57 protein-coding genes and 1 tRNA gene (2 of these 58 only partly in view) are annotated in these 54,959 nt (G+C 57.5%); 27 read left to right on the top strand and 31 right to left on the bottom strand.

Going from position 1 to position 54,959, the window contains the following annotated elements:
• From AABC73_RS16100 to AABC73_RS16090, 3 genes are all read left to right on the top strand, one after another.
• Positions 1 to 474: the 3' portion of a DMT family transporter gene (locus AABC73_RS16100; RefSeq protein WP_341520039.1), read on the top strand. Its footprint begins 411 nt before the window's first position; only the last 474 of its 885 coding nucleotides appear in the window; its start codon lies off the left edge, out of view; it ends in the stop codon at positions 472 to 474.
• 159 nt (positions 475 to 633) lie between these two features.
• A complete protein-coding gene (locus tag AABC73_RS16095; protein ID WP_331152643.1) occupies positions 634 to 867 on the top strand; it encodes a hypothetical protein in 234 nt (77 codons plus the stop codon).
• Between the two features lie 111 nt (positions 868 to 978).
• Entirely contained in the window at positions 979 to 2,409 is a 1,431-nt protein-coding gene (locus tag AABC73_RS16090) for an NAD-dependent succinate-semialdehyde dehydrogenase (protein WP_341520038.1), read from the top strand.
• Between the two features lie 69 nt (positions 2,410 to 2,478).
• Here the strand turns inward: AABC73_RS16090 and AABC73_RS16085 are convergent, their stop codons facing one another.
• Positions 2,479 to 2,937 (bottom strand): DUF2214 family protein, encoded by a 459-nt coding sequence (locus tag AABC73_RS16085; protein WP_331152645.1) that lies wholly within the window; start codon positions 2,935 to 2,937, stop codon positions 2,479 to 2,481.
• A gap of 219 nt (positions 2,938 to 3,156) precedes the next feature.
• Positions 3,157 to 4,092, bottom strand: coding sequence for a D-alanyl-D-alanine endopeptidase (gene pbpG / locus AABC73_RS16080; RefSeq protein WP_341520037.1), 936 nt, complete (start codon positions 4,090 to 4,092; stop codon positions 3,157 to 3,159).
• A 264-nt stretch (positions 4,093 to 4,356) separates the two neighbouring features.
• On the opposite strand from pbpG, the gene AABC73_RS16075 reads away from it, so the two are divergent.
• Positions 4,357 to 4,917 carry a hypothetical protein gene (locus AABC73_RS16075; protein WP_341520036.1) on the top strand — a complete coding sequence of 187 codons (561 nt, stop codon included), beginning with the start codon at positions 4,357 to 4,359 and terminating at the stop codon, positions 4,915 to 4,917.
• Positions 4,918 to 5,020: 103 nt separating this feature from the next.
• Here AABC73_RS16075 and AABC73_RS16070 read toward each other — a convergent pair whose 3' ends face one another.
• From AABC73_RS16070 to AABC73_RS16060, 3 genes are all read right to left on the bottom strand, one after another.
• Positions 5,021 to 5,203, bottom strand: a complete 183-nt coding sequence (locus AABC73_RS16070; RefSeq protein ID WP_331152648.1) for a hypothetical protein — start codon at positions 5,201 to 5,203, stop codon at positions 5,021 to 5,023.
• Positions 5,204 to 5,318: 115 nt separating this feature from the next.
• Positions 5,319 to 5,513 carry a hypothetical protein gene (locus AABC73_RS16065; RefSeq protein WP_341520035.1) on the bottom strand — a complete coding sequence of 65 codons (195 nt, stop codon included), beginning with the start codon at positions 5,511 to 5,513 and terminating at the stop codon, positions 5,319 to 5,321.
• A gap of 208 nt (positions 5,514 to 5,721) precedes the next feature.
• The gene (locus tag AABC73_RS16060; protein ID WP_341520034.1) at positions 5,722 to 6,105 is read right to left on the bottom strand and encodes a hypothetical protein; all 384 of its coding nucleotides are present in this window, start codon (positions 6,103 to 6,105) and stop codon (positions 5,722 to 5,724) included.
• Positions 6,106 to 6,328: 223 nt separating this feature from the next.
• Between AABC73_RS16060 and AABC73_RS16055 the strand changes: the two genes are divergently transcribed.
• Positions 6,329 to 7,141, top strand: coding sequence for a shikimate 5-dehydrogenase (locus tag AABC73_RS16055; protein WP_341520033.1), 813 nt, complete (start codon positions 6,329 to 6,331; stop codon positions 7,139 to 7,141).
• Positions 7,142 to 7,206: 65 nt separating this feature from the next.
• Here the strand turns inward: AABC73_RS16055 and AABC73_RS16050 are convergent, their stop codons facing one another.
• Positions 7,207 to 7,884 (bottom strand): DUF480 domain-containing protein, encoded by a 678-nt coding sequence (locus tag AABC73_RS16050; RefSeq protein ID WP_341520032.1) that lies wholly within the window; start codon positions 7,882 to 7,884, stop codon positions 7,207 to 7,209.
• A 166-nt stretch (positions 7,885 to 8,050) separates the two neighbouring features.
• Here AABC73_RS16050 and AABC73_RS16045 point away from each other — a divergent pair, with 166 nt between their 5' ends.
• Entirely contained in the window at positions 8,051 to 8,560 is a 510-nt protein-coding gene (locus AABC73_RS16045; RefSeq protein ID WP_341520031.1) for a DUF1993 domain-containing protein, read from the top strand.
• A 66-nt stretch (positions 8,561 to 8,626) separates the two neighbouring features.
• On the opposite strand, the gene nhaR is transcribed toward AABC73_RS16045, so the two are convergent.
• Entirely contained in the window at positions 8,627 to 9,529 is a 903-nt protein-coding gene (nhaR, locus tag AABC73_RS16040) for a transcriptional activator NhaR (RefSeq protein ID WP_331152654.1), read from the bottom strand.
• Positions 9,530 to 9,662: 133 nt separating this feature from the next.
• Here nhaR and AABC73_RS16035 point away from each other — a divergent pair, with 133 nt between their 5' ends.
• Both AABC73_RS16035 and AABC73_RS16030 read left to right on the top strand, forming a co-directional pair.
• On the top strand, positions 9,663 to 9,899 hold the full coding sequence (locus AABC73_RS16035; protein ID WP_341520030.1) for a hypothetical protein: 237 nt from the start codon (positions 9,663 to 9,665) through the stop codon (positions 9,897 to 9,899).
• 30 nt (positions 9,900 to 9,929) lie between these two features.
• Positions 9,930 to 10,691 (top strand): TerC family protein, encoded by a 762-nt coding sequence (locus AABC73_RS16030; RefSeq protein WP_341520029.1) that lies wholly within the window; start codon positions 9,930 to 9,932, stop codon positions 10,689 to 10,691.
• 62 nt (positions 10,692 to 10,753) lie between these two features.
• Here AABC73_RS16030 and AABC73_RS16025 read toward each other — a convergent pair whose 3' ends face one another.
• Positions 10,754 to 10,924 (bottom strand): hypothetical protein, encoded by a 171-nt coding sequence (locus AABC73_RS16025; protein ID WP_341520028.1) that lies wholly within the window; start codon positions 10,922 to 10,924, stop codon positions 10,754 to 10,756.
• Positions 10,925 to 11,169: 245 nt separating this feature from the next.
• On the opposite strand from AABC73_RS16025, the gene AABC73_RS16020 reads away from it, so the two are divergent.
• Positions 11,170 to 11,841 carry a peptidase C39 family protein gene (locus AABC73_RS16020; RefSeq protein WP_341520027.1) on the top strand — a complete coding sequence of 224 codons (672 nt, stop codon included), beginning with the start codon at positions 11,170 to 11,172 and terminating at the stop codon, positions 11,839 to 11,841.
• Positions 11,842 to 11,874: 33 nt separating this feature from the next.
• Here the strand turns inward: AABC73_RS16020 and AABC73_RS16015 are convergent, their stop codons facing one another.
• Positions 11,875 to 13,158 carry an FAD-binding oxidoreductase gene (locus tag AABC73_RS16015; RefSeq protein WP_341520026.1) on the bottom strand — a complete coding sequence of 428 codons (1,284 nt, stop codon included), beginning with the start codon at positions 13,156 to 13,158 and terminating at the stop codon, positions 11,875 to 11,877.
• A 185-nt stretch (positions 13,159 to 13,343) separates the two neighbouring features.
• Between AABC73_RS16015 and AABC73_RS16010 the strand changes: the two genes are divergently transcribed.
• Positions 13,344 to 13,420, top strand: a tRNA-Val gene (locus AABC73_RS16010).
• A gap of 119 nt (positions 13,421 to 13,539) precedes the next feature.
• Here AABC73_RS16010 and AABC73_RS16005 read toward each other — a convergent pair.
• The 3 genes from AABC73_RS16005 to AABC73_RS15995 all read right to left on the bottom strand — a co-directional run bounded on the left by AABC73_RS16005 (position 13,540) and on the right by AABC73_RS15995 (position 15,088).
• Positions 13,540 to 14,037 (bottom strand): tyrosine-type recombinase/integrase, encoded by a 498-nt coding sequence (locus AABC73_RS16005; RefSeq protein ID WP_341524254.1) that lies wholly within the window; start codon positions 14,035 to 14,037, stop codon positions 13,540 to 13,542.
• Positions 13,929 to 14,372, bottom strand: a complete 444-nt coding sequence (locus tag AABC73_RS16000; protein ID WP_341520025.1) for a phage integrase Arm DNA-binding domain-containing protein — start codon at positions 14,370 to 14,372, stop codon at positions 13,929 to 13,931. Before AABC73_RS16000 ends, AABC73_RS16005 begins: the two co-directional genes overlap by 109 nt.
• A 290-nt stretch (positions 14,373 to 14,662) precedes the next feature.
• A complete protein-coding gene (locus AABC73_RS15995; RefSeq protein ID WP_331152661.1) occupies positions 14,663 to 15,088 on the bottom strand; it encodes a helix-turn-helix domain-containing protein in 426 nt (141 codons plus the stop codon).
• Positions 15,089 to 15,157: 69 nt separating this feature from the next.
• Here AABC73_RS15995 and AABC73_RS15990 point away from each other — a divergent pair, with 69 nt between their 5' ends.
• The 3 genes from AABC73_RS15990 (at position 15,158) to AABC73_RS15980 (ending at position 18,135) form a co-directional block, all read left to right on the top strand.
• Complete coding sequence (locus AABC73_RS15990; RefSeq protein WP_341520024.1) at positions 15,158 to 16,381, top strand: MFS transporter; 1,224 nt, start codon at positions 15,158 to 15,160, stop codon at positions 16,379 to 16,381.
• A 217-nt stretch (positions 16,382 to 16,598) separates the two neighbouring features.
• Positions 16,599 to 16,883 (top strand): recombinase family protein, encoded by a 285-nt coding sequence (locus AABC73_RS15985; RefSeq protein ID WP_341520023.1) that lies wholly within the window; start codon positions 16,599 to 16,601, stop codon positions 16,881 to 16,883.
• Positions 16,884 to 17,703: 820 nt separating this feature from the next.
• Complete coding sequence (locus tag AABC73_RS15980) at positions 17,704 to 18,135, top strand: nuclear transport factor 2 family protein (RefSeq protein WP_341520022.1); 432 nt, start codon at positions 17,704 to 17,706, stop codon at positions 18,133 to 18,135.
• Positions 18,136 to 18,231: 96 nt separating this feature from the next.
• Here the strand turns inward: AABC73_RS15980 and AABC73_RS15975 are convergent, their stop codons facing one another.
• Both AABC73_RS15975 and AABC73_RS15970 read right to left on the bottom strand, forming a co-directional pair.
• The gene (locus tag AABC73_RS15975) at positions 18,232 to 18,597 is read right to left on the bottom strand and encodes an NUDIX hydrolase (RefSeq protein WP_341520021.1); all 366 of its coding nucleotides are present in this window, start codon (positions 18,595 to 18,597) and stop codon (positions 18,232 to 18,234) included.
• 249 nt (positions 18,598 to 18,846) lie between these two features.
• Positions 18,847 to 19,227, bottom strand: coding sequence for a hypothetical protein (locus AABC73_RS15970; RefSeq protein WP_341520020.1), 381 nt, complete (start codon positions 19,225 to 19,227; stop codon positions 18,847 to 18,849).
• Positions 19,228 to 19,500: 273 nt separating this feature from the next.
• On the opposite strand from AABC73_RS15970, the gene AABC73_RS15965 reads away from it, so the two are divergent.
• On the top strand, positions 19,501 to 19,707 hold the full coding sequence (locus AABC73_RS15965; RefSeq protein ID WP_065835546.1) for a hypothetical protein: 207 nt from the start codon (positions 19,501 to 19,503) through the stop codon (positions 19,705 to 19,707).
• Between the two features lie 10 nt (positions 19,708 to 19,717).
• Entirely contained in the window at positions 19,718 to 19,966 is a 249-nt protein-coding gene (locus AABC73_RS15960) for a hypothetical protein (RefSeq protein WP_341520019.1), read from the top strand.
• A gap of 5 nt (positions 19,967 to 19,971) precedes the next feature.
• Here AABC73_RS15960 and AABC73_RS15955 read toward each other — a convergent pair whose 3' ends face one another.
• Positions 19,972 to 20,577 carry a hypothetical protein gene (locus AABC73_RS15955; protein WP_139110574.1) on the bottom strand — a complete coding sequence of 202 codons (606 nt, stop codon included), beginning with the start codon at positions 20,575 to 20,577 and terminating at the stop codon, positions 19,972 to 19,974.
• A gap of 247 nt (positions 20,578 to 20,824) precedes the next feature.
• Here AABC73_RS15955 and AABC73_RS15950 point away from each other — a divergent pair, with 247 nt between their 5' ends.
• The 4 genes from AABC73_RS15950 (at position 20,825) to AABC73_RS15935 (ending at position 26,866) form a co-directional block, all read left to right on the top strand.
• Positions 20,825 to 22,162, top strand: a complete 1,338-nt coding sequence (locus AABC73_RS15950; protein ID WP_341520018.1) for an MFS transporter — start codon at positions 20,825 to 20,827, stop codon at positions 22,160 to 22,162.
• Complete coding sequence (locus AABC73_RS15945) at positions 22,143 to 23,072, top strand: 2-hydroxyacid dehydrogenase (protein WP_341520017.1); 930 nt, start codon at positions 22,143 to 22,145, stop codon at positions 23,070 to 23,072. The genes AABC73_RS15950 and AABC73_RS15945 overlap by 20 nt, the downstream gene beginning before the upstream one ends.
• A 169-nt stretch (positions 23,073 to 23,241) precedes the next feature.
• Positions 23,242 to 26,139, top strand: a complete 2,898-nt coding sequence (locus AABC73_RS15940; protein WP_341520016.1) for an EAL domain-containing protein — start codon at positions 23,242 to 23,244, stop codon at positions 26,137 to 26,139.
• Between the two features lie 169 nt (positions 26,140 to 26,308).
• Positions 26,309 to 26,866, top strand: coding sequence for a hypothetical protein (locus tag AABC73_RS15935; protein WP_341520015.1), 558 nt, complete (start codon positions 26,309 to 26,311; stop codon positions 26,864 to 26,866).
• Positions 26,867 to 26,993: 127 nt separating this feature from the next.
• On the opposite strand, the gene AABC73_RS15930 is transcribed toward AABC73_RS15935, so the two are convergent.
• The 8 genes from AABC73_RS15930 to AABC73_RS15895 all read right to left on the bottom strand — a co-directional run bounded on the left by AABC73_RS15930 (position 26,994) and on the right by AABC73_RS15895 (position 36,409).
• Positions 26,994 to 27,932 carry a carbohydrate kinase gene (locus AABC73_RS15930; protein ID WP_341520014.1) on the bottom strand — a complete coding sequence of 313 codons (939 nt, stop codon included), beginning with the start codon at positions 27,930 to 27,932 and terminating at the stop codon, positions 26,994 to 26,996.
• A 32-nt stretch (positions 27,933 to 27,964) separates the two neighbouring features.
• Positions 27,965 to 29,446 (bottom strand): xylulokinase, encoded by a 1,482-nt coding sequence (gene xylB / locus AABC73_RS15925; protein ID WP_341520013.1) that lies wholly within the window; start codon positions 29,444 to 29,446, stop codon positions 27,965 to 27,967.
• A 7-nt stretch (positions 29,447 to 29,453) separates the two neighbouring features.
• Entirely contained in the window at positions 29,454 to 30,938 is a 1,485-nt protein-coding gene (locus AABC73_RS15920; RefSeq protein WP_341520012.1) for a mannitol dehydrogenase family protein, read from the bottom strand.
• Positions 30,939 to 30,956: 18 nt separating this feature from the next.
• A complete protein-coding gene (ugpC, locus tag AABC73_RS15915; protein ID WP_341520011.1) occupies positions 30,957 to 32,060 on the bottom strand; it encodes a sn-glycerol-3-phosphate ABC transporter ATP-binding protein UgpC in 1,104 nt (367 codons plus the stop codon).
• Between the two features lie 36 nt (positions 32,061 to 32,096).
• Positions 32,097 to 32,930: a carbohydrate ABC transporter permease gene (locus tag AABC73_RS15910; RefSeq protein ID WP_020293819.1), complete on the bottom strand. Its 834-nt coding sequence runs from the start codon at positions 32,928 to 32,930 to the stop codon at positions 32,097 to 32,099.
• A 10-nt stretch (positions 32,931 to 32,940) separates the two neighbouring features.
• On the bottom strand, positions 32,941 to 33,849 hold the full coding sequence (locus tag AABC73_RS15905) for a sugar ABC transporter permease (protein WP_341524253.1): 909 nt from the start codon (positions 33,847 to 33,849) through the stop codon (positions 32,941 to 32,943).
• 103 nt (positions 33,850 to 33,952) lie between these two features.
• On the bottom strand, positions 33,953 to 35,263 hold the full coding sequence (locus tag AABC73_RS15900; RefSeq protein ID WP_341520010.1) for a sugar ABC transporter substrate-binding protein: 1,311 nt from the start codon (positions 35,261 to 35,263) through the stop codon (positions 33,953 to 33,955).
• A gap of 240 nt (positions 35,264 to 35,503) precedes the next feature.
• Positions 35,504 to 36,409, bottom strand: a complete 906-nt coding sequence (locus tag AABC73_RS15895) for an AraC family transcriptional regulator (protein ID WP_331152679.1) — start codon at positions 36,407 to 36,409, stop codon at positions 35,504 to 35,506.
• Positions 36,410 to 36,497: 88 nt separating this feature from the next.
• Here AABC73_RS15895 and cobF point away from each other — a divergent pair, with 88 nt between their 5' ends.
• The gene (gene cobF, locus AABC73_RS15890; protein ID WP_341520009.1) at positions 36,498 to 37,265 is read left to right on the top strand and encodes a precorrin-6A synthase (deacetylating); all 768 of its coding nucleotides are present in this window, start codon (positions 36,498 to 36,500) and stop codon (positions 37,263 to 37,265) included.
• Positions 37,266 to 37,654: 389 nt separating this feature from the next.
• Here the strand turns inward: cobF and AABC73_RS15885 are convergent, their stop codons facing one another.
• Together AABC73_RS15885 and AABC73_RS15880 are read right to left on the bottom strand one after the other, a co-directional pair.
• Positions 37,655 to 38,980, bottom strand: a complete 1,326-nt coding sequence (locus tag AABC73_RS15885) for a glycosyltransferase (RefSeq protein ID WP_341520008.1) — start codon at positions 38,978 to 38,980, stop codon at positions 37,655 to 37,657.
• Positions 38,967 to 39,326, bottom strand: a complete 360-nt coding sequence (locus tag AABC73_RS15880; RefSeq protein ID WP_341520007.1) for a response regulator — start codon at positions 39,324 to 39,326, stop codon at positions 38,967 to 38,969. Before AABC73_RS15880 ends, AABC73_RS15885 begins: the two co-directional genes overlap by 14 nt.
• A gap of 267 nt (positions 39,327 to 39,593) precedes the next feature.
• Between AABC73_RS15880 and AABC73_RS15875 the strand changes: the two genes are divergently transcribed.
• From AABC73_RS15875 to AABC73_RS15855, 5 genes are all read left to right on the top strand, one after another.
• Positions 39,594 to 43,121, top strand: a complete 3,528-nt coding sequence (locus tag AABC73_RS15875) for a response regulator (RefSeq protein WP_341520006.1) — start codon at positions 39,594 to 39,596, stop codon at positions 43,119 to 43,121.
• 48 nt (positions 43,122 to 43,169) lie between these two features.
• Positions 43,170 to 43,991: a protein-glutamate O-methyltransferase CheR gene (locus tag AABC73_RS15870; RefSeq protein ID WP_341520005.1), complete on the top strand. Its 822-nt coding sequence runs from the start codon at positions 43,170 to 43,172 to the stop codon at positions 43,989 to 43,991.
• On the top strand, positions 43,988 to 44,605 hold the full coding sequence (locus AABC73_RS15865) for a chemotaxis protein CheB (protein WP_341520004.1): 618 nt from the start codon (positions 43,988 to 43,990) through the stop codon (positions 44,603 to 44,605). The genes AABC73_RS15870 and AABC73_RS15865 overlap by 4 nt, the downstream gene beginning before the upstream one ends.
• Positions 44,599 to 45,780 (top strand): hybrid sensor histidine kinase/response regulator, encoded by a 1,182-nt coding sequence (locus AABC73_RS15860; RefSeq protein WP_341520003.1) that lies wholly within the window; start codon positions 44,599 to 44,601, stop codon positions 45,778 to 45,780. The genes AABC73_RS15865 and AABC73_RS15860 overlap by 7 nt, the downstream gene beginning before the upstream one ends.
• Before the next feature lie 98 nt (positions 45,781 to 45,878).
• Positions 45,879 to 46,256 (top strand): response regulator, encoded by a 378-nt coding sequence (locus AABC73_RS15855; protein ID WP_065835568.1) that lies wholly within the window; start codon positions 45,879 to 45,881, stop codon positions 46,254 to 46,256.
• Positions 46,257 to 46,323: 67 nt separating this feature from the next.
• Here AABC73_RS15855 and AABC73_RS15850 read toward each other — a convergent pair whose 3' ends face one another.
• Entirely contained in the window at positions 46,324 to 48,354 is a 2,031-nt protein-coding gene (locus AABC73_RS15850) for a response regulator (protein ID WP_341520002.1), read from the bottom strand.
• A complete protein-coding gene (locus tag AABC73_RS15845; RefSeq protein ID WP_341520001.1) occupies positions 48,351 to 49,835 on the bottom strand; it encodes an ATPase domain-containing protein in 1,485 nt (494 codons plus the stop codon). Before AABC73_RS15845 ends, AABC73_RS15850 begins: the two co-directional genes overlap by 4 nt.
• A gap of 321 nt (positions 49,836 to 50,156) precedes the next feature.
• Here AABC73_RS15845 and AABC73_RS15840 point away from each other — a divergent pair, with 321 nt between their 5' ends.
• Positions 50,157 to 50,969 carry a crotonase/enoyl-CoA hydratase family protein gene (locus AABC73_RS15840; RefSeq protein WP_341520000.1) on the top strand — a complete coding sequence of 271 codons (813 nt, stop codon included), beginning with the start codon at positions 50,157 to 50,159 and terminating at the stop codon, positions 50,967 to 50,969.
• A gap of 16 nt (positions 50,970 to 50,985) precedes the next feature.
• Positions 50,986 to 51,822: an NAD(+) diphosphatase gene (gene nudC, locus AABC73_RS15835; protein WP_341519999.1), complete on the top strand. Its 837-nt coding sequence runs from the start codon at positions 50,986 to 50,988 to the stop codon at positions 51,820 to 51,822.
• Here nudC and AABC73_RS15830 read toward each other — a convergent pair.
• The 4 genes from AABC73_RS15830 to AABC73_RS15815 form a co-directional block, all read right to left on the bottom strand.
• Positions 51,790 to 52,569 carry a TSUP family transporter gene (locus AABC73_RS15830; protein WP_341519998.1) on the bottom strand — a complete coding sequence of 260 codons (780 nt, stop codon included), beginning with the start codon at positions 52,567 to 52,569 and terminating at the stop codon, positions 51,790 to 51,792. The two genes, nudC and AABC73_RS15830, sit on opposite strands and share 33 nt — an antisense overlap.
• Positions 52,570 to 52,666: 97 nt before the next feature.
• On the bottom strand, positions 52,667 to 53,434 hold the full coding sequence (locus tag AABC73_RS15825) for an SDR family oxidoreductase (protein WP_065835574.1): 768 nt from the start codon (positions 53,432 to 53,434) through the stop codon (positions 52,667 to 52,669).
• Between the two features lie 26 nt (positions 53,435 to 53,460).
• Positions 53,461 to 54,528: a phosphotransferase family protein gene (locus tag AABC73_RS15820; protein WP_341519997.1), complete on the bottom strand. Its 1,068-nt coding sequence runs from the start codon at positions 54,526 to 54,528 to the stop codon at positions 53,461 to 53,463.
• A gap of 202 nt (positions 54,529 to 54,730) precedes the next feature.
• On the bottom strand, positions 54,731 to 54,959 hold the 3' portion of the coding sequence (locus AABC73_RS15815) for an SCP2 sterol-binding domain-containing protein (protein ID WP_331152694.1). The gene runs 86 nt beyond the window's last position; 229 of the gene's 315 nt are visible here — the last part of the coding sequence; its start codon lies off the right edge, out of view — the gene reads right to left on this strand; its stop codon occupies positions 54,731 to 54,733.

The raw sequence follows: 54,959 nt of genomic DNA, 5'->3' as shown, positions 1-54,959 counted from the left end.
CTGGTCGGTTTTGCCGGCGTGCTGATCATCGTCCATCCAGGTGGCGAGCTGTTTACGCCAGCCAGCCTTCTGCCACTGTGTTCGGCGTTGTGTTTCGCTTTCTATCAGCTGTTGACTCGCATGGTCAGCGCTCATGACAGCCCGACGACCAGTAACTTTTTCGCCGGCCTGTTCAATACCCTTGTGATGTCGGCATTGGTGCCTGTTTTCTGGAAGACGCCAGAGCTCAAGCATCTGCCGTTGATGCTGGCGCTGGGAACATGCGGCATGGTCGCGCACTTGCTGTTGACCCAGGCTTACCGCTTTGCAGCCCCCGCGATGCTGGCTCCGTTCAGCTACTGCCAGATTGTGTTCGCAGGTCTGCTGGGCTATCTGGTCTTCGACCACGCTCCATCGCTGACCGCGCAGTTCGGTATTACTGTCATTTGCCTTAGCGGTCTGGCCGCCGCCTGGCAGCAACGCAGAAAAGGCTGATTCGCTCAGCTTTGGCATCGGCGCGCGATCGCTGGCCCCTGATGTCTTCAGACAGGTTTACCATGTGTTCACCTTTTTACCGCGTCGGTCAATTGGCTGGTTTGTAATGGTTGCCCGGCGCGGTCTTCTGCTTTCTTTTTGCACGCCAGGAATTACTACATGAGCATTGACCAGATATCCCTCCCTAAAGGCGCAGGCCCGCACGCTGAAAAACTGTTTGAAGCGATCACTCAGGCCGGCACGGTCAGCGAGCTGAATCGCGCGGGCGGCAAGGCTGAGGGCTTCGTGCTCGGGCTGGAGACGGCCAAGGCGATCAAAAGCCAGATCGCCGAGCGGCTTTATGTCGTTTTTGATGACGCCGCAACCCAGCGTGAAACAGAGCTGACGGCCTGAGATTCGATGCTATCCAAGGGTGCTTTTGGGCCTGGGATATATTCAGGCTTGACCAATACGAGCAGGTACCCCTAAATTCGTTCATCACTTGAATGCGATTGGAGAATCCCTATGTATCCCGATGTTCAGCTTTTCATCGACGGCCAGTGGCGCGCGAGCCGCGATGGTCGAACCTTGCCAGTCATCGATCCCGCTACCGGTGAAACGCTGGGCACCGTAGCCCATGCTGACATCGCCGACCTCGATGAAGCGCTGGCCGCTGCCGAGCGTGGTTTTGCGGTGTGGCGTCGGACCTCGGCCTTCGATCGCTACAAAATCATGCAAAAGGCTGCGCACTTGCTGCGTGAGCGCGTCGAGACCATCGCTCGAATCCTGACTCAGGAACAAGGCAAGCCGCTGGCCGAAGCGCGCACCGAAACCCTGGCCGCAGCCGATGTTGTTGAGTGGCTCGCTGAGGAAGGTCGTCGCAGTTACGGGCGTATCGTTCCGTCGCGTGGCGCAGGCATCGAACAAAAAGTCATCAAGGAGCCCGTAGGTCCAGTTGCGGCCTTCACACCGTGGAACTTCCCAATCAATCAGATCGTGCGCAAGTTGTCGTCGGCATTGGCCGCCGGCTGCTCGATCATCATCAAGGCCCCCGAGGAAACCCCGGCATCACCTGCCGAATTGATTCGTGCCTTCGCCGACGCCGGTGTCCCGGCAGGTGTGATTGGTCTGGTTTATGGCGATCCAGCGCAGATCTCCAGCTATTTGATTCCACATCCAGTGATCCGCAAAGTCACCTTCACTGGCTCGACCCCGGTGGGCAAGCAACTGGCGGCCCTGGCCGGTCAGCACATGAAGCGCGCGACGATGGAGTTGGGCGGGCACGCACCGGCACTGGTCTTCGACGACGCCGATATCGATCTGGCGGCGCGGGTGCTGACTATGTCCAAGTTCCGCAACGCCGGTCAGGTCTGTGTGTCCCCGACTCGAATTCTGGTGCAGCGCGGCGTGTTTGACGCGTTTACCGAGAAGTTCGTTGGCCTGACCCGGGAAATCAAGGTCGGCAACGGGCTTGATGCGACCACCACCATGGGTCCCGTGGCCAATGAGCGACGCATCCCGGCCCTGGCCGCGTTGGTCGATGATGCGCGTGATGCCGGTGCGACCGTACATGCTGGCGGGCAGGCCATTGAAGGTCCGGGTTATTTCTTTGAGCCCACTGTACTCAGCGGCCTGACTCGCGATATGCGCATCATGAACGAAGAGCCTTTTGGTCCTGTTGCCCTGCTGGTGCCTTTCGATACCCTGGAAGAAGCCTTAGAGGAGTCCAATCGGGTGCCTTTCGGACTCGCGTCATACGCGTTCACCACGTCGATGAAAACGGCCAATGCGTTGAGTACTTATATCGAGGCAGGCATGCTCTCGATCAACCATTTGGGGATCGGTCTGCCGGAGATTCCATTTGGCGGGATCAAGGACTCCGGTTACGGCTCTGAAGGCGGCACCGAAGCCATCGAGGCGTACCTCAATGTCAAGCTGGTGACTCAGTACAACTGATACGGCCCGCATCAAGTCCGACTTGGCCGCGAAACCTTCACAGGTTTCGCGGCCGTGTCGTTTCTGCTTCTAGCTGAGCAAGTTACCCCGCGCCATCCCGGTCGCGGCGATCACTATGATGACCATCAACGCCGCTTCTGCATGGCTGATCCTGGCAAATCTCCGGGCGCGACGCGTGTCAATGTGCTCCTGGTTTTTGAACGCTATACGCCACTTGATGAACGCGAACATGGGTATGACTTCCAAGGCCACAATCGCAATGAATGCCAGCATCTTCAGGTGAAACAGCGGCTGGTGCAGGTAGTAATACGAGCCTTTTTCAAAACCGCCAAACGCGCGAAGGGCGCCGGTGATCAGCAGGATTGCGGCGGCTATTCCCCAGATGTTGTCGACGACGAAGACATCTCTGAAAGACCTTGGGTCGTCGTCACGCAGTCGACGCAACGCGCGCCCTCGGGCCAAAACTGCGGCCAGGGCAAAACCGAACGCCAGTAGATGCAACGCGGCCAGAAGCCATTTGACGAGCATGTTCTGTACTCCTGAAAGCCGCTCGAATTAATGCAAGCGTTGACAGAGGTTTAGCTCATGGGAGGATTGTTTGCTTGAACAGCGATGCGTCAGGGGATGAAATTTTTGTTAAACGGGGTAGTTGCAGCTGAAGTTAGGGCGTGGCAATTGCCGATCAACTGCAAAGTGCGCGGTGCTTTGCAGTTGATCGCCAAGTTCAGGAAATGAAGAGCGGGGCGGTTACTCTTTGGCCTGCAATCCATTCTGTTTCATGATCAGGTTCTTTTCCTTTTTATACTGCAAGGCAACTTCAGGCGCCGGGCCGCTTTTGCCTGTCTCCATCCACAGGCGCAAACGACTGGCGTCGGCGAAGTGGGTGTATTTACCGAACGCATCGAGGATCACCACTGAAACCGGGCGATTGGCCATGGTGGTCAGTAACACCAGGCAGTGTCCTGCCTGATTGGTGAAGCCGGTCTTGGTCAGCTTGATGTCCCAAGTGGATTTGCGGACCAAGTGGTCGGTATTGCTGAAGCCCAGGCTGTACGTGGGTTTGCGGAATGTCACGGTCTTCTCTGGCGTCGTGCTCAACTCGCTCAGCATCGGATATTTCCGAGCGGCCAGGACCAGTTTGGTCAGGTCGCGCGCGGTCGATACGTTATAGATCGAGAGGCCGGTCGGCTCCACATACACCGTGTGCTTCATGCCAAGCGCCTTGGCTTTGGCGTTCATGGCCTGGATAAACGCGGCGTAACCGCCAGGATAGCTATGGGCCAGGCTCGCAGCAGCGCGGTTTTCCGACGACATCAAGGCAATCAGCAGCATCTCTTTGCGCGGCAATTCGCTGCCAATCTTGACCCTGGAAAATACGCCCTTCATTTCCGGCGTTTGCGAAATGTTGATCGGGATGACTTCATCCATGGGCAGCTTTGCGTCAAGCACGACCATTGCCGTCATTAGCTTGGTGACCGAAGCGATGGGCACAATCACGTCCGGGTTGCTGGAGTACAAGACTTTGTCTGTCTGCAAGTCGACGACCATGGCGCTGCCGGAGGCCAGATGCAGTTGTGACGGGTCGCGTGAAATGGCGGCGGGTTCATTCGCCTGGGCACTGGTGCAGAGTGCCGGGCCTGTAAGAACAAATAATAGGCCGACTAAAGAAAGATGAATTTTCAAGCGAGATGCTCACTAAGAGTGGAAAGTACGATAGCGCACGGAGTTACAAGAACGATGCCGCATTTTAGGAGCACAGTTCGTTACTGTCGATGGGTGTTGTAGGACCTTTCGCTAATAAAACTGCGGCGACAGGCAAGGTTCAGCTTCTGCCGACAAACGCGCTAGATTAAGGCGGGTTGTTGAATAGTCGTGGTACGCCAGACGCGCAACGATTAGCATCCCATGCCATCGATGGTTGCCTACGCAGATCAAAGGAGTCGCGCAATGCCCAAAGGGTTTATCACTAAGGATTACGCTGTATTGGTGATCGTCGCCGGTGCTGTCGCCGTAGTCCTGTCGGGCTTGGGTTTTTTTTCCAGGCCGGCCGATTGGGCGGGTTGGGTGCAGGCCACGGGATTGATTGTCGGAATGATGGCTGCCGTTGCTATCCCGGCCATTCAGAAGAAGCAGGATGCTGCAGTCCAACATCAGCAATTGCGTACACGTGAAACCGGTTATGCACGCCGTATCCAGTACCTTTGCGGTGAGCTCAGCGAGTTGTTGGCCAAGATCAGCGTCAGTTTGAATCATTTGCGGGCGTCCGATCGGCACCGTTTGCAAAACACGTTGCAGGACTATCTGCATCGCCTGTTCGAATCCCACAAGCACGACTTGAACGATGATCGTGTGGTCATTGCTTATGAATTACGGCAAGTTGCCAATGACTTGATTGATGAACTTGAGAGCGGCCGCGCTGATCGGGTGGTGTTCATGGGCCTTGAAAAGCGCCTGCAAAAACTGGCGCATCGTTGTCAGGTCAACGCCGCAATGGCCGAGCGTAGCTAATTTCGATCGGGCAAAAAAAAGCCCGCACCAGGGGAGGGGTGCGGGCAAGGGGTTGTGCGGAGCAACGCACGATTTCGAGTAAAACCAAATTCTGTAAAAAGCTTTAGCCGTTGAGCTGGGCGCCGTCGAGTTTCTCGGAAAGTGCCTGGGCCGCAGGTAAGGATGCGAATGGGCCGCTGACGGGTTCGCCGTTCTGCATCAGATACCAGCAGGCCAACAGGCCGCGCTCTCTGAGGTTCGCGGGAACAGCACTGCCAACTACCGACATGATTTGAACCTTGGTCATAACTGCCTCCATCAATCTATGGCGCTACTTTAAGGCGCCATGCTTGGATGCAGAAATCACCGCTCTCGATAGTCGACATTGATGACAAGAGAAGTGTCCGACAGGTCGCGAGCGATCAGTCGACGACCAGATCCAGCATTGCAACGACTTCCGGATCGGTCAGCAGGCCTTTTTCGACCAGGTTTTGTGCCAGAAGGGCGAGGAGCTTGGCGGTGCGATGCCCCTCCAGACTCTTCAACTCCGTCAGCGCGCTGTAGACCTTGTTCGAGGTGCAGAGTCCAGCGGCTCGGTGCGGGTGCTGTGTCGGCATAAACGCATTCCTTGTTTTTATGAGGTTCGATACGGCTGTCTACAGGATGACCGGCCATCCGTTGAATGATTCCGACCCCAATGATGATCGGCCCCCGATCCAGTCACTGTTCTGAAAGCGACTGTCGGGTTAGCGGTGTCGCCGGACTGGCTTTACTCAACCTCACGAACAACAACCCCGCCTGAGTGGCGGGGCTGAAGGTCACCTGTTACCAGCGACCGCGATCATAGTAGCCACGGGGCGGGCCGTAGTAATAGCCGGGTGGCGGGCCGTAATGACGTTGCTGATAGTAGACCGGTGGCGGGACGACCACCTGATATCCCGGCTGATAGTAAACCGGTGGCGGCGGCGCCTGGACATACACCGGCTGCTGCACATAAACAGGCTGTGGCTGTTCGACATAGACGGTTCGGTCACGGCCTGACGAAACCGCTGCACCCACGACCGCTGCACCCACGACCGCAGCGCCGACGATGGCACCGACTACTGCCGGACCACCCCAGCCACCACCACCGCCGCCATGGGCGTTCGCTTGACCTGCGAGGGCTAGGGCACCTATTAACAAGGCAACCTTGGGGATTTGACGAATCATGACTGTTCCTCGGCTTTCAACCCCGTTGTCGCGGGCTTGCATTCTTCTCAAGCACTGCCACGGGATAATTCTAAGACAGCGGTTCCAGGGAAAACTGCGAAGCCGTTGCGTAAATTTTGTGTAAGGTATCCAGCGTGTTTATAACTACCGGATCCACTTACTGATGCGGTGTGAATAGTACGCCTGCCGGGCAGGTTTTTTCTAATACCGTTGAGGAGAAATAATGCTGATGGTCCCCAACAAAGAAACGCAGCTATGCATGTCGCTTGCCGGACGCCCCGGTAACTTCGGGGTGCGTTTTCATAATCACTTGTATGAGCAGCTCGGACTCAACTTTTACTATAAGGCTTTTACGACTGACGACCTTCCTGCCGCAATCGGTGGAATACGTGCCCTCGGCATCCGCGGATGTGGCGTGTCGATGCCGTTCAAGGAGGCGTGTATTGATTGGGTCGACGAGATGGATGCCTCTGCAGCCGCGATTCAGTCGATCAATACCATCGTCAATACTGACGGGCATCTAAAGGCTTATAACACTGATTACATCGCTGTAGAGCAACTCCTGCAGAGTCGAGCCGTGCCACGCAGCGAGTTTGCCTTGCGCGGCAGCGGCGGCATGGCCAAGGCGGTGGTGTCGGCCATGCGTGATGCGGGATTCACGAGCGGGATGATTATTGCCCGTAATGAAAAAACCGGCCGCGCCCTGGCTGACGCCTGTGGGTTGCGCTGGCAGGCTGAGCTTGGCGAGGAGCGGCCGCCGTTATTGGTCAACGTTACGCCGCTGGGCATGAGCGGCGCGCAGTCGGAAGAGTTGTCTTTCAACGAGGACGCCATTGAGGCCGCCGAGACGGTTTTCGATGTGGTGGCCACGCCAGCGGAAACGCCGTTAATCAAGACAGCCAGACGTTTGCAGAAACGCATTATCAGCGGCGATGAAGTCGCGGCCATTCAGGCCCTGGAGCAGTTCGTGCTGTACACCGGAGTGCGCCCGACCAACGAGCAATTCCAGCTGGCCGCAGCATTTGCTCGCGGCTGACCAGCGCTTTGGCCCTGTTACCGAGATCGGCTAACAGGGCAGGGTGCGATCCTGGTGGCTATCGGCTATTCAAGCTTCGCCAAACGCTCTTCGAGTGCTGCAATGCGTGCTTCCAGCTCGTCCAGACGTTCGGCCGATGCCGATGCTGAGCTGCCGGAACTGCGCTCTGGCAAGTTTTGCCGGTTGGCGAGTATTTCCTGTAGCTCTTCGGGGTTGCCCAGGGTGTGCATGTAACGGTCTTCCCGCTGCCCGGACTGGCGCGGCACCAACATGGCCATATTGCGGGAAATCAGGCGTTCCAGCTGGTGAACCACTTGCTCGTTGTCCTCGAAGTCATGCATCCGGTTACTTCGGGTGAGCAGCTCGTTGACGGTTTGCGGGCCGCGCAGCAACAAGAGACCGGTCAGAATGACTTGCGCCGGGACAAGCTCCAGTGCCTTGTCGACCTTGTGTTCCCAGCGATCCGCACGGCTGCCCATCACCAGACGCGTCAGGCGACGGCCCTCCAGGGCGCGCAGGCTTTGACCGACCTGGCCTGGCGTCAGGTTCATCACCGGATCGCGGCTGGTTTTTTGATTGCAGGCGGTTACCAGAGCGTTAAGGGTCAGCGGATAGGTTTCAGGACTGGTCGCTTGTTTTTCGATCAGGCAACCCAGAATGCGCAATTCCGTACTGTTCAAGTGCAGCGCGTCGGTCGTGTCGGGCGCGTCTGTAGGTGACGTCAAGGGCTGTTCGATAGACATGGCGCTTTCCATAGGCGATGGCGGGCAGTCAGCCTAGGCTGTGTGATGAATATTTTCCAGCGTCTGAAGCCTGTCTTTGCGCTTTTCCCGGACGGCGACAATAAAGACCAACTGCGTTGCCAGGATAGCGTGCCTATAATCGCTTACCTTTCATTCAGGATCTGTCATGACTATTTCTTTGTATTCCGCCTCCATCCCGGTGTTTCAGCAAATGCTCAATGCCTTGAGCGCTATCCTGACCAAGGCTGAGGCACACGCGACCGAAAAGAACATTCAGCCAGACGCTCTGCTGCAGGCTCGGCTGTTTCCCGACATGCTCAACTTCACCCGCCAGGTCCAGATCGCTGTCGACTTCGCCAAAGGGGCTTCGGCACGTCTGGCGAATGTAGAAATGCCGAAATATGACGATACCGAAACTACCTTTGCCGAGCTGCAAGCCTTGCTCGCCAAGACCCTGGCGTTCATCGGCAGCATCAAGCCTGAGCAGGTCGATGGCAATGAAGCGATCGAAATCATCCTGCGCCCGGGCACACCAAAAGAAAAACGTTTCACCGGCCAGAGCTATCTGCTGACCTACAGCCTTCCGCAGTTTTTCTTCCATGTCACCACCGCTTACGACTTGCTGCGCCACAACGGCGTAGAAATCGGCAAGCGTGACTTCATGGGCACGGTTTAATCCGCGACGTCCCAAGTCGCTGACTAGCTCCAGTCGAGTCGCCGCACGACGGTTTTCACTCTGCACCTAGACAGCATCGGTGAACAGCTTGTGCCTGGCGCTCTCGGTGATCGCGATAATGCCCGGGTGCTTGACCTTGCGTTCTACGGAAATGGCGTAGAACGACTCGGTCACGGCATCAGTCTGGCCGAGCAGCTCGACACCGTATTGCGCTTGTACCTCATCGGCAATCACGCTGGGCGCGACGAATATGCCGCTGCCTGACTTGCCGAAAGCCTTCATCAGCGCGCTGTCGTCGAACTCTCCGACAATGCGTGGCTGCACGTTCTGATCCGCAAACCAGCGCATCAACCTGCTGCGCACGACGGTTTCCTGCCCTGGGATCAGCAACGGCGCGCCCTGCATGCTGGCAGGGAAGTCTTTGCCATAGCGCTGGGCCAGTTCTGGGGTCGCGAAAAAACTGATGCCGCATTCACCCAGTTTCTGGCTATAGCCTTTAATGTCCAGGTGTGAAGGCATCGGACTGTCGGAGATCACCAGATCCAGGCGCTGGATGGCCAGATCGGCCAGCAGGCGTTCCAGTTTGTCCTCGCGGCAACTGATGCGCATCGGCTCCTGCAACTCCATGGTGGGCGCGATAAGCCGATAGACGATCGATTTGGGCACCACATCCGCCACGCCGACACGAAACAGAATCTGCTGCTCGTCCGGCTGCGCGCGCAGCATCGCTTCAAGCTCATTGCCCAGCTGAAACATTTGCTCGGCGTAGGGCAGGGCAAGCCGACCGGCTTCGGTCAATTCCAGCTGGCGTCCGACCCGCTGAAACAAATCGACACCCAGGGTCTGCTCCAGCAGGCTGATCTGGCCGCTGATGGTTTGCGGGGTCAGGTTCAATTGGTCGCAGGCGCGAACAATGCTGCCGGTTTTGGCCACCACCCAGAAGTAATGTAATTGTCGATAATTCAGCATGATGTTTCCCGAATCGGTATTAACGAAGTATACGCCTTGAAAATACGAATTTTCCTGAACTATCTGCCTGACTAGAATGCGCCCCTATCGCCGGACCGAGTCAACGCGTCCGGCTAATCTCATGAGGCACCCCATGATCAAACCTTTGCGCATCGCACTGTTCACGCTTCCTCTCTTGTTTTTGGCCGGATGTGATCAGGTCGAAACATCCACCAAGCAACTGTTGAACACCGCCGCCGATTCTGCCAAACAGGCCATCGATGATACGCAGAAGGCCGCCACCAAAGCGCTGGACGATGCCAGGCAGGATCTATCCATGGCGCAACCCAAGCCGCGCGACAAGACCGATAAAGCCAACCAAGAAATCTGAATTCGTTTTTAACTGAACCAGGGCATCACTATGGAATACCTGTTAGAACTCGCGACAAGCCCGGCGGCCTGGGTCGCATTGGCGACGCTGGTCGTCATGGAAATCGTCCTCGGGATCGATAATCTGATCTTTATTTCGATCCTGACCAACAAATTGCCGGTGCATCAGCAGCAGAAGGCCCGCAGGTTGGGTATCGGCATGGCGTTGTTCCTGCGCCTGGGTCTGCTCAGTACCGTGGCATACATCGTGCAGCTTACCGAGCCGGTCATCGAAGTGTTTGGCCAGACGTTTTCGTGGAAGGACATGATCCTGATCGCCGGTGGCCTGTTTCTGGTGTGGAAAGCGACTACAGAAATCCACCATAGCGTGGATATCAAGACCGAGGCCGAAAAGAAGATCGAGTCGACCCTTACCTTGGGTATGGCTGCGGCGATCGGTCAGATTCTGATGCTCGACCTGGTGTTTTCCATCGACAGCATCGTGACCGCTGTGGGTATGACCGAACACTTGCCAATCATGATCATTGCTGTGATCAGTGCCGTGGTAGTCATGCTGGTTGCAGCGGACCCGCTGGCGAAGTTCATCAACGACAACCCAACCGTGGTGATGCTGGCGCTGGGCTTCTTGATCATGATCGGCATGACGCTGATCGCCGAAGGCTTCGGTGCTCACGTGCCTAAAGGCTACGTCTACGCGGCCATGACCTTCTCGGCATTGATTGAGGGTTTGAACATGCTGTCGCGCCGAGCCAGGCTCAAGCGGGAAGCAGCTCAAGCGTCAGAGGCGAAGTAACTGAGGCAATTATTGAAGAGGTCGGCGCGGATGATATCCGCCGCCGACCTCTTCACTTGAATTCAATGGGCCGCTGCATGGGGGCTTTTTCGTGGCTTTTCGCGTTTGACCGGTGCAACGCCCGTCTCACGGTGATGATGACGACGAGAAATTCGCATCACACCCCAGAGCATGGCGGTGGCAACAGCCATCCATGCGGCGATCAGCATCAAGATTGTCATTCCCAGGCTCATAAGTCCTCCACGGACTTGCTTTTTATCCAGTCCTTTTAATCGACAGTCTAGTACCCTGCATGTTTCGGTAAATTGACCAATGGTCTCGAACTCAGGATCAATTTGGCATAGCCAGCCGCACTGACTGCGCTATCAGGCTATACCCGTGCGCTGTGTCGCCCTATGATCGGCGTTCGAGTCAGGCCGCAGGTGGCCGACGTCTGTTGAAGTGAGTGAACATGCTACCGGTATTACTCCGATCACCCATGGTTGGCACGAAGTGGAAGGTTCTGGCTGTTGCCTTGGTATTGAGCCTGGTCGGCTGTGCTTCAGCCCTTACGCCTGAAATCCAGCGTCTGCCGGACCGGGTTGAGCTCAATAACGTACCGTTCTTTCGTGGCAATGCGTATCAAAGCGGACCTGGTGCACTGGCCAGCATGTTGGCCAATCAGCGTGTCCAGATAACCCCGGGATTGCTCGACAAGCCGCTGCAACTGCCGGGGGGCGAGGCCAGGCTTGAGCAAAGTATGCCGAAGCTGGCGCGCGAGTATGGTTTCCTCGTGTATCCGCTGGATGACGGCTTGCAATCGCTGCTGACGCAGATCTCCGCCGGGTATCCGGTCATGCTGCGCTTTTCCGAGGGCACCGTCCTCAAAGAACCGCGCTACGCGGTGCTGGTGGGCTATAACCGGATCAAACAGACGGTGCTGCTGCATGCCGGCATGAACCGCCGCCTCCTTATGAGTTTCAGCAGTTTCTCATCAGCCTGGGAAAATGCAGGAAGTTGGGCGGTGTTGATCCAGAGTCCGCGTCAGTTGCCTGCCAACTTGAACGAACAGCGTTGGGTAAAGGCGGCGGAAGATCTGGCCCAGGCGGGTCAGGAACAGGCAGCCGGCGAGGCCATCAAGACATTGAAGGCACGCCAGGCCACCCACTGAGTTCGGGCGGCGCAAGGCGCCGCTTTCGATGCATCAAAAACCCAGCTTGTCTCTCAGACCGTAATACCAGGCGCCCAGAGCGGTCAGTGGCGTACGCATCAACTTGCCACCAGGGAAAGGGTAGTGCGGCAGTCCGGCGAATGCATCGTAGCGTTCGGCCTGACCGCGCAAGGCTTCGGCCAGCACTTTGCCCGCCAGATGCGTGTACGTCACGCCATGACCGCTGCAACCCTGAGAATAATAAATGTTGTCGCCAAGTCGCCCGACCTGAGGCAGGCGGGATAGTGTCAGCAGGAAATTCCCGGTCCAGGCGTAATCAATCTTCACGTCTTTGAGCTGCGGAAAAGCCTTGAGCATCTTTGGCCGGATGATCGCTTCGATGTTGGCCGGATCACGGGCGCCATACACCACGCCGCCGCCAAAGATCAGGCGTTTGTCCGCAGAAAGACGGTAGTAGTCCAGCAGATAATTACAGTCTTCGACACAGTAATCCTGTGGCAGAAGTGTCTTCGCCAGCTCGTCGCTCAAGGGTTCGGTGGTAATGACTTGGGTGCCGCAAGGCATGGACTTGGCGGCCAGTTCCGGGACGAGATTACCCAGATACGCATTGCCCGCGACAATGATGAACTTGGCACGGACCTTACCCTCGGCGGTATGCACCACAGGGCTGGCGCCTCGCTCGATGCGAATGGCAGCCGATTGCTCATAAATCGTGCCGCCCAGGGATTCCACCGCAGCGGCTTCCCCCAGCGCAAGATTCAACGGATGGATGTGCCCACCGCTCATGTCCAGCAAGCCGCCTATGTATTGGTCGCATGCCACGACCTCCCGAATCCGGGCTTGATCCATGAGTTCCAGCTGAGTGTGGCCGTAGCGCTCCCAAAGGCGCTTCTGCGCTTCAAGGTGGCCCATTTGCTTGGGAGTGAGCGCGGCGAAGACACCGCCGTCCTTCAAATCACACTGGATCTGATACCTGGCAACCCGATCACGAATGATCGTAGCGCCCTCGAATGCCATCTGCCCCAGCAGCTGCGCCTGTCCAGGTCCGACTGTGCGCTCGATAACATCGATGTCACGGCTGTAGCTGTTGACGATCTGTCCGCCATTGCGCCCCGACGCGCCGAAGCCAACCTTGGCCGCCTCGAGCACCTTTACCCGAAAGCCGTGCTCCAGGAGAAAGAGCGCGCTGGACAAGCCGGTATATCCCGCGCCAATCACACACACGTCTGTTTCCACCTCGCCCTGCAACTGCGGGCGAGGAGGGGCTGGATTGGCCGAAGCTGCGTAATAGGACTGCGGATAAAGAGTGTTCGCCATCCTTTAACCTCCGTTTAATATATTTTACGAATGGCCCGATCCTACCGGAGATCAAAAAACCACACCAGCCAGCGACGTATTAAAGGCGAAAACCGGAAATCGTAAAAAATACGCATATTCATAGAGTTAGCGCGAAAAAAGGTGTTGACACACATTTAGATATCCGTAGAATGCCGACCCACAGCAGGCGCGTAGCTCAGTTGGTTAGAGCACCACCTTGACATGGTGGGGGTCGCTGGTTCGAGTCCAGTCGCGCCTACCAAACAAAATCCGGTCCTGCTGCCGGTCTAGAAGGGCCCACCGAAAGGTGGGCCCTTTTTTGTTGCCTAAACTTCAGATGGATTTGCAAAACTTTTGCAAAACTTTTGCAAAACCCCCACCTCAGAACGCCAAGTCGGCGCTCACATCGACGTACAAAATCTCCTTCTCTGTGTGGCCTTCCTGATAATGCTTGGTCATCTTCTCGTCTGCGTGGCCGAGCAGTGTCTGAATGTACTCCTGTGGGAAGTTCTGCTGCTCGTATAGCCAAGACCCTAAAGCGCGGATCTCGTGAAAGGTGGGTCTCTCATCAGCTGGCAAGTGGTCATAAGCATGGGCGTCGTCCCGCGTCTTGGTAAATGCGTTGGTGAGATAGTTGGGCGTAACCGATGTCCAGTGTTCCTTTGTCTTGATCTGGTCACGGTTCCGCGCCATTGGCCGGTAATGGATCAGGAACGGTGAGGCTACCGGCGACCGCATGCACTCCAGCACCACTTCCCGCAGGGCCTTGCTCATGACAATCCGTAGATGCGCGGGGTTGTCATAGCCCTGGGTTTTGCCTGGGGAAACCGTGAGGGTGTTGCATTCAAGGTCGACGGCCGATTTCTGCCAGGTGACGATATCTTCGCGCCTTTGGAGGCCAGCGCCAAGCGGATTGCCCGCTGGAGCCATTCAGGTGTGGTGCTGGCGCCGATAATCGTTTCGAAACGCTCAAGCAGGTAACGCATGGTGGGAAGGCGATCCCCAGTCAATAGCGTCAGTAGTGCGCCGTCATCCACCATCAGCGGCGCGAGTTTGGCGTTGGCCGCTCTGGCCAGCTTGATTGCCTCCTCCATTGGCCTGTTGATGCTGGTCATCAGACCGGTGATTGGGTTCCGGTACCGCCAATATTTACCGTTTGGGTAAAGGTTCGGCGGCAGCTTGCGAGTCGCAAGGGTTCGGGGCCGGGCCGCCATCAGCCCGTGCTCAGCATTTGTTCAAGCAGCGGGTCGTTGGAGCCCAACAGCGCCGCCTGTAGATCGACGAAGTGCATCCCGCCTTTTACTTCACCCACGATTTCGCCTTCCTCAATCTAATCCCTATGGCCGGCTCGATCTCGATCTGGGCAGCCGGATAGATTTCGGAAAAATCGCTGCCTGAGCAGTGGTGCAAAAATGCGAGATGCAAAACTCGGGCGCAGAATTCTCAACTTTTGTTGAGAACTTTGCGAAAGCCTCACCTGACGAAGGGTGGCCTACGAAGCCTATCATCGCCTGCCGGCGATATTTTTCCTTACTCCGCCCCGTTTTCCCGCGACCTCCAGGAGCCTCTTGAAGGTGGCGCATTCCATATGTGACGGCGCAGGGCACTCGGCGACGTGTCGGAGCGTGTCGCGGAGCGCGATCAATTCGCGGATATGCCGATCAATCTCGTCGGCCTTTTGATGAAGCCCGGCGCGCGGTAGGTCTGGCATGCCGTTTCTGCCGAACATCCCGGCGATCTCTTCAAGCGAGAACCCTGCCAATTTACCCATCGTGATCAGCTTGAGTTGCAACAGGACTTCGGGCGGAAACTGCCGGCGCAACCCGTGCCGTGAAACCGAGTAAATCAGCCCCACTTCCTCGTAGTAGCGTAGCGCCGAGGGTTTGATTCCGGTCTGTGCCGAAACCTCTCCGATATCCAGAAATTTCATGCTTGACCTCAAGCCAACTTGAAGTGGCAGCATGCTCTTGAATAGACATTCGAGCAAGAGGACAAGACGATGCAACAGGCTGAAACACTCACACAAGAGAGGAAACAATCGGGGGTGACGATCACGCTGGCTTTGGCGATGCTACTGGCCTCGCTCGGCACCAGTATCGTCAATATTGCACTGCCGGCGCTGGCCGAGGCATTTTCCGCGCCCTTTGTCGAGGTGCAGGCGGTCGTCATCGCCTATCTTGCAGCTATGACAACCACAGTCGTCATAGCCGGTCGGCTCGGCGACAATCATGGACTGAAACCCGCACTGCTCGCGGGCATTGGCCTGTTCTTCATCGGCTCGCTTTTAGGCGGTCTTGCGCCGAACCTGTGGTCGCTGATCGGTGCGCGTGCACTTCAGGGCATCGGTGCGGCCTTCCTCGTGACGCTTTCCATGGCGCTGATGCGTCAGACCGCGAGCGAAGCGAGCGTAGGGCGAGCCATGGGCCTGCTCGGCACGGTCTCGGCGCTGGGCACGGCTCTCGGTCCTTCGCTGGGTGGGCTGGTGATCCCGGCAATGGGATGGCGCGGCATCTTCTGGATGCAGCTCCCGCTAGCGGCCATCGCCTTGTTTCTGGCTTTCACCTTGTTGCCGAGCGACGCCGGTAAGGAGAAGGCACCCTCAGTAAGTCTGTGGTCCGTGCTGAACACGGGCCTTGTTCCCAATCTTCTCGTCAACCTGCTGGTCGCCGCCGTCATGATGACGACGCTCGTGGTCGGCCCGTTCTATCTAGGCCTCGGGCTCGGCCTGAAGGAACGATCGGTGGGGTTCCTCATGGCGATTGGTCCGGTGATCTCAATCTTCAGCGGCGTTCCCTCCGGGCGACTGGTTGATGCTTGGGGGAGCAGCCGGGTGCTGGCGATTGGGCTCGTCCTCATGGCCGTCGGTGCCTTCCTTCTGGCACTCTTGCCAAACATGATCGGAGTCGTTGGCTATGTACTCTCAATCATCGTCCTGACGCCGGGCTACCAGCTCTTTCAGTCCGCCAACAACACCGCCGCGCTGGCGGATGTTTCAACGGACCGACGCGGCACGGTCTCAGGACTCCTCAGCCTGTCGCGGAACATTGGGTTGATCGGGGGTGCATCCATCATGGGGACGGTCTTCGCCTTTGGCGTCGGGACGGAAGAGCTTGCCCATGCCGCTCCTGCGGCAATTGCCAGCGGCATGCAGCTCACCTTCCTGCTCGCCGGTGGAATGATAACTGTCGCGATCGGCACCAATGTTTTTGTAAGGCGGTCGTAACCAGCATTGCTGTCAGCGGAACAGGATCAGGAGATGCAAAAATCCTGACTTCCCATCGGAAGCATTGCGAACTGGAAACGCTCCCAAACTCGTGTCACATTTGGGTACACCCTAGAGTGACATTCAAATGTGACGCGCGCGGAGTGTAATAAAAGGGTGGATTTTCGATAAAAGTGACGTTACACAATCGAAGTCACCCTAATGTGACTGATTCGCCATGGCTCGCATCGGATACGTCCGCGTCAGCACTACAGATCAGGACCTCGATATTCAAAACGAGCGTCTGAAGGCTACCGGTTGCGAAATAATTCGGTCAGAGACCGGATCAGGAGCGTTCCGAAAGGGGCGGTCCGAGCTGGAAACCATCATGCCGTTTCTGCACGCGGGTGACGAACTGGTGCTGCTGCGGCTTGATCGGTTCGGTCGTTCCACACGCGACGTTCTCAATCTCGTTCATGAGCTTGACGAAAAGGGGGCGTCCCTCCGCGTTCTTGAGCCCTAAGTCACGACAGCCGGAAGCATGGGGCGAATGGTCACCCCCGTCGTCAAGTACCTGCACACCCTTGGCACCCGCTGCTGCCTAAACTTGAATCTATCTATCGCTGGATATAAGTGGTCAGCACTCCACTCCATGTTCGAGGTGGCAGATGACCACGTTAGATAGGCGTACTCGATAAGATTACAGTCGCTGCTGGTGTTATGTGCCGGTACATCCATCAATTCGTGCATGGGAAATAACGTCAATCGTTACAGTCTGGCTCCGGGTTCATCGGCCATTGCGGATTGTTGAAGATATGTGACCTGGAACCCAACGAAGTCTGGAAGTTTCACAACTCCGCGGATGCGGACATACCCGTTCGGCTTATGGGTGTCTGGGAGACGGTGGGGGTGCCAGGCATACCGGATGCTATGGCGCTGCTGAGTCTACTGGGCGACCGCAATCGCTACACGTTTCATGACACCAAGCTCGCTCGACGTGAACCGCATTTATTCTCGTCACCTGCGTCTGTTTCGAAATCTGCTCCGCTCTGACAATGGTCGAGCCAGACCGCTTGAGCACCTGATGATCAATAGTCGGGCGTATCGAGTGGGCTGGCCGACAATCTGTCATTGAGTAGGAGACATGATGGCCAAGCTCGCGTTTTTCATGATTGGATTTCTGGTGTTGACCATTGGCATCGCGCTCCTTGCAACGATCCCGCCGACATAGCGACCTCGCGTCAGCAAGCTGACGCTTGCCACCTACATCGGATCTGCTATGTTGTATGACGTCGTATAAATCAGTTGCATCTCTGCGTCATCACAACAATAAGGAATCATCGATGAAGAACTACAAACTGCTGCTCGGTTTTCTGTGTCTGTTCGGCGGCTACGTAGCCACCGCTCACGCCTCTGACGAAGCTGACGTTGAAAAAGCGGTAGATAAGCTGACCCAGGCGATGTGGCACAAGGACATAGCCGAACTGCAGGCGTTGACGGCGGACAACCTGACTTATGGTCATTCCAGCGGCACCATTCAGGATAAGAAAGCGTTCATCTCCGACATCGAGACCGGCAAAAGCGCGTTTCAGGAACTGAAGATGCTCAATCAGAAAATCACCCTGTCCAACGACGTTGCGCTGGTTCGCAATCACTTCTCCGCTCAGGCCATCAACAGTGGGAAACTGGTGCCGACCGAGATCGAGAACTTCCAGATCTGGCAGAAGCAGGATGGCAAGTGGTTGCTGATTGGTCGCCAAGCCTTCCGTTTCTGATCGTTAGCCCATGTTCTGTCCCGGCAGTGGACGGAACATGGCAAACCCGGCATGAAATTGTCTAAACGATGACATGCGCCTGGTAGCGGGTTTATTTCAACCCGCTTGCCTCGCGTAGGACTTGACGATGGCTTTGGTCGCCGAGCTGGCATTGAGGTCACTGACGTTTTTCATGTGCAGCCACTTGCAGGCCGCGATTTCATTTTGCGGCGACGGATTGGCACACGCCGAGACTTCTGCCATGAAAATGTGATGAACGACTTTGTCTTTTCCGTACTCGGCCAGATAGATCAATTCAAGATCTTCCAGGCCGGTCTCCTCGCTGAGCTCCCGTATTGCTGCTTGCTCTGGCGTTTCACCGGTTTCGATTCTACCGCCAGGCAATGCCCATCTTGATTTCGGTTTGCGCACATAGAGAATCATGCCATCGCGCCTGCAAATCACTGTCGCTCGTTCTTTCATATCTGCTCTACCTTTTCACACGACCAATGGCCACTGCGGGTCGTTTGCTTGTGCTGCTGTGCTCGAAGGTAAATCAGCTAACTCACGTTTATAAATTCACTGTCATAAATCCTTCACATTCATTGTATAAGCATTAATGATGCCAAGTGCGGTGCATATATGTTTTTGACAAAAAAGGCCCGGTGCAAGACCGGGCTGGTGTAATTGCTCTGGGCAGAGTCTGCCGGGATGGCTCGCACCATCAACTAACTATTCATGACTGCTGAAGAAATCCGGTTTCGCTACGGAGCCGGCGATCCTGCGATAAGTCTGGTCATCCGTGGCCGCCAGGAACTTTCTGCCATCCTTCAATGTTGCCCAGAACGTGACTTCTGTTTCTTCCCCCGCCAGGATGAGACCCGCCGCTGCACCCATCGGTCCCAACATAAGAGCACCTGCGAGTCCCAGGCCAATTGCGTCTTCGACTTTTTTACTGGATGCCTGGCTGGCAATTCCTACCGATTTGAGTGCCTTGCCTGGAATCTGGATACCAGGCCAAGGATGCAGGGGCGTCTCGATTCGGATTGCGCCGGAAATATACTCCCCATCACCCTGAAGAAAGTCACCCGCTAATACCTTGATCTTAGCCATGTGATATCTCCCTGTTTTCAACGAGAAGGATGATTCCACGCCCCAAAAAAGTGCGTGTCAAGCGCGCAGGGACGAAGCGCTGATTCACTTGAGTAACAGGAAATTGCAGTTGTGTGTGGTGTGCGGAATAGAGCAGGCGGGCGCTTAATGGCCGGTAGTGACCGGTTGTCGGACAACTTCTGCCAAACCACCACTGCGAGTGTCCATATCAATTACAGGGCAGTCACAAAGCTGCCATCGGCTACGAAATGCGCTTGAATGGATGGAACTGTTATGACGCTTCGCAACGATTTTCAAAGTCAGGCAAATGCGTTGATGGTTGAGCTGGACGATTCCACTTCAGTGATGATGGGTATGGTTTACTCCCACCAGACCACAGGTCCAGTCTGGGAGGCGGCGTCCATGCGCCAAAGTACTTCGTTCGGTCGCCTGGCCGCGTTCCTCAAACGCTCGGATCACTTCGGTCTGGCCTTGGGCTGAGCGAGGCTTTATGGCTGAGCTTTATACGCACCTTATTGCTTATCGATTCAAGGGTGAGCAGCGCGAGCAGTCATTCGAACTGACTGATGCCGAGCTGCCTGCGCATGTCGCTGCATCGCATCTATTGCAGTTGCACTTCGGCGATTCGGAAAACAGCCTGATCATGCCTTCTGCTGATTCAGCGCCCGACGAGATCATTCAACAGGCGCTGCTGCTCGGTATTTCCGATATCCGTTCCGAGCGCGCAGCGACTCTATAAAAGTGCTACATCGGCGGCGTCACGCCGTCCTTGCCAGCAGATATAGCCTGCGCCGACAAGCTGCCATCTGCGGCTTTCTGGGCAAACATCACCACCTTGACCCCCGGCTTCAACAAACTTCTGTCCCCCGGCACCAGATTTACAATGGGCACGTCTTCAGGAATGACAATTGTCTTCTGCCCGCCCTTGTAGTTCACCGTGATTGAGCGCCCGTTGCTGGTGACCAGATCGCCCACCGCGCCATTGGTCATGGTGCTGTCCTTAGCCAGATCAAACGGGCGGTGCCCATCGCCGGTGCCGGCCATTTCCGGCGGGAAGACGTGGATTTCCAGCGCCTTCAGTGTGCCGTCCGGCAGCGGAACGGCGGCCGAGCCAATGTAACTGCCCGGTTTGATATCAGCGACCTGGGCCAGCGTGACCCCGCGGACCTGGGTTTCCTTCAGCAAGTTGACGGTCAGATCCTCACCTCGATTAGTGCGCACCTTCAACACGTCGCCTTCAATCGCAGAGATCGTCCCTCGCACGCCGACTCTCGGCGCCGGAGCATCCTGCGCAACGCTCTGACTGGCGCCCAACAGACAAGATGTCAGCACCGCAGTGGACAAAAGCATGCCGCGCAATGACTTGCCGAGTAGAAAGTTCATAACGGTAGTTACCTATGAGTCGATCGAGGAAATCGGAGCTTACACCCAATAAAAAATCTTGCCATAAAGTACATCCCACATATTGGGATATCAATTCATATATTGAAATATATAAACATCTCGTCTAAGGTCGCTTGCAACGGTTTCGCCGACTGGTGCCTTCAAGGCCAGCGGTCCCGACAATAAAGACAAAAAAGACAACAGAGGGCTGTTTATGTCCAATCCCATCGAGACTGGCCTGCATGCCAGCACCATCGGAAGACTCAACGTGAAGTTGATTCCGTTTCTGATGCTGCTCTACATGGTCGCTTACATCGACAAATCGAATATCTCCGTCGCTGCATTGCAGATGAACGCTGACCTGGGCCTGACCGCGCGCATGTACGGGCTGGGCGTAGGGCTGTTCTTCCTGACCTACATCCTGCTCGAAGTGCCCAGCAGTCTGATCCTTACCAAGGTCGGCGCGCGGCGCTGGATTGCCAGGATCATGATCACCTGGGGCATCGTTGCAGCGGGTATGTGCCTGGTGCAGACCGCCAATCAGCTTTACGTCATGCGCCTGTTGTTAGGTGCTGCGGAAGCCGGCTTCACGCCCGGGATCATCTATTACCTGTCGCAGTGGTATCCAAAGACTGATCGCGCCAGAGCCATGTCATTTTTTTACATCGGCGCAGCGATGGCTTCAGTGATCGGGTTGCCGCTGTCCGGGGCATTCCTGCACATGGACGGGATCTTCGGCGTCAGCGGCTGGCGTTGGCTGTTCCTGCTTGAAGGTATTCCGGCGGTGGTCCTCGGCATTGTTGTGCTGCGTTATCTCCCGGACTCGCCGGAAAGCACCCACTGGCTGGATGCGGCGCAGAAGAAATGGCTGGCGCGCACGATTGCTGCCGAGCAGGCCACGACGCCGATTTCCCATAAGGACGCCTGGCACGTTGCGTTCCGCAATCGCCGGGTTTGGCTGCTCAGTCTGTTCTGGTTGCTCCAGGCGTTTGGCACCATCGGTATCACGCTGTTTCTGCCGCTGATCGTACAGTCGGTATCGAAACAGGGCTCCTTCACCGTGAGTGTCATGTCGGCGCTGCCATTCTTCGTCGCCTGTATTTTCATGTACTTCAACGGTCGTCACTCGGACAAATCGGGCGAGCGTGGCTGGCACTTGGGTGGGCCGTTGTTGGGCGCTGGCGTGCTGTTGGCGTTGGCGGTGTTCAGCGGCAATCAATGGCTTGCCTACGGGATGCTGGTGCTGGCCGTGGGTCTTAACTGGGCGGCGACGCCAGTGTTCTGGGCGACCACTACCGAATACCTCTCCGGTCCAGCTGCGGCTGTTTCCATTGCCTTGATCAACTCCATTGCCAACCTGGCCGGGCTGGGTCTGCCGCCTGCGATGGGCTGGATCAAGGATGTCACCGACAACTACGACTATGCCTTGCTGCTGGTTGCCGGTGCGTTGCTGGCAGGCGGTGTTTTGGGGATTTATCTCGGAACGGGGAAAACTCCTGCGGTTGCTCAACCTGTTATTCAAGGGAATGTTGATGAAATCTCACGTGCTTAAAATTGCCCGGTTGCCGGAATTGCTCAATGAGCGCTTGTATGCTCAGTACGAAGTGATCGACGCCACGGAAAACCCTGCGGATCTGCCCGCCAGCGCACTCGGTGTTCGCGCGCTGTTGGCCAACGGTGAATCCCGGGTCAGCCGCGAGTTGATCGAAAAGCTGCCCGAACTGGAAATTATCGTGGTATTCGGCGTGGGTTACGACGGCGTGGATGTCCAGGCCGCCAGGGAGCGGGGCATCCGTGTGACACATACGCCGGACGTGCTCACCGACGATGTCGCTGATTTCGCCATGGCCTTGCTGCTGGGCATCGGGCGTCGCACAGCCGACGCTGACCGCTTCGTACGCACCGGAGCATGGTCCGACGGGCCGTTTCCTTTTACCCGGAAAGTCAGCGGTGCCCGATTGGGCATCATCGGTCTTGGCCGTATCGGCAAGGCAATCGCGCGTCGTGCAGCGGGGTTCGACATGCGAATCGCTTACACCGGTCGCAAGCCTCAGGACGTGCCTTATGACTTTTTTGCCTCGGTCGTTGAGTTGGCTGCAGCAGTGGATTTCCTGGTGATCGCCGTGGGCGGTGGGGAACAGACGCTGCATCTGGTCGACACTGAGGTCCTGGATGCCTTGGGCCCGCAGGGCATTCTGATCAACGTCGGGCGCGGCAGTGTGATCAATGAAGGCGCGTTGGCTGCCGCGCTACGGGACAAGCGCATCTACGCGGCAGGGCTGGACGTTTTCGAGAACGAGCCGCAGGTTCACCCGGATTTGCTGGGTCTGGATAACGTATTGCTGGCGCCGCATATGGCCAGCGCGACTCAGGATACTCGCCAGGCGATGGCGGATCTGACGCTGAGCAACCTGGCGGCGTACTTCGCAGGTGAAGCGTTGCCGACACCCATTCCGGTTTGACACCCAAACCACCGACGACTTTCATGCTCATTTACGACATTGTTTTGGTCGTGAGTAATAAAGAAGGGAAATAACTCAACTTTCTTACAGGTCAATCGAATATCCCGCTTGCGCCGCCCAACACCCACCGCGAATATAAGCCCTTGCGGTTTCTGGTTTTGGAGCTTTCATGAATGTACTTCCCTTGGCCCATGACCAGAGACGTCCCGACCATGGCAAAGGTGCAGCAGCGGAATTGATCGCGAGCATGGAAGCGTTACCCCCTACAGCGAGCCAAATCACTATCGAGACGTTGCTCCTGGCTGCGAAAAGCCAGGTGGTGGATGTCCCTTGGGCGGTCTACGGTGCTGGCGAGGCCATGTATTTGTTGGGGCAAGGATCGGCACTGTCCGCGCCCGATTGGCCCGCCAGTATTCAGGCCAGCCAGCTCGACGCGCTGTGCCGGGCCAGACGCTTGCACCGATGGCCTGCCGGCAGAGGCGAGGAGGCACTGGGCTGGTTGCTGGCACCGCAGGAACAGTGCGCGAGCCCGGAGCTGGCCACTCTGGCTCTACAGGTTGGCTACCAGTTGCAGACCCAGGCGCTGGCACGAGCGCAGATTACCCAGCGAGTCTTGTACGAGATCACCTATCTGGCCAGTACGACCCGGCATCGCGGCGCGTTTCTGGAAGGCGTACACAAAGAACTCGCCACGCTTATCGACGCTGAAAACTTCTACCTGGCCCTTTACGATGCGGGCACCGGCAAAATTACCTATCCCTATTACGTCGATATCACCGACGTTGATGCTCTAGAGCCTGAAACACACGAATATCTGGATCCGTCCCAGCTATCGATGACTGGCTATGTCTTGACCAGTGGCCAGCCGCTGTTCGTCGACGCTGCGGATATCGAACGTGCCAGCCAGGAAGAGAGGTTTTTTTGCCTTGGTCATCGGCCCGAGTTCTGGATGGGCGCGCCCCTCAGAAATGCTTCCGATGACGTTTTCGGCATGCTGGCCATGCAGGTTTACGACGTGTCGCGGGTCTACAGCGCAGAAGATCGCGTGTTGTTCCAGGCCGTTGCGCGTCATGTGGCCATGGCACTGGATCGTATTCTTCACCGCGCCGACCTGGAACGAACTGTGCTGTTGCGCACCCAGGAGCTGTCCGCGCTCAACGCCGCACTGCGTCAGGAAGTGCTCGATCGTGAGCGCGCCGAACATTTGCAGAGCGCTTTGTTTCAGATTGCCGAGCTATCGAGCCAGCCGGGAGACATGGCCGAGCTGTTTCACAGCCTGCATTTGATTGTCGGCGATTTGCTGGTGGCGCTGAACTTCTATATCGCGCTGTATGACACCGCGACCTGCGAAGTGACCTTTCCCTACTACGTTGACGAGCGCTTGACCAAGCGGCCTTCGCCACGGCGGGGTCAGCGTGGCTTTACCGAATATGTGATCCGTCAACGGCGTGCCTGCCTGATCGACAGTGACGATGCGCTGCGCCTTGAAGCGCTTGGCGAGATCGAAATAGGTAACGAGGACAATCGATCTTCTTCGTGGCTGGGAATACCGCTGTTCGAAGGTGATGACGTACGTGGTGTGCTCGCCGTGCAAAGTTATTCGCCGCTGGTGAGCTATTCATTGCGCGACCAGGAACTGCTGACCTTTGTTTCGCGCCATATCGACACCGCGCTGTCCCGGCGCAGTGCCGCCGAAGCGGTGCACACCGACAATCTGCGCCTGGAAGCGAGGGTTCGCGACCGTACCCGGGAACTCGATCAGGTCAATGCCAGGCTGCAGCACGAGAACTCTCACGATTCTCTGACGGGCCTGCCCAATCGCAGCCATCTGCAACAGCGCCTGCATGCCGCCTGGCAGGATTTTCGCGACCACGGCCAGCCGATGGTGGTGATGTTTATCGACCTGGACCGCTTCAAACTGGTCAATGACAGCCTCGGGCATCATTTCGGTGACCTGCTGCTGACTCAGGCAGCAGACCGTCTGCGCAGCTGCATGCGTGAAAGCGATTTGCTGGCGCGGTTGGGCGGCGATGAGTTTGCCGTGCTGGCAGTCAGCGCGACGCTGGATAGGGCCGTGGGTATCGCCCAGCGAATTCTCCAGGCCTTCGATTTGCCGTTTCGGGTGGACGCCCATGCGGTGTTTTCATCGTGCAGCATCGGTATCGTCGGCGCCGACAGTCAATTCCATCATGAGCCCACGGACCTGCTGCGCGACGCCGATATGGCCATGTACCGGGTCAAGAATGGCGGGCGTGACAGTTACGCGGTGTTCAATCAAGAGCTGCGTCGGGAAGTCTCCGATCAGGTCGAGCAGGAAGGCGCCCTGCGCAATGCACTCAAGCGCACTGACGAGCTGATTCCATATTTCCAGCCGATCATCGGCATTGAAACCGGCAAAGTGCTGGCCCTCGAGGCACTGATTCGCTGGCGCCAGCCTGACGGGCGGGTGATTGCCCCTGGGCATTTCCTGCCAGCACTGGAAGGCTTGCGGCTGATCGGGCGGCTGGATCAGTACATGTTGCAGAGCGTCATCGCGATCCTGGCGCAACCGGCCAATAGTCATTGGCCGACTGTCCACGTCAATTGCTCCAGCTATAGCATCACCCGCCCCGAGTTCGCCGGGGAACTGCTGGATATGCTGCAACGCTATCAGGTGGCTCCGTCGCGGATTTGTCTGGAATTGACTGAAGGCGCACTGGTAGCCGAGCCGGAACTCGCCCGACAATCCATGAAACAGTTGGCGGACCACGGCATGTCAGTGGTGCTGGACGATTTCGGCGCGGGATTCTCGTCGCTCAGCTATGTGCATCAATATCACTTCAGCGGTTTGAAGATCGACAAGTCGTTCATTCTTGAACTCACCACCAGTGCGCGCAGCCGGGCTATCGTGCGGGCCATTGTGCGCATGGCGCAGTCTCTGGATCTGACCGTTGTGGCCGAAGGCGTGGAAGACGAAGCGACCCTCGATCTGTTGCGTGAAATCGGCGCAGGTCAGGCGCAGGGCTATTACTTCTCCGTACCGTTGCCGCAGGGGCAGTTGCTCCTGAGTGACGATTTCGTCCAGTGAGCGTGCGGCAGTGCGCTGCCACTTGTGGTTGCCGTTTGCCGCTCTCGCTGCCCGAAAAGTAGCAGGCACAACGGTGAGCCCCCGTACTCAAAGGCCTGTAGCGAAGTTCGTGAAGTGGCACTGGTTTTGCTGCGTTATGCGTACTGCACTTTGCAGCAGGAGGTGAGCGATGAATACAGCCAGCATCAGTGCGCTCCATCACTTGGTATCACAAGTGGTAGGGCGCAAGACCCAGGAGGAAACGTCCACAGATGCGTTTTCCGTCCCGGTCGCTACGGCCAGTCCGGTTCCGGCCGTGAACGCAGTCAGCGAGAACACCAGCGACAGCAGCAAGGATTCAACCTTCGACGAAGCATTCGCCAAGTTGTTGGTAAACCTGAAGGCTTCGACCCAGACGACGGATGCGCAAGCCGCATTTACGCCGGTTGCCGTTGATACCAGCATAGCGGCCAGGGATTCAGCCGTAACCAGCGAGGCCGATGTGGCTGCAGCGACGTCTTCGACTTCCTCGGCACAACAGCAGTTCATGGATTTCATGAATCTGTCGCCCGCCGAGCAGATGCGCGAGAAGCTGACAGGGGTGAGCAAGGAAGAGTACGAAGCCATGTCGCCGGAGCAGAAACTGTCCGTTGATAACAAGCTTCAAGCGGCTTTGAAAGAACAGCAACAAACAGCGACTGCCGATATCAACGGCAAGATCCTGGCGGCCAGGTTGGCGTTGGTCTAAGGCTTTTCTGAACAAACACAGTCTGCGTTGGAGCGAGGCTTGCCCGCGAAGAACGATAACGCGGTGGGTCTGGCCCACCGTGTCGCCTGATTCGCGGGCAAGCCTCGCTCCAACGGCTCCTGTGCTGCTAACCCAACTGCTGCCGATACGGCAAATCCGGGCCGACCTTGGTGCAGGTCAGTGCTGCGGCTTTTACTGCGAATCTGAGCATTTCCTCCAGCGTTTCCCGAGATAGCAAAGGCAAGCTGGCCGGGCTGTCGAGTTGGCGTTCGGTGAGGAAGGTAATCAGTGCTGCCTGAAAGGTATCGCCCGCGCCAACGGTGTCGGCAGTAATCACCGTCTCTGCCGGAATTGACCAGCTGCCGTGCTGGCGGGTGAAAATGCTCGCGCCCTGAGTGCCGCGTGTCAGCACGACCAGTTGGCAGCGTTTGCCGAGCCAGCTCTGCGCGATATCTTCAGGACTGCGGCCCGGATAGAGCAGCGCCAAGTCTTCATCACTGACCTTGATAATGTGTGCATGCTCGGCAAAGGCGCTGATCTGCTCGCGCCAGCGGGTGATGTCCGGGGCCGGGTTGAGGCGTACGTTAGGGTCCAGTGTAATCAAGCGCCGGTCACTTTCGCGTGCCACCAGCGCCAGCAGGGTGTCGGCTATCGGCTGCACCACCAGGGAAAACGAACCCACGTGGATGCCGCGCACTTCGTCGTTCAATTCCGGCAAATCACCGAGTCGTAATTGTCGGTCCGCGCAGCCTTCGCCGCGAAAACTGTAGTGGGGCGAGCCGTCGGCACCCACGGCAACCATGGCCAGCGTCGTGGGCGCGTCGAAATCCACCAGATAGTCCGCTCGCACGCCTTCTTCATCCAGTACGGTGCGCAAGCGCCGGCCGAGATAGTCCGTTGACAGGCCGGCAAAGAAACCGGAGTCCACGCCCAGCCTGCGCAAGCCGACGGCGACGTTGAAGGGCGAACCTCCGGCAATCGCCTGGAAGCCCAGTGTGTTGCTCTTGCCAGCGCTGCCTGGCTGGCTGAAAAAATCGAACAGCGCTTCGCCACAAACCAGATACATAGGTGCTCCCTGAAAATAGTGCGCCAGCGCCGTCAACCGACCTGCAGCTGGCTGCGATAGTGCTCATAGACGCGTTGATACGCTGCGACGTTTTGCGCTTGTGGCCGGGTTTCACTGGCCGAATCCAGGCTGACGCAACGCCTACACAATTGCTCGAGGGTTTGCTCCCGGTCAGTCGCCTGGGAAAAACACCACGCGGCCTGAATCGCAGCCCCGAGTGCCGCGGCCTCGCTGTGTTCGGTGCAGATGACCGGAGTGTTCATGATGTCCGCGACGATCTGCCGCCATACCGCGCTTTTCGCGCCGCCGCCGATCAGGCGAATGTTTTCACTGCGAATCCCGTTGGCGCGCAACAGGTCCAGACCGTAGCGCAAGCCGAAGGTGGTGCCTTCGACCACCGCGCGACTGAGATTGGCCCGAGTCAGGTTGGTGCTGTCCAGACCCAGGATGCTGCCGGTGGCGTGGGGCAGGGCGGGCACGCGCTCGCCATTGAGGAACGGCAGCATCAGCACCCCTTCGGCGCCGATCGGTGCCTGGCTGACCGCCTCGTTGAAGGCGGCGATATCCAGCCCCAACAGTTCACGAATGGCGCTGCTGGCATTGGTCAGGTTCATGGTGCAAATCAACGGCAGCCAGCCACCCGATGACGAGCAGAAGGTCGCGACTGAAGGCTGTTCGCTGACCTGCGGCTGATCGGCAAAAGCGTAGACCGTGCCGGACGAGCCGAGGCTCATGGTAATCGCCCCCGGTTGAATGTTGCCGGTACCGATTGCACCCATCATGTTGTCACCGCCGCCGCTGGAAACCAGGGCCGAGGGATTCAGTTCCAGCAACTGTGCGATGTGCGGCAAGATCTGCCCGACCGGTTGCTGCGCTTCCAGCAACTCGGGCAGTGCCCGGCACAAGCGGCCACTGGGATCGATGTGCTCCAGCAGCGGCAGATCCCAGTCCCGGGTCCGCACATTGAAATAGCCGGTCCCCGATGCGTCGCCGTATTCGCTGCAGCAACGGCCGGTCAGCCAGTAGTTGAGATAGTCATGGGGCAACAGGATCTTGTCGATCTGTGCAAATACGCCGGGATGTTGCTCCAGAGTCCACAAGAGTTTGGACACCGTATAACCCGGCGCAATGGCGACTCCCAGCCGTGCCAAGGAACCGCTTTCGCCGCCCAGATAGTCCAGCAGTCGGTCGTTTTCCGGGGCGGTTTCGGTGTCGCACCAGAGTTTGGCCGGGCGTAGCACCTGGCCCTGGCTGTCGAGCAACACCAAGCCATGTTGCTGGCCGGAAACGCCGATCCCCTGAATCTCGGCGCCGGAAATGCCTGCCTGAAGCAGCGCTTCCCGGGTGGCTTGCTCGAAAGCGCCGAGCCATTGTTGCACGTCCTGTTCGCGGCGGCCGTTGGCGCCACTGATCATGCTGTGGGCAGCAGAACCCTGGCCCAACACCTTGCCGCTGGCGGCGTCGAGCACAATGGCCTTGGTGCCTTGGGTGCCGCAATCGATTCCGAGAAACATGGGCGCCTCAGACGGTTTTGGCCAGCAGGTTTTCCAGGGTCTTGCTGACCCCCAGTTCCTTCAGGCTGTTGAGATTGTGTTCAAAGGCGGCGACGAACTCGGCGGACTGCGGGATGGCAATGCCGAAGATTTCTTCGACGTCCAGCAAGCGCTGAGTGATCAAGACATCATCGGCCACCAGCGCCTTGCAGAACGCGGCACGCGGATCGACAACGGTATAAGGCACGCCGTTTTCACCTTCGCTGCGTTGCAGGTACACCGCCCAGGCTGCGACAACCAGTGACGCCCGCTCGAGATTGCCTTGATCGAGAATCAGACGATTGATGGTCGGTACGATGAACTTGGGAAATTTTGACGAGCCGTCCGAGCAAACCCGCTCCAGCTGGTCGGCAATCGCCTGGTTGGAAAAGCGCTCGATCAGGGTGTCCTTGTAGCCTTTCAGATCGATTCCGGGCACCGATGCCAGCTGTGGCGTGACATCCAGGTCCATATAAGTGCGGATGTACTGCACGAACAGCGGGTCGTTCATGGTTTCGTGGACGAAGCGATAGCCTTTGAGCGCGCCCAGATACGTCAGCGCCAGATGGCTGCCGTTAAGCAGCTTGATCTTCATTTCTTCGTAAGGGGTCACGTCATCGGTGAACTGTACGCCGACCTTTTCCCAGGCCGGACGCCCGTCCACGAACTTGTCTTCCAGCACCCATTGCACGAAGGGTTCGCAGACCACCGGCCAGGCGTCGTCGATGCCTTTGTCGTCCGCCAACTGCAAGCGATGCGCTGAACTGGTCATCGGTGTGATGCGGTCGACCATGGCGTTGGGGAAACTCACCTGTTCGGCGATCCAGTCGTGCAGATCCGCATCGCGCAGCGCGGCAAATGCCAGCAGCGCCTTGCGCGCAACCGCGCCGTTGTGCGGCAGGTTATCGCAAGACATCACGGTGAAGGCGGGCGTACCGGTGGCGCGGCGCTTGCTCAAGGCCGCGCAGAGCAGGCCGAATACGGTTTTCGGTTGGTCCGGGTTGCCGAGGTCGTACTGAATCTGCGGCAAATGGGCCATGAACTCGCCATTGCTGTCGTCGATGCAATAGCCGCCTTCGGTGATGGTCAGCGAGACGATGCGGATCTGCGGGCTGGCCAGTTTGTCGATCAAGGCTTGAATGCCGTCTTCGGCCAGCAACATGCCGCTGATGGCGCCGATCACGCGGGTTTCGGTGTCCGGGGTATCGCCCAGTTCGTACAGCGTGTAGAGAAAATCCTGTTCGACCAGCGCGTCATGCACGGCGCGATCTTCCGGGCGCAGGCCAATGCCGCAGATGCTCCAGTCATGAGCTTCGCCGGTGTTCATCAAGGCATCGGTATAAAACGCCTGATGCGCCCGATGGAAGCCGCCGACGCCGATATGGGCGATGCCCTGCCGTGTCGCAGTCGGAGAGTAGGCCGGGAGGGCAATGCTTTCTCCCAATTGGGACAGATTCTGCTTGTTCAGTTTCATGGTGGCGATCTCTAAGACTTAGGCGGCAACCTGCAAGGCTTTGGCAATGACCAGGCCTTGGGCGTCGAATAAATGACAGTGCGCGCTATCCAGATGCAGATTGAGCGTCTCGCCATACTGGCTGGCCAGGTCGCCACGAATACGCATGGTCAGCATCTCACCGGCGTGAGTGCGCACATGGCAATAGGTGTCGCTGCCCAGCCGTTCGCTGACGTCGGCGATGACCTGCAACTGGCAATCGCCTTCCTTGGCGAGATTCAGATGCTCCGGTCGGATGCCCAACGTCACCGGATTGCCCACGCTCATGTGTGCGTTGGTGAACGGCAGGCTGATGCGTGTGCCGGCGTCCAGTTCAACTTCGCAGCCATCCGCTTCGACACGGCTGACCTTGCCTTTGAGAAAACCCATCTTCGGCGTGCCGAGAAAACCGGCAACAAACAGATTCGCCGGGTGGTGATACAGCTCCAGCGGCGAGCCAACCTGCTCGACCTTGCCGCCGTTGAGCACCACAACTTTGTCGGCCAGGGTCATGGCTTCCACCTGATCGTGGGTTACATAGATCATCGTCGCTTGCAGCTCTTTATGCAGCCGTGACAATTCCAGGCGGGTTTGCACCCGCAAGGCCGCGTCGAGATTGGACAGAGGTTCATCAAACAGAAAGATTTTCGGGTTACGCACGATGGCGCGGCCGATGGCGACACGCTGACGCTGACCACCGGAAAGCTGCTTGGGTTTGCGCTCCAGCAGCGGGCCGAGCTCGAGAATGCGCGCGGCTTCGTCGACTTTGCGTTTGATCTCGGCCTTGTCGCCACCTGCCAGATCCAGAGCAAACGACAGGTTCTTGCCCACGGTCATGTGCGGATACAAGGCGTAGGTCTGAAACACCATGGCCAGGTCACGCTTGGCCGGGGTCACCTGGGTGATATCTCGCCCATCCAGTTCGATGGTCCCGGAAGTGACGTCTTCCAGACCGGCGATCAAGCGCAGCAGGGTGGATTTGCCGCAGCCAGACGGACCGACGAAGACGACGAACTCACGGTCATTCACGTCCAGGTCGATGCCCTTGATGATCTGGTGGCCGTCGAAGCCTTTTTGCAGATTTCTGATAGTGAGATTAGCCATAGCGGTTTCACTCTTATTCTTGAAAGGGGTACAGGTCTATTTCACTGCGCCGAAGGACAAGCCACGCACCAGTTGTTTCTGGCTGATCCAGCCGAAGATCAGGATTGGCGCACAGGCCAGGGTCGACACCGCCGAAAGCTTGGCCCAGAACAACCCTTCGGGGCTGGAGTAGGAAGCGATCAAGGCGGTCAAGGGCGCGGCGTTCGATGAAGTCAGGTTCAACGACCAGAACGCCTCGTTCCAGCACAGGATCAACGACAGCAGTGCCGTCGAGGCCAGACCGCCTTTGCAGATCGGGATCAGTACCTTGAAGATTTCCTGACGGGTGCTGGCGCCGTCCAGCCTTGACGCTTCGAGGATCTCGCCGGGAATGTCCTTGAAATAGGTGTAAATCATCCAGACCACAATCGGCAGGTTGATCAGGGTGTAGATCACGATCAACGCGATACGCGAGTCCAGCAGGCCAAAGGTCTTGGCCAGCAGGTAGATCGGCATCAGCACGCCCACCGGTGGCAGCATTTTGGTGGAGAGCATCCACAACAGCGTGCTCTTGGTGCGCTTGGTTTCAAAGAACGCCATGGAGTAGGCGGCGGGAATTGCGATCAGCATGCACAACGCCGTGGCACTGAAGGAAATCAGCACCGAGTTCCAGGCAAAGTGGAAGTAGTCACTGCGTTCCTGGATGTGCAGGTAGTTTTCCAGGGTTGGCATGAAAATGAACTGCGGCGGCGTGGCGAAGGCGTCGATCTCGGTCTTGAAGCTGGTCAGTACCATCCAGAAGATCGGAAAGAAAATCAGCGCCGCAATGGCCCAGCACAGCGTGCCGAGCAGAACGCTTTGCAGGCGGCGGGATTGTTTGAGCGTCATCATGGCAGGGCCCTCATGACTTGTCGGTGAGGTTTTTGCCGATCATCCGAATCAGGATGATCGCGGCAATATTGGCAATGACCACGGCAATCAGCCCGCCAGCCGACGCCATGCCCACGTCGAATTGCAGCAGCGCCTGGTTGTAGATCAGGTACGCCAGGTTGGTCGAGGCGAAACCGGGGCCGCCATTGGTGGTGGTGAAGATTTCCGCGAACACCGAAAGCAGGAAGATCGTCTCGATCATCACCACCACGGCAATGGGTCGGGCCAGGTGCGGCAGCGTCAGGTGCCAGAAAATCGCGATGGGGCCGGCACCGTCCAGGCGCGCGGCTTCTTTCTGTTCCTGATCCAGCGATTGCATGGCGGTCATCAGGATCAGGATGGCGAACGGCAGCCATTGCCAGGACACGATGATGATGATCGACAGCAAGGGGAAATGCGCGAGCCAGTCGATGGGCTGGGCGCCAAAGAACTTCCAGACCGAGGCGAGAATCCCGGACACCGGATGGAAAATCAGGTTCTTCCAGATCAGCGCGCTGACCGTGGGCATGATGAAAAACGGCGAAATCAACAAAACACGCACAATGCCCCGGCCGAAAAACTCGCTGGCCTCCAGCAACGCCGAGATCAGCACGCCGAGAATCACGCTGATCGCCAGCACGCTGCCCACCAGCAGCAGGGTGTTGGTGGCGCCCGGTATAAAGCCGCTGTCGGTGACGAAATATTCGAAGTTTTCCAGACCGACGAATTGGTTCTCGCCGGGGTTGAGCAGGTTATAGCGAATCAGGGAAAAGTAGATGGTCATGCCCAGCGGCACTATCATCCAAACCAGCAGTAACAGCACTGAAGGGCTGACCAGAAACCAGCCGGGTTTGGTCAGATGGCCTTTTTTGGCCTGCGGTTGGTCGCTGGACGATTCCATGCGCGGACTGGCGGCTGAGGTATTCATGATGGCTCCGAACCTGGGTGCAAAAGTGAGCAGAGTATCGAGGGACAAGCGTCCCCCGACCGATAGTCAGTGACGACTATTTCTTCGGATAACCCGCTCGCTTCATGTCCCGCTCAGTAGAGGTCTGGGCTGCGGCGAGAGCCGCGTCAACTGAGGTCGTGCCCACCAGCGCAGCAGAGAATTGCTGGCCGACTGAAGTCCCGATTGCCTGGAATTCAGGAATGGTCACCAATTGAATGCCCACATAAGGCACGGGCTTGAGCGTTGGTGTCTTCGGCGTTACTGCTTTGAGGGATTCCAGGGTAATTTTCGCGAATGGCGCGGCTTTCATGTACGCGTCGCTGTAAGTTGAAGCCCGGGTGCCAGGTGGTACGTTGGACACGCCATCCTTGTCAGCGACCAGCGTGGCGTATTCCTTGGAAGTGGCCCAGCTGCTGAACGTCTTGGCATCGGCCTGGTTTTTCGCGCTGGTAGGGATCGCCAGTGCCCAGGAGTACAACCAGGCTGAGCCTTTGTCGGTGACTTCATGAGGGGCGTAGGTGAAACCGACGTTATCGGCAACCTTGCTTTGGGTTTTATCGGTGACAAAAGAACCAGCGACGCTGGCGTCCACCCAGATTGCACATTTGCCGCTGTTGAATAGCGCGAGGTTTTCATTGAAACCGTTGCTGGATGCGCCGGGCGGGCCGGACTTCTTCATGGTATTGACATAGAAACTCAGCGCGTTCTTCCATTCCGGCTGATCGAACTGTGGCTTCCACTGCTCATCGAACCAACGCCCGCCAAAAGAGTTGGCGACGGTGCTGATCAGCGCCATGTTCTCGCCCCAGCCCGCCTTGCCCCGCAGGCAGATGCCGTATTGCTCTTTGGATTTGTCGGTCAGTTTTTCGGCGAACTCGGCAATCTGCGTCCAGGTCGGCCGCTCCGGCATGGTCAGCCCGGCAGCCTTGAACAGGTCAGTGCGGTAGTAAGTCATGGAGCTTTCGGCGTAGAACGGCAGGGCGAACAGCTTGCCATCGACCGACAGACCATCGCGCACGGAAGGGAACACGTCATCCAGCGCATAGCTGGCGGGCAGGTCCTTCATCTCTTGCAGCCAGCCTTTGGCACCCCAGAGCGAGGCTTCGTACATGCCAATGGTCAGCACGTCGAACTGGCCGCCTTTGGTGGCGATGTCGGTGGTCAGGCGTTGACGCAACACGTTCTCTTCGAGCACGACCCAATTGAGCTTGATATCAGGATGCTGTTCTTCGAAGGTCTTGGACAGCCGCTGCATGCGGATCATGTCGCTGTTGTTGACGGTTGCGATGGTTACGGTGCCGGCGCTGACCAAGCCGCTGAGCGTCAGGCAGGTGCTTGCAAGTAGCAGTTTCGCTGAGGTCTTCATCGATCACTCCTCTTCTTCGCCCAGAGAGCTGCAGAAGGTCGGTTATTGTTTTTGTCTCTTCCGGAGGCAAGGAAGATGTGTACTGATTACAACGGGACGCAGGCGCAATGACAAATCCTGCGCCGCACTGCAACTGATACTATTTTGCACTCGCTGAGCGGAACGAAAGCTTTCCCCACCACGCTGCAACAGCCAATAGCGCTGTTTGAGCGTAGACGATGAGGATCGGTGAGGGGTGAATCAGTACAGGTTCTGCTCGGTCAGGCGCTGAACGGCCAGACGGCGATAATGTGAAGGCGTCATGCCTTTGAGCTGCTGAAAGCGTCGGTTGAAGTTGGAAATATTGTTGAAACCGGACTCGAAACACACATCAGTGACCGGTTTGTCGCCGTCGGCGAGCAGTTCGCAGGATTTGCTGATCCGCAGGCGATTGACGAACTCGACGAAACAACGCCCGGTGGCCTGCTTGAAGACCCGAGAGAAGTAAGCCGGCTTCATCCCCAGATAATCGGCGACTTCCTCCAGAGGCAATTCCCGTGCGTAATGGGCAAAAATATAGTCAACGGCGCGGTTGGTGCGATCGATGCTGTGCTCGTCGGCCATTTGCGCGCAGGTGCTGCCGGACAGCAGCTGGTAATCGTCGCTGGCCGCCAGTAACTCCAGCAGGATAAAAAAGTGTCCGAGACGGCTGATACCCTTGGCGTCGGCGATTTTCTGCATCAGCTTCATGGCCTGGCGAATGGTGCGCCGGCAACGGAATTCAATGCCCGACTGCGCGCGCTCCAGCAGGGGCGCCAGAGTTTTGAGTTCGGCGAAGACCTGGTTGCCGCTCTCGAACAACTCGTCGGTAAAATTCACCAGCATGTCGCGCTTGGGGATGACTTGATCTTCCTCAATCTGACTGATCCAGTTGTGTGGCAGATTTGGGCCGGTCAGGAACAGGCTTTCGGGGTAAAAATTGCCGATGTAATCACCGACGAAGACTTTTCCCGAACTGGCGACGATCAGATGCAGCTCATACTCTTTATGAAAGTGCCAGCGCACCAACGGACACGGGAAACCGTGTTCGCGATAGATAATCGACAACCCGTTGTGATCGTCCATCAGTTCGTAGGAAGGATCGGTGACTCTTGTTGTTTTTGTCATGCGGCGGCCGTTCAAAGAGTTGCCCAGTGACTAATGTGCCTTCGCCAGCGGCGCTAGGCAATGTCTGTACATTTGCGGGATGCATGCAATGAAAACTGTCCTTCTGATCGGTATCGGCGCGGGCCATCCCGAACACATCACTGTTCAGGCAATCAACGCGCTGAATCGTGCCAAGGTGTTTTTCATTCTGGATAAAGGTTACGCCGATGATGACCTGCTCCGGCTGAGAAAAGAGATCTGCCAGCGCTATATCACCGATCCCGATTACCGGATTGTTGTCGTCCAGGACCCGCAACGTGAAGCCGACCCCCGGTCTTATGAGGCGGGGGTCGAGCGCTGGCACGAGCAGCGCGCGGTGTTGTTCGAGCAGCTGATAGACGATGAACTCCAGGCTGATGAAATCGGTGGGTTCCTGGTGTGGGGCGATCCGTCGATTTACGACAGCACCCTGCGCATCCTTGAGCGAGTGCTGAGCCGTGGGGTGATCGAATTCGATTACGCGGTCATTCCGGGAATATCCAGTGTTCAGGTCCTGGCGGCGCAACATCGCGTTGCGCTGAACCGGATCGGCGAGCCTATCCGCATCACCACCGGCCGACGCCTGGCAGCGGAGCAGGGCGCGAGCGTGGACAACGTGCTGGTGATGCTCGACGCCCACTGCGCCTTCGAACGATTCGTCGGCCAGGGTCTGCATATTTATTGGGGAGCGTATCTGGGCACAGCCGACGAGATTCTGATTGCCGGCGAGCTGGATGATGTCTGCGAACGCATCAAGGACGTCAGGCAGACGGCGCGTCAGGACAAGGGCTGGATCATGGATACGTATCTGCTGCGTCGAATGGAGTCCGTGAGTTAGATAAACCGCTTCGCGAGCAAGCTCGCTCCCACAGGGTAGATAGTTGTGGGAGATTCTATGTTTGGGGGCAACCCCCAGATGCCGCCGATGTGGTGTCTGCACCGACGCCTTCCCGGATAAATCCGGTCCCACGCAGACTGTGTGAAAACGTCACGAGCGAAGACAAGACAAGGCAAAAACAGGCGAAAAAGCGGAGTCTAGGTGTTCTAAATGAGCATTTTTCGCCTGTTTTTAACGCAGTATTGTCGAGCGCAGTAGTTTTCACACAGTCTGCACGGGCATTAAGGCGTTCCGTTGGAGCGAGGCTTGCCCGCGAAGAACGATAACGCGGTGCATCTGGTCCACCGAGGCGCCCGCTTCGCGAGCAAGCTCGCTCCAACAGATGCTATTTACGGCAGACGATTCTTTGCTTCAATCCACTGCGCCATGTACTTGGTGCTTTTGTGGTGATGGTGACGCAGCATAGCGCCGGTAAAGTTCGCGCTTCGGTGTTCTTGCAGGGTTTGCCGCAGCTCGGTGATGCGCTCGATCAGGCTCGCGCAATGTTGTCGATGCTGATACCGAGCTTCAAGCAGCGCCCAGCCGGCCTGCTGCGCTTCTTGCCATAAACTTCGGTGTTGATATAGGCGAATGGCCGCTTCGGCAATCGCAGCGGCGCTGCTGGCGATGGTGCCCGGCCAGGGCCTTTCGCCGTGCATGGCTTCGGCGCCGATAGGTGTTGTGACCGTAGGTGTTCCGCACAGCATGGCATCGACGATCTTGCCCTTGATGCCCGCGCCGAAACGCAAAGGTGCCAGACAGACACGCGCTCTCGACATGACCTGCAAGGCGTCTTCTGCCCAGTTCATGATGTGAAAACCCTGAGCCGGGTTGTGCAGTGCCGTGGCCTTGGGCGGCGTGTAGGCGCCGTAGATGTGCAGCTGCGCCTTGGGCAATTGCTGGCGAATCAACGGCCAAACGGCGTTCTTCAGCCACAACACCGCGTCCCAGTTGGGGGCGTGGCGGAAGTTGCCAATGCTGAGGAAATTCGCCCGCTCCTCGAACGAAGGCGGCGCAGTGCCAAGCCCATCGACCATCAGCGGACACCAATGCAGCAGCGCCGCAGGCATGCCGAACCGGGCCGTGAGCAGCTGGATTTCCGCGTCCGAGGTCATCAGGCTCAGGTCGCAGCGATAGAGCGCCGCCACTTCACGTTGCGCCAGATCACCGGTGGCCATTGCGGAATAAACCGTGGCCTCTGATGACTCAAAATAATCAGTTAAATCATCAGGCTGAGAGCTGTTTTCAAGAAACTGCTTGAGCTGTAAGTGACGGGTATTTCGCAAGCTTTGCAGGTCCGAAGTTTCCAGAACCCGCAGGGCGTCGGGACAATGCTTCTCGACTCGCCAGCCAAATTGCTCTTCGATCATGAACTGGTCGAAGAGGACGATATCCGGAGCCAATTCGCCAACAAATGCATCGAAGCTGCTGTTATTGAGCTCGATGTGCACTCGCGCAATGCCCAGTGCCGCCAGATCCGCTACGTGCTCGCCTTCTGTTGCCGGGCTGGCGAAGGTAATTTGCCAGCCCTGTTCGAGAAAGCACTGGATCAACTGCATCATGTGGCCGCTGGCAGCCGAAGAACGTGGCTCCGGCCAGACGTAGCCGATAATCAGGACGCGGACAGGTTCGGCGTTGTGAGCAGCGATCGATTGACGGGTATCAGGCTTGTTCAAGGATGCTTTTAACCTTGTCGCGCAGTTGGTCGATGGAAAATGGTTTGCCGATGGAGTGCATGCCGGTCGGCACGTCGATGTCCTCCGAATAGCCGCTGGCGAATAACACCGGCAGCGTGGGCCTTAGGTTACGGGCCTTGGCAGCCAGTTCTTTACCGGAAATGTCAGGCAAGCCCAGATCGGTCATCAGCAGGTCGATGGTCTGATCGTTATCTTCGAGAAACTTCAGCGCCTGTTCTCCGTCTGCGGCCTCCAGCACGCTGTATTCCAGCTCCTCAAGAACGTCGAGGATCAGCATGCGCACGATGTTGTCGTCTTCGACGACGAGAATGGTGCTGGCAGACATGATGGGTTTCCTTGAAAAAAAGACGGTAGTCGATGGCGGTGTAGCGTCGCCCTTCATGAGTAAGTAAAACGCCTCTGGAAGTTCCCGTTAGCGATTAAAAACCTCCATTTGAAGGGCGTCACCCGTCTAATGGTGACATCCATTGGCTATCTGGTGAAAAATCGTTGCAAAAGTTCTGAAATTTCAACCCGATGTATCAGAAATGAGAGTCTTTTACTAAAGATTGCGGCAAACTCCAACGTTTTGATATATCGCCTGGGACTTCTCATGATCCATCCGTCTACCGTCGATGAGCAACGTTTCCGTAAACTGCTGAGCCGCAACGTCAGTCTGCCTCTGGGCGTCGGCGTGATCAGCGCGGTTTTCTTTATCGGTCTGATCACCTACCTGCTGTCCGTGATTCAGTGGGTCGAACATACCGACCGGGTGATCAACAACACCAACCGCGCGCTCAAGCTGTCCATCGACATGGAAACCGGTATGCGCGGGTATCTGCTGACGGGGGATGAGCATTTCCTGGACCCTTACGAAATCGCCAACCCCGGGGTTACCGCCGAGCTCAAGGGTCTGGAAGCGCTGGTCGCCGATAACCCGCCTCAGGTCGACCGTCTCAAGCGTCTGACCGCGCTGCAGGATGAGTGGAACAGATACGCGCTGGAAATGATCTCGCTTCGGCGGCAGAACGGCGACTATTCGGCGGCTGTCCAGGCCGGACGCGGTAAACGCCTGACCGATGAAATTCGCAACGAATACGAGCAGTTTGTTGCGACCGAGCAGCAGCTGCGCCTGGCGCGCAACGATAACGTCACGCGAACCACGGTTTTTTCTACGGCGCTGTATCTGATATTCGTCTTGAGCGTCAGTGGCCTGTTGGCGTTTGTTGGCCGCAGGGACATGGTCGCCTTGTCCACCAGCTACGCCAACAACCTCAAGCTTCAGGAAGCCAACGCCGAGCGCCTGCAGAAAATCGCCTGGCTGCGTAACGGCCAGAGTGAGCTGGCCGAACAAGTGCTGGGGCAGTTGACCTTGGGCATGCTTGGCTCCAACGTATTGCAGTTTTTTGCACAGTACCTGGGCGCTGCGGTTTCGGCGGTCTATGTCAGTCAGGACCACGGCGGCCTCAAACGCGTGGCGAGCTATGGGTTTTCCCGGGAACAGGAAAACCAGGAACATTCGATCTACAGCGGTGAAGGCATCGTCGGCCAAGCCGCCCTTCATAAGCGGATCATCAAGCTTGAAGACGTACCGGTTGACTACTTCAAGGTCACGTCCGGGTTGGGCGAGGGCTCGCCGCGCAGTGTGGTCGTGATCCCCACCAGCAACGACAATCACGTCAATGGCGTTATCGAACTGGGTTTCCTGCGTCCGTTGACCGACCAGGACGTCGAGTTCATGGAGCTGATCGCCGACAACGTCGGCACCTCCATTGAAGCTGCGCGCTATCGCCAGCGTCTTCAGGAGGTCCTGGCGGAAACCCAACAGCTCAACGAAGAGCTGCAAGTGCAGCAGGAAGAATTGCGCACCGCCAACGAAGAGCTTGAAGAGCAGTCGCGAATTCTCAAGGAATCCCAGGCGCATCTGGAAACCCAGCAGGCCGAGCTCGAGCAGACCAACGAGCAGCTGGCCGAGCAAGGCCAGGCGTTGTCGGATCAGCGCGACGCCCTGGACCGCAACAACGAAGAGTTGCACATCGCCCAGATCGAACTCGAAGCCCGTGCCGATGAACTGCAGCGCTCCAGCAAATACAAGTCCGAATTCCTCGCCAACATGTCCCATGAGTTGCGCACGCCGCTCAACAGCTCGCTGATCCTGGCCAAGTTGCTGGCCGAGAATCCGACGGAAAACCTAACGGCCGAGCAGGTCAAGTTTGCCGAGTCGATCTATTCGGCGGGCAACGATCTGCTCAACCTGATCAATGACATTCTGGATATTTCCAAAGTCGAGGCCGGCAAGCTCGACATGCGTCCGGAAAACAGCAGCGTGGCGCGTCTGGTTGAAGGCCTGCGCTCGATGTTCGAGCCACTGGCCAACGACAAGAAACTGGACTTCCATGTCGAGTTGCAGGCGGGCGCGCCGACGCTGTTGTACACCGACCGCCAGCGTCTGGAGCAGATTCTGAAAAACCTGCTTTCCAATGCCATCAAGTTCACTGAAACCGGCATGGTCAGCATGATCGTGTCCCGGCAGCCCGGCGCAGGCATTGTCTTTACTGTGCGTGATTCAGGGATCGGCATCGCCGAAGAGCAACAGCAGAGCATCTTCGAGGCGTTCCGTCAGGCCGACGGTACGACCAATCGCCGTTACGGCGGCACCGGTCTCGGACTGTCGATTTCCCGGGATCTGGCTGCGTTGCTTGGCGGCTCGATCAGCGTGACCAGCGCGCCAGGGCAGGGCAGCATTTTCACCCTGGTCCTGCCGGAACAGTACGTTGAGCAGGTTCAGCTGGAGTATGGCCAGGAACCCGTTGCGGTCGTGGCCGCACCGCTGCCCGTGGCTCATGTTGCGCGTGTGTCATCGTTCTCGCCTGCTCCGGTTGCGCCGATTGCCGCAGCAACGATGACCCAACCGGTTGCCAGCTTCGCCGATGACCGCGACAAGGGGCCGTTCACCAAGCGCTGCATCCTGGTTATCGAAGACGAAGTGGCGTTCGCGCAGATTCTGTTCGATCTGGCCCATGAGTTGGGCTACCACTGCCTGGTCGCCCACGCAGCCGACGACGGCTTCAATCTGGCCGCGCAATTTGTACCGGACGCGATTTTGCTGGACATGCGCCTGCCGGATCACTCAGGCCTGACTGTCTTGCAGCGCCTCAAGGAACTGGCCTCGACCCGACATATTCCGGTCCATGTTATTTCTGTAGAGGATCGCCAGGAAGCAGCGATGCACATGGGCGCAGTAGGCTACGCCGTCAAGCCAACCACCCGCGAAGAACTCAAGGATGTCTTTGCCAAGCTCGAAGCCAAGCTGACCCAGAAGGTCAAACGCATCCTGTTGGTCGAAGACGACGCCTTGCAGCGTGACAGCATCGCGCGCCTGATCGGCGATGATGATATTGAAATCACTGCGGTGGGTTTTGCCCAGGATGCCCTCGATCTGCTGCGCGACAATGTCTACGACTGCATGATCATCGACCTCAAGCTGCCGGACATGCTCGGGAATGACCTGCTCAAACGCATGTCCACCGAAGAGATCTGCGCCTTCCCGCCGGTGATCGTCTACACCGGGCGCAACCTGACCCGCGATGAAGAAGCCGAGCTGATGAAGTATTCGCGCTCGATCATCATCAAGGGCGCGCGTTCGCCGGAGCGCCTGCTCGATGAAGTGACGCTGTTTCTGCACAAGGTCGAATCGCAGCTGTCCAACGAGCGGCAAAAAATGCTCAAGACCGCGCGCAGCCGCGACAAAGTGTTTGAAGGCCGCAAGATTCTTGTGGTCGATGACGATGTACGCAACATCTTCGCCCTGACCAGCGCGCTGGAACACAAGGGCGCGGTCGTCGAGATCGCCAGGAATGGTATCGAGGCGATCAGCAAGCTCAATGAAGTCGAAGATATCGATCTGGTCCTGATGGACGTGATGATGCCGGAGATGGATGGCTATGAAGCGACTACCGAGATCCGCAAGGATCCTCGCTGGCGCAAGCTGCCAATTATCGCGGTGACTGCCAAAGCCATGAAGGACGATCAGGAACGCTGCCTGCAGTCGGGTTCCAATGATTATCTGGCCAAGCCTATCGACCTGGATCGCCTGTTTTCACTGATCCGCGTCTGGTTGCCGAAAATGGAACGTATTTGAGTTCTCGCGGCCAAATTTGAGCTTTCGTCTTCATCACCGGATTGAGCTATGCATCAAGATCGAAATACCGAGATAGAGTTACGCCTGCTGATCGAGGCGATTTATCTCAAATACAGCTATGACTTTCGCGATTATTCCGGCGCGTCGGTCAAGCGACGGGTCAACCATGCGTTGCGTCAGTTCGACTGCTCGACCATTTCTGCCTTACAGGAGCGGGTGTTGCACGATCCGGCGGCATTCATGCAGCTGCTGCAGTTTCTTACCATTCCGGTCAGCGAGATGTTTCGCGACCCAGGGCATTTTCTGGCGATTCGTCAGGAAGTTGTGCCGTTGCTCAGAACCTATCCGTCGATCAAAATCTGGATCGCCGGTTGCAGCACGGGGGAGGAGGTCTATTCGATGGCCATTCTGCTGCGTGAAGAAGGTCTGCTGGACCGCACGATCATCTACGCCACCGACATCAACCCCAGATCCCTGGAAAAAGCAAAGCAGGGCATTTTTTCCCTGGAGAATGTTCGCGCCTACAACCAGAACTATCTGAAGGCGGGCGGCCAGCGGGAGTTTTCCGATTACTACACCGGTGCCTATGAATACGCCATTTTCGACAAGACCCTGCGTGAGAACGTGACGTTTGCCGATCACAGCCTTGCCACCGACAGCGTATTCTCAGAAACTCAATTGATTTCGTGCCGCAATGTGTTGATTTACTTCAATAAAAAACTTCAGGACCGAGCGTTCGGGTTGTTCCACGAGTCGCTTTGTCATCGCGGCTTTCTGGTATTGGGCAGCAAGGAAACCCTGGATTTTTCTGGTTACAGCAAGAGTTTCGAGGCTTTGGTGAAACAGGAACGGATCTACCGCAAGTCATGAAGACAACTTTCAGCAGCGGCGAATTGACTGAACAAGTGCTACCCGTGGTCGACGCGATTGTCGTGGGCGCGTCGGCGGGCGGTGTTGAAGCCTTGTTGAAGATTTTCAGCGCGATCAAACCCGGCTTTCGCTTGCCGATCCTCACGGTATTACATGTGTCTGAAGAGCGCCGCAGCCAGCTGGCTCAGGTGTTCCAGGCGCGTCTGCCGATTCCGGTCAAGGAAGCTGACGACAAGGAAAGTATCGTGCCCGGCACGTTGTATTTCGCGCCACCGGGTTATCACTTGTCGGTGGAAACTGATCTGAGTCTTTCCCTGAGCCAGGAAGACCGGGTGTTTCATTCGCGACCCAGTATCGACATTCTGTTCAGTTCGGCCGGCGACGCCTTCGGCCCCCGGCTGGCAGGCATATTGCTGACGGGAGCCAATAACGATGGTGCCGCAAGTCTGGCGTATATCAAGCAGGGAGGGGGGATGACCGTGGTACAGGATCCGAATCAGGCTCAGGCGCGCACCATGCCCGAAGCGGCGCTCGCTTTGCACAGCCCTGACTATCTGCTGCCTTTGCAGGACATCGGCCAACTATTGATCGAGCTGGAAAGAATCGCATGTTGAGTCATATCGAGGCCAAACTGCTGATCGTCGATGACCTGCCGGAAAACCTGCTGGCCCTCGAAGCGCTGATCAAGCGCGAGGATCGTGCGGTGTTCAAGGCGTTGTCGGCGGATGAAGCGCTGTCTTTGCTGCTGCAACACGAATTCGCCATGGCGATTCTTGACGTGCAGATGCCGGGGATGAATGGTTTTGAACTGGCAGAGCTGATGCGCAGTACCGAACGTACCAAGAGCATTCCCATCGTGTTCGTCAGTGCAGCCGGTCGCGAGCTCAACTACGCGTTCAAGGGCTACGAAAGCGGCGCGGTGGATTTCCTGCACAAACCCCTTGATATCCACGCGGTCAAAAGCAAGGTCAACGTGTTTGTCGATCTGTATCGCCAGCGCAAGGCCATGAAGGAACAGGTCGAGGAGCTTGAACAAAGCCGCCAGGAACAGGAGGCGTTGCTCAAGCAGTTGCAGGTCACGCAGAACGAGCTCGAACACGCGGTGCGCATGCGCGATGACTTCATGTCGATCGTCTCCCACGAAGTGCGAACGCCGCTGAACGGGCTGATCCTGGAAACCCAGCTGCGCAAATTGCACCTGGCCAAGGACAATCTGGCCGCGTTCACGCTGGAGAAACTGCGGGCGATGGTCGATCGTGACGAACGGCAGATTCAAAGCCTGATTCGCCTGATCGAAGACATGCTTGACGTGTCCCGCATCCGCACCGGCAAGTTGTCGATCCGTACCAGCCCATTCGATCTGGTGGAACTGGTCAGCAATCTGCTGGAAAGCTTCTCCGCGCAAACTTCTGCGGCCGGGTCGACCATTAGCTTTACCGCTGACGATCCGGTGATCGGCGTCTGGGACGAGTTTCGCATCGAACAAGTGGTCGCAAACCTGCTGACCAATGCCTTGCGCTACGGCGCGCGCAAGCCGATCCGCGTTTGCGTGTACAGCGAAGATGGCCAGGCGCGGGTTGATGTGCGCGACGAAGGTATCGGTATCAGCCCGGAAAACCAGAAGCGCATCTTCCAGCAATTCGAACGGGTTTCCGCCAGTCATGCCGTGCATGGACTGGGGCTTGGTTTGTTCATCTCTGATCAAATCGTCGCGGCCCATGGCGGGACGATCACCGTCGAGAGCGAGGAAGGTCAAGGCGCGCTGTTCCGCGTATGCCTGCCGCTTTAAGCGGATCGAGGCGCCGGGCAGATTAATCCGATATTCGCGCAACCTACAGGACGCTGCACGGTCGTAATGGCAGCTATTTATAGATCGAAGGCAATCCAATGAGCTCTGATGCAGAAAATGTCGTACTCATCGTCGAAGACGAACCGCTGATTTTAATGCTGCTCGCCGATTATCTGTCAGGTGAGGGCTATCGCGTGTTGCAGGCGGAAAATGGCGAGCAAGCTTTTGAAATACTGGCAACCAAGCCTCACCTCGATTTGATGATTACCGATTATCGGCTGCCTGGCGGTATTTCCGGGGTGATGATTGCCGAGCCCGCAGTCAAACTGCGACCCGAACTGAAGGTTATTTTTATCAGTGGTTATCCAGCGGAAATAATCGATTCAGGCAGCCCGATTGCTTTCAAGGCCCCGATCCTCGCCAAGCCGTTCACCATGGACAGTCTGCATTCCCAGATTCAAAGCCTGCTTTCGTGAACACCTGTCACCTGTGTCGCAACAACGCCACTGACTGCCAGGTCCATGGCGTTGCAAGGCGCGTACATCAGGCCTCGATCATTTCCCGAACCTTGGCCGTCAAATGATCGAAGGCGAACGGCTTGGTAATCATTTGCATGCCATCGTCGAGGAATCCCGCACGCACGGCGGCATGCTCGGCATAACCGGTAATAAACAGCACCTTGAGTCCCGGTCGCAGCTGCCGACCAATTTCCGCCAACTGACGCCCGTTCATGCCGGGAAGGCCGACGTCGCTGATCAATAGATCAATGCGTTGCCCGGACTCCAGAATCGGCACGGCGGTATCCGCTGCTCCGGCAACCAAAAACTGGTAACCCAATTCGCTGAGCACTTCGCTGACCAGCGCGCGTACCGCCGGATCATCTTCGACGATCAGTACCGTCTCTCCGGCGTTCGCCTGGGTCGCATTGGTTTCATAGGCAAGATCATCCTGAGTTTGTTCGCCCTTGAAGCGCGGCAGGAACAACTGCACCGTCGTGCCGTTGCCCACTTCACTCTTGATCGACACGTGGCCATGGGATTGCTTGCTGAAGCCATAGATCATCGACAGCCCAAGCCCCGTTCCCTGACCTATGGGTTTGGTGGTGAAGAACGGGTCGAAGGCGCGGCTGATGACCGTGTCCGGCATGCCGTAGCCGGTGTCGCTGACGCTGAGCACGACGTAGTCGCCGGGCAGGAGATTCTCATGGGCATCGGTAAACGACCGGTCCAGACGCTGATTGAAGGTTTCGACCAACAGCAGGCCACCGTCGGGCATTGCATCACGGGCGTTCAGTACCAGATTGAGCAGGGCGCTTTCCAGTTGATTGGGGTCAGCCTCGGCGGTCCACAATTGTTCGTTGAGGCGCATTTCCAGGTGGATGCTTTCGTTGAGGCTGCGATGAATCAGCTCGCCCATGGAATTGACCAGCTGATTCATTTGCACCGGTTTGGAATCCAGCGATTGCCGACGGGAAAAGGCCAGCAAACGGTGGGTCAGGGCGGCGGCACGGTTGGCTGAGGTCACACCCAGATCGATCAGGCTGTCCAGATCCTCGGTACGCCCGCGCGCAAGGCGTCTGCGCAGCAACTCCAGACTGCCGATGATGCCGGTCAGCATGTTGTTGAAGTCGTGGGCGATGCCGCCAGTCAGCTGGCCGACCGCTTCCATCTTCTGCGACTGGCGCAGCACTTCCTCGTTATGGCGCAGCTGCGAGGTGCGCTCTTCAACCTGCTGTTCCAGTGTTTCGTTAAGGCGTCGTAACTCGTCTTCTGCCTGTTTGCGCTCACTGATATCAGAGGTAACACCTGCCAGCGAACTAACCCTGCCATTTTTGGCACGGATTGCTCTGGCGCGCACATCAACCCAGTTCAATGAGCCATCGGGCCAGACGTTGCGGTACTCAATAATGAAATCGTCACCCGAATCGAGACTGCGTTGCAGGGCCGACTGCATACGTGGCTGATCCTCGGCGTAGACCGAGTCCAGCCAATCGGCGTAAGCGAAAGTGGCGTCTTCGTCCCGGCCATAATGCGATTTGCTGATGGCCGAGCAGGTCAGGGTCAAAAACTCCGCCTCCAGCTGCCACGAGCCTAATCTGCCCGCTTTCAGGGCGTTTTGCAGGCGCTGCTCGCTTTCCAGCAGATCTTCCATGCGTGCCCGGGCTTCGTATTGCCGGCGGCGGCCACGAATAGCCGTCGTCACCAGACTGACGAGAGTTGCGGGGTGAAAAGGGCGCTCCAGGAAGGTCACGTTGCCCAGCAGCGCACCCAGGTACGCCGACGGGTTCTGTTCCGGCCCGCCATGGTGAGTCAGCAAGACAATGGGAATGTCGGACCAGGCAGGCTGGCGCTTGAGCGTTTCAAGCAGCGTGCTGATGTCGGCACCGCGCAGCGCCTCGTCGGCAATGATCGCCATGCCCGCGCCCGAACTGAGTTCTTTGCTCAACTCGAGCAGGTTCGACGTCGCCATGGCAGGGAATCCTGCTTCCTGCAGAATCGCCAGTGCGATCTGGCTGTCACGTCCACGGGGAGCGAGAATGATAGCCCGTTCCGATAGCAGCCCTGGCGTACTCACACCTCGTCATCCGGCAGCAACGGATTGTTCTCGCCAAAGTAGTGAGGAACACCGCGCAACACGCCTTGAAACGCCTCAAGCGGCGCGCCGATTTTTAGACCAGCACTGCTGATGCGATATTCGCGGATGGTCGATTCGTGAGTGCCGGTGCGTTTTTTGATGATTGAGATTGCGCGGCGAACCTGACCCATGGCTTCGAAGTAACGCAGCAGAATCACGCTGTCGGCCAGATAGGTGATGTCTACCGGGGCGCGCATGTCGCCTACCAGGACGTGCTGCGCGACAGTCATGAACGTCGATGCACCTTGGCGGTTGAGGTAGAGCAACAGCTCATGCATGTGCAGCACCAACGCATTCTCTTCAGGCATTGCTGCCTGATAGCCGTTGATACTGTCGATGACAACGGTCTTGATCTGCTTCCTGTCCACGCAACTGCGTACCCGATGGGCGAACTCGCCGGGGGACAGTTCCGCCGCGTCCACTTGCTCGATCAGCAGATTGCCGGTTTCCTGCAATGCAGCCAGGTCAATACCCAGCTTGTTCATGCGGTTGAACAGCAGGCCCATTTCTTCATCGAAGATGAACAGGCCGACACGTTCGCCGCGCGCAACCGCAGCCGCCGCGAAAACCATGGAGATAAGCGATTTACCGGTGCCGGCCGGGCCGAGGATCAGGGTACTGGACCCGCTGTCGATACCGCCTCCCAATAGCGAATCCAGCTCGGCGATGCCGCTGGAAACCACCTCTCGCTTGTATTGATTGCGATGTTCAGCCGCGACCAGTCTCGGGAACACGTGAATACCGTCGGCCATGATCGTGAAATCGTGGAAACCGCCCCGGTACTTCTGGCCACGGTATTTCACGACGCGCAAACGACGACGTTCGGCACCGTAATTGGGGTTGAGCTCTTCGAGGCGAATCACACCGTGAGCAACGCTGTGCACGGTCTTGTCCAGGGCTTCGGTCGTCAGGTCATCCAGCAGCAAGACGGTTGCATCAAAGCGCGCAAAGTAATGTTTGATGGAAAGAATTTGCCGGCGATAGCGCAACGAGCTTTGCGCCAGCAAGCGAATCTCGGAAAGGCTGTCAATAACCACCCGGGTTGGTTTGACGCGTTCGACCACTTCGAAAATTTGCCGCGTTGCTTCGCCCAGTTCCAGGTCCGAGGAATACAGCAGACTCTGATGATTCTCGGCATTGAGCAGGCTTTCCGGTGGCGTCAGCTCGAAGATGACGATGTTTTCACCCAGCTCCCAACCGTGGGACGTCGCGCCTTCGCGCAACTCAAGGTCCGTTTCCGATAGCGTGATGTACAGGCAGACTTCCCCGGCGAGCGCTCCGGCCTGAAGAAATTGCAACGCAACGGTGGTTTTACCTGTTCCGGGTTCTCCTTCGAGGAGAAACACATGACGTCGAGACAGACCTCCAGAAAGAATGTCGTCAAGACCCACGATGCCGGTTGCTGCTTTTGATGTAATCAAGAATCGCCCTCTCGCGACCTGAGAAAATTCCGCGCGGTTCTGCAGGGCGCCGGTTGGCTGGCAGGACCGCGTACTGCTTGTTGCGGGGTGAAGACCGGTTACTTGTTACTGGACCACTGGGCGAATCGGCGGTTCATAATTTCGCCTGACAGCCTCGGCTTTTTCCACGGACCGACCCAATTGCGGGTCCGGGAAATGGCGCAACCATCGCCTTCCGAGCGGCCATTAAGCCTTGTTATAGTCTGTCGGCTGACATTGCGCCGTCACCAACAATAATTGCGCCGTCGCCAACAATAAAAGTCGCCATTCAAGGAGTCACCCGTGCCCGACTATCAAGCATTTGTCGTTGAAGTTAACGAGCACATCGCTCACGTACAGATCAATCGACCGGACAAGGTCAACGCCATGGACGCTGCGTTCTGGTCCGAAATCATCGAGATCTTCCAGTGGATCGACGACACCGACGACGTGCGCGTGGTGGTGCTCAGCGGTGCCGGAAAACACTTTTCCTCAGGCATCGACTTGATGATGCTCGCGTCACTGGCCAATGAGCTGGGCAAAGACGTCGGGCGTAACGCACGCACCCTGCGCCGCACTATCTTGCGACTGCAGGCGTCTTTCACTGCCGTCGACAACTGCCGAAAGCCGGTGCTGGCAGCGATTCAGGGGTATTGCCTGGGCGGTGCCATCGACCTTATTTCCGCATGCGACATGCGCTATGCCGCCGAAGATGCGAAATTCGCCATCCGCGAGATAGACATGGGCATGGCGGCGGATGTCGGCACCTTGCAACGTCTGCCGCGCATCATTGGTGACGGCATGATGCGTGAACTCGCTTACACCGGGCGCACTGTCCTGGCCGATGAAGCGCAGCGCATTGGCCTGGTCAACAAAACTTTCGAAGATCTGCCGGCGTTGCTCGAAGGTGTGTTCGCCATCGCCCGTGAAATTGCCTCCAAGTCACCCATTGCGATTGCCGGCACCAAGGAAATGCTCACCTACATGCGCGACCACCGGATCGATGACGGTCTCGAACACGTTGCTATCTGGAACGCTGCCATGCTGCAATCAGCGGATCTGAAGCTGGCCATGGTCGCGCACATGAGCAAGCAGAAACCGATATTCGAGAATTGAGTGAAGGGAGGGTTCCATGACAAGCCTTAAACGCTGGAGTACCGCTGTGCTGGATACCGAGGTAACGGGCGGCTGGGCGGTGGTCAACGGCGAGCAAGGTTTCCTGCTGGACGACAACGGTGTGATGTTCCCCCGTGAATGGCTGAAAGCCCAGGACCTGCCGGTCATTGGCGAACACGGCATCGGCCATTTCGATGGCGAGCCGGTGTTCTTGCTGGTGCTCAAGGGCGCGGTGGAGATCGACGGTTGTCGCTGGCAGGGACTTCGGCAGTTCATGCTGGAAGGTGATTTTGCTGTGTTCCAGAAGCTTGGCTATGCGGCGCAGATCAGCACCTGGGCTCGCGAGCATCGTTTTTGCGGCAATTGCGGCCAGCCAACCCAACAAGTGCCGGGCGAGCGAGCAATGTACTGCGCGCAGGACAACCTGCGTTTCTACCCGCGCATCTCACCGAGCATGATCGTCTTGATCACCCGGGGTGACGAAGTGCTGCTGGCCCGTTCGCCGCGTTTCGTCACCGGCGTCTACAGCACCCTGGCGGGGTTTGTCGAGCCGGGAGAGTCGGTGGAAGACTGCGTTCATCGGGAGGTCATGGAAGAAGTGCAGCTCAAGATCAAGGACATCGTTTACATGGGTAGCCAGTGCTGGCCGTTTCCCCACTCGATGATGCTGGGTTTCCACGCGCAATACGAAAGCGGCGACATCGTGCCTCAGGCCGACGAAATCGAAGATGCCCGCTGGTTCAACATCCACGATCTGCCGCCGCTGCCGGCCAGCCGGTCCATTGCTCGCTACCTGATCGATTCCTATGTGGCGCGGCGCTTAGGCACCGCCGAACCAGTGTTGCCATGCTAGGCGAACGGTCAAACCCAGGACGACAGTGATAAACACCGGGCGGATGAACTTTGCACCGCCCTTGATCGCACTTTTGGCCCCGAAATAGGCGCCTGCCATGACTGCCGTGCCCATCGTCAGGCCAATCGGCCAGTCCACCTGGCCGGAAAATATGAATACCGACAGCGCCGCTGCGTTGCTGACGAAGTTCATGCTGCGCGCCACGCCGCTGGCCTTGACCAGATCCAGCGGGTAGATCAACAAACTGCTGACCGTCCAGAAAGCGCCGGTGCCTGGGCCAGCCACGCCGTCGTAGAAGCCCAGACCCAAACCTTGGGGCAGCTGCCACTTCTTTTTGATCGGGGCATTGCTGTCCAGTGGTGCCTTGGGCGTACCACCGAACAACAGATACAGGCCGCAGCCAAATACGATCACCGGCAGCATCTGGTTCAGCCATTCAGCGGGCAGATAATGCGCAACCACCGCGCCGATCACTGCACCGACCGCAGTCCCCACCAGCGCATGCACCCATTGGCGCGGATCGAACAACTTGCGTCGGTAGAAGGTAAAGCTGGCCGTCGCCGAACCAAAAGTGGAGCTGAGCTTGTTGGTGCCCAGGACCAGATGCGGCGGCAAACCGGCGGTCATGAGCGCCGGGGTGGTCAGCAAACCACCACCACCGGCGATGGCGTCGATGAATCCGGCAACAAAGGCAACAACGGCGAGCACCGCCAGGGTGGTCAGGTCGACACTGAGTTCAAAGGGCATGGTGAAGGGCTTAATAGGGCAGTTTGCGCAGAAAAGGCTGCGTCAGAAGCCGCGCATCTTAACCCCAAGCCGTCGGCATGTCAGGTCGCGCTCAGCCTCAGGACAGAAATCCCCCGTCTACATTCAGCGCAACGCCCGTGGTGTAACTGGACGCTTCGCTGGCCAGGTACAGGACCGCGCCTGCCATTTCGCTCGGTGCTGCGACACGTTTGAGGGGGATCTGCTGCAGGGCCACATTCAGGATCGCGTCGTTCTTGACCAGTGCCGAGGCAAACTTGGTGTCAGTCAGGCCGGGCAGCAGGGCGTTGCAGCGAATGCCAAACGGCGCGCATTCCTTGGCAAACACTTTGGTCATGTTGATCACGGCGGCCTTGGTCACCGAATAGATGCCCTGGAATACGCCTGGGGAAACACCATTGATCGACGCCACATTGATAATGCTGCCGCCACCACCTTCGCGCATTAATTTGCCAGCTTCGACCGACATGAAGAAATAGCCGCGAATATTCACGTCGACGGTCTTCTGGAAGGCACTCAGGTCAGTGTCCAGCACATTGCAGAACTGCGGATTGGTCGCGGCATTGTTGACCAGAATGTCCAGGCGTCCGAATTGTTCGCGTATCTGGGCAAACACTGCGCTGATCTGTTCCATTTCGCCGATATGGCAGGCAATCGCCGTAGCCTGGCCGCCATCGGCAATGATCGCGTCGGCAACCTGCTGGCAGCCGTCGATCTTGCGACTGGAGACGATGACGTGGGCACCTTGTTGAGCAAGCAGTTTGGCGATGGCCTCACCGATGCCACGGCTGGCGCCGGAGACAAAGGCGATCTTGCCGTCGAGGTCGAACAGTTGGGTCTTGGACATGTCGTGTTCCTGTCAGCGGGTGGCTGTCAAAGTGTGGATCGGGCAATCACCTGCAGGCTCATCTGCTCCAGCAGCTTGTTCATCTGAATGAACTGCGCGAAGCGTTTGTCCTGAGTCTGGCCGTGGAAGAAGCGGTAGTAAATCTGCTGCACGATACCGGCCAGGCGGAACAGGCCATAGGTGTAGTAGAAATCGAAGTTGTCGATGCGGATGCCGGCGCGTTCGGCGTAATAGTCGACAAACTCCTGGCGTGTGAGCATGCCGGGCGCGTGACTCGGCTGACGCCGCATCAACTGCACGGCGGCCGGGTCGCTGGCTTCGATCCAGTACGCCAGGGTATTGCCCAGGTCCATTAACGGGTCGCCCAGCGTGGTGAGTTCCCAATCCAGGACGCCAATGATGTTCATCGGGTTGGCAGGATCCAGCAGCACGTTATCGAAGCGATAGTCGTTGTGGACGATGGACGGCACCGGGTGGTCCGCTGGCATTTTGTCGACCAGCCAGGCTTTGACCATGTCCCATTGCGGCGCATCGGGCGTGCGGGCCTTGTCGTACCGTTCGCTCCAGCCGTGGATCTGGCGTTGGACGTAACCCTGAGGCTTGCCCAGATCACCCAGGCCGCAGGCCTGATAGTCAACGCGATGCAACTCCACCAGCTTGTCGATGAAGTTCTTGCACAGGGCTTGGGTCTGTCCGGCATCCAGACCCAGTTCCGGCGGCAGATCCGAGCGCAGGATGATGCCCTGGATGCGCTCCATGACGTAGAACTCGGAGCCGATCAGCGCTTCATCCGTGCAATGCACGTAAGCTTTCGGGCAGTAGGGAAAGGCGTCCTTGAGTTGATTGATGATGCGGTACTCGCGACCCATGTCGTGCGCAGACTTCGCCTTCTGGCCGAAGGGCGGGCGACGCAGTACGAGTTCCTGCTCGGGGTATTGGATCAGGTACGTGAGATTTGAAGCGCCACCGGGAAACTGGCTGATTTGCGCCGTGCCGCTGAGGCCGGGAATCTGCGCCTTCAAGTAGGAATCGATCAGCGCGGCGTCGAGTTCTTCGCCGGGACGGATGTCTGTGGACTGGTCAGTAAGCGCCATGCTTATCCCTTCTGCTTATTATGGTGCGGGTTAATCATTGACTAATCGAATGTAGCTCACAAGCCGAAAACCGTCTTATCGACCTGCGTGTTGCTGCCCGATCATTGACTGTGATTGCTCGGCGGGCAGGGTGCGGGACGATCTGCGGGCATAAAAAAACCGAAGCCCTGCGGCTCCGGTTTTTTTGGGCATTGTGCTGCTGTCAGGCCGGGAACAGCTCGCTCAGCTTCATTGCCAGCATCATGTCGCCTTCAGCGCGCAGCTTGCCGCCCATGAAGGCCTGCATGCCGTCGGTCTCGCCGCTGACGATGCCTTTCAGGGTTTCGCTGTCCATGACCAGAGTCACTTGGGCGTCCGGGTTTTCGCCTTCCTGCAATTCGCAGGTGCTGTCCTTGACGATCAGCGAGAAATTCTGGGTCTCGTCGATACGG

This window comes from Pseudomonas sp. G.S.17 (assembly GCF_038096165.1).
Lineage (GTDB): Bacteria > Pseudomonadota > Gammaproteobacteria > Pseudomonadales > Pseudomonadaceae > Aquipseudomonas.
This window is presented reverse-complemented; position numbering and strand designations above follow the sequence as displayed.

What these genes read in the sequence shown, in the direction of transcription:
- AABC73_RS16095 (WP_331152643.1), top strand. Translation starts at nt 634, where the DNA reads ATGAGCATTGACCAGATATCCCTCCCTAAAGGCGCAGGCCCGCACGCT.
- AABC73_RS16090 (WP_341520038.1), top strand. Translation starts at nt 979, where the DNA reads ATGTATCCCGATGTTCAGCTTTTCATCGACGGCCAGTGGCGCGCGAGC.
- AABC73_RS16085 (WP_331152645.1), bottom strand. Translation starts at nt 2,937, where the DNA reads ATGCTCGTCAAATGGCTTCTGGCCGCGTTGCATCTACTGGCGTTCGGT.
- AABC73_RS16075 (WP_341520036.1), top strand. Translation starts at nt 4,357, where the DNA reads ATGCCCAAAGGGTTTATCACTAAGGATTACGCTGTATTGGTGATCGTC.
- AABC73_RS16070 (WP_331152648.1), bottom strand. Translation starts at nt 5,203, where the DNA reads ATGACCAAGGTTCAAATCATGTCGGTAGTTGGCAGTGCTGTTCCCGCG.
- AABC73_RS16065 (WP_341520035.1), bottom strand. Translation starts at nt 5,513, where the DNA reads ATGCCGACACAGCACCCGCACCGAGCCGCTGGACTCTGCACCTCGAAC.
- AABC73_RS16060 (WP_341520034.1), bottom strand. Translation starts at nt 6,105, where the DNA reads ATGATTCGTCAAATCCCCAAGGTTGCCTTGTTAATAGGTGCCCTAGCC.
- AABC73_RS16055 (WP_341520033.1), top strand. Translation starts at nt 6,329, where the DNA reads ATGCTGATGGTCCCCAACAAAGAAACGCAGCTATGCATGTCGCTTGCC.
- AABC73_RS16050 (WP_341520032.1), bottom strand. Translation starts at nt 7,884, where the DNA reads ATGTCTATCGAACAGCCCTTGACGTCACCTACAGACGCGCCCGACACG.
- AABC73_RS16045 (WP_341520031.1), top strand. Translation starts at nt 8,051, where the DNA reads ATGACTATTTCTTTGTATTCCGCCTCCATCCCGGTGTTTCAGCAAATG.
- nhaR (WP_331152654.1), bottom strand. Translation starts at nt 9,529, where the DNA reads ATGCTGAATTATCGACAATTACATTACTTCTGGGTGGTGGCCAAAACC.
- AABC73_RS16035 (WP_341520030.1), top strand. Translation starts at nt 9,663, where the DNA reads ATGATCAAACCTTTGCGCATCGCACTGTTCACGCTTCCTCTCTTGTTT.
- AABC73_RS16030 (WP_341520029.1), top strand. Translation starts at nt 9,930, where the DNA reads ATGGAATACCTGTTAGAACTCGCGACAAGCCCGGCGGCCTGGGTCGCA.
- AABC73_RS16025 (WP_341520028.1), bottom strand. Translation starts at nt 10,924, where the DNA reads ATGAGCCTGGGAATGACAATCTTGATGCTGATCGCCGCATGGATGGCT.
- AABC73_RS16020 (WP_341520027.1), top strand. Translation starts at nt 11,170, where the DNA reads ATGGTTGGCACGAAGTGGAAGGTTCTGGCTGTTGCCTTGGTATTGAGC.
- AABC73_RS16015 (WP_341520026.1), bottom strand. Translation starts at nt 13,158, where the DNA reads ATGGCGAACACTCTTTATCCGCAGTCCTATTACGCAGCTTCGGCCAAT.
- AABC73_RS16000 (WP_341520025.1), bottom strand. Translation starts at nt 14,372, where the DNA reads ATGGCGGCCCGGCCCCGAACCCTTGCGACTCGCAAGCTGCCGCCGAAC.
- AABC73_RS15995 (WP_331152661.1), bottom strand. Translation starts at nt 15,088, where the DNA reads ATGAAATTTCTGGATATCGGAGAGGTTTCGGCACAGACCGGAATCAAA.
- AABC73_RS15990 (WP_341520024.1), top strand. Translation starts at nt 15,158, where the DNA reads ATGCAACAGGCTGAAACACTCACACAAGAGAGGAAACAATCGGGGGTG.
- AABC73_RS15985 (WP_341520023.1), top strand. Translation starts at nt 16,599, where the DNA reads ATGGCTCGCATCGGATACGTCCGCGTCAGCACTACAGATCAGGACCTC.
- AABC73_RS15980 (WP_341520022.1), top strand. Translation starts at nt 17,704, where the DNA reads ATGAAGAACTACAAACTGCTGCTCGGTTTTCTGTGTCTGTTCGGCGGC.
- AABC73_RS15975 (WP_341520021.1), bottom strand. Translation starts at nt 18,597, where the DNA reads ATGAAAGAACGAGCGACAGTGATTTGCAGGCGCGATGGCATGATTCTC.
- AABC73_RS15970 (WP_341520020.1), bottom strand. Translation starts at nt 19,227, where the DNA reads ATGGCTAAGATCAAGGTATTAGCGGGTGACTTTCTTCAGGGTGATGGG.
- AABC73_RS15965 (WP_065835546.1), top strand. Translation starts at nt 19,501, where the DNA reads ATGACGCTTCGCAACGATTTTCAAAGTCAGGCAAATGCGTTGATGGTT.
- AABC73_RS15960 (WP_341520019.1), top strand. Translation starts at nt 19,718, where the DNA reads ATGGCTGAGCTTTATACGCACCTTATTGCTTATCGATTCAAGGGTGAG.
- AABC73_RS15955 (WP_139110574.1), bottom strand. Translation starts at nt 20,577, where the DNA reads ATGCTTTTGTCCACTGCGGTGCTGACATCTTGTCTGTTGGGCGCCAGT.
- AABC73_RS15950 (WP_341520018.1), top strand. Translation starts at nt 20,825, where the DNA reads ATGTCCAATCCCATCGAGACTGGCCTGCATGCCAGCACCATCGGAAGA.
- AABC73_RS15945 (WP_341520017.1), top strand. Translation starts at nt 22,143, where the DNA reads ATGAAATCTCACGTGCTTAAAATTGCCCGGTTGCCGGAATTGCTCAAT.
- AABC73_RS15940 (WP_341520016.1), top strand. Translation starts at nt 23,242, where the DNA reads ATGAATGTACTTCCCTTGGCCCATGACCAGAGACGTCCCGACCATGGC.
- AABC73_RS15935 (WP_341520015.1), top strand. Translation starts at nt 26,309, where the DNA reads ATGAATACAGCCAGCATCAGTGCGCTCCATCACTTGGTATCACAAGTG.
- AABC73_RS15930 (WP_341520014.1), bottom strand. Translation starts at nt 27,932, where the DNA reads ATGTATCTGGTTTGTGGCGAAGCGCTGTTCGATTTTTTCAGCCAGCCA.
- xylB (WP_341520013.1), bottom strand. Translation starts at nt 29,446, where the DNA reads ATGTTTCTCGGAATCGATTGCGGCACCCAAGGCACCAAGGCCATTGTG.
- AABC73_RS15920 (WP_341520012.1), bottom strand. Translation starts at nt 30,938, where the DNA reads ATGAAACTGAACAAGCAGAATCTGTCCCAATTGGGAGAAAGCATTGCC.
- ugpC (WP_341520011.1), bottom strand. Translation starts at nt 32,060, where the DNA reads ATGGCTAATCTCACTATCAGAAATCTGCAAAAAGGCTTCGACGGCCAC.
- AABC73_RS15910 (WP_020293819.1), bottom strand. Translation starts at nt 32,930, where the DNA reads ATGATGACGCTCAAACAATCCCGCCGCCTGCAAAGCGTTCTGCTCGGC.
- AABC73_RS15905 (WP_341524253.1), bottom strand. Translation starts at nt 33,849, where the DNA reads ATGGAATCGTCCAGCGACCAACCGCAGGCCAAAAAAGGCCATCTGACC.
- AABC73_RS15900 (WP_341520010.1), bottom strand. Translation starts at nt 35,263, where the DNA reads ATGAAGACCTCAGCGAAACTGCTACTTGCAAGCACCTGCCTGACGCTC.
- AABC73_RS15895 (WP_331152679.1), bottom strand. Translation starts at nt 36,409, where the DNA reads ATGACAAAAACAACAAGAGTCACCGATCCTTCCTACGAACTGATGGAC.
- cobF (WP_341520009.1), top strand. Translation starts at nt 36,498, where the DNA reads ATGAAAACTGTCCTTCTGATCGGTATCGGCGCGGGCCATCCCGAACAC.
- AABC73_RS15880 (WP_341520007.1), bottom strand. Translation starts at nt 39,326, where the DNA reads ATGTCTGCCAGCACCATTCTCGTCGTCGAAGACGACAACATCGTGCGC.
- AABC73_RS15875 (WP_341520006.1), top strand. Translation starts at nt 39,594, where the DNA reads ATGATCCATCCGTCTACCGTCGATGAGCAACGTTTCCGTAAACTGCTG.
- AABC73_RS15870 (WP_341520005.1), top strand. Translation starts at nt 43,170, where the DNA reads ATGCATCAAGATCGAAATACCGAGATAGAGTTACGCCTGCTGATCGAG.
- AABC73_RS15865 (WP_341520004.1), top strand. Translation starts at nt 43,988, where the DNA reads ATGAAGACAACTTTCAGCAGCGGCGAATTGACTGAACAAGTGCTACCC.
- AABC73_RS15860 (WP_341520003.1), top strand. Translation starts at nt 44,599, where the DNA reads ATGTTGAGTCATATCGAGGCCAAACTGCTGATCGTCGATGACCTGCCG.
- AABC73_RS15855 (WP_065835568.1), top strand. Translation starts at nt 45,879, where the DNA reads ATGAGCTCTGATGCAGAAAATGTCGTACTCATCGTCGAAGACGAACCG.
- nudC (WP_341519999.1), top strand. Translation starts at nt 50,986, where the DNA reads ATGACAAGCCTTAAACGCTGGAGTACCGCTGTGCTGGATACCGAGGTA.
- AABC73_RS15830 (WP_341519998.1), bottom strand. Translation starts at nt 52,569, where the DNA reads ATGCCCTTTGAACTCAGTGTCGACCTGACCACCCTGGCGGTGCTCGCC.
- AABC73_RS15825 (WP_065835574.1), bottom strand. Translation starts at nt 53,434, where the DNA reads ATGTCCAAGACCCAACTGTTCGACCTCGACGGCAAGATCGCCTTTGTC.
- AABC73_RS15820 (WP_341519997.1), bottom strand. Translation starts at nt 54,528, where the DNA reads ATGGCGCTTACTGACCAGTCCACAGACATCCGTCCCGGCGAAGAACTC.